Source organism: Calidithermus chliarophilus DSM 9957 (genome assembly GCF_000430045.1).
Classification (GTDB): Bacteria; Deinococcota; Deinococci; order Deinococcales; family Thermaceae; genus Calidithermus; species Calidithermus chliarophilus.
Map to the genome: position 1 here is coordinate 1,653,316 of NZ_KE387023.1, position 49,056 is coordinate 1,702,371.

General features: G+C 69.0%; 51 protein-coding genes, 2 tRNA genes, 1 pseudogene and 2 riboswitches. Of the genes and pseudogenes, 32 read left to right on the forward strand and 22 right to left on the reverse strand.

Features of this window, described 5'->3' with window-relative positions:
• A pseudogene (locus tag MEICH_RS30135) lies at positions 1-259 on the reverse strand (lipid-A-disaccharide synthase-related protein); the annotation flags it as partial.
• Between the two features lie 80 nt (positions 260-339).
• On the opposite strand from MEICH_RS30135, the gene MEICH_RS0108115 reads away from it, so the two are divergent.
• The 5 genes from MEICH_RS0108115 to MEICH_RS0108135 all read left to right on the forward strand — a co-directional run bounded on the left by MEICH_RS0108115 (position 340) and on the right by MEICH_RS0108135 (position 4,352).
• The gene (locus tag MEICH_RS0108115; RefSeq protein WP_084542234.1) at positions 340-1,002 is read left to right on the forward strand and encodes a DUF3108 domain-containing protein; all 663 of its coding nucleotides are present in this window, start codon (positions 340-342) and stop codon (positions 1,000-1,002) included.
• A 96-nt stretch (positions 1,003-1,098) separates the two neighbouring features.
• Positions 1,099-1,440: an Asp23/Gls24 family envelope stress response protein gene (locus MEICH_RS0108120; protein ID WP_027892191.1), complete on the forward strand. Its 342-nt coding sequence runs from the start codon at positions 1,099-1,101 to the stop codon at positions 1,438-1,440.
• On the forward strand, positions 1,433-3,034 hold the full coding sequence (locus tag MEICH_RS0108125; RefSeq protein WP_027892192.1) for a DAK2 domain-containing protein: 1,602 nt from the start codon (positions 1,433-1,435) through the stop codon (positions 3,032-3,034). The genes MEICH_RS0108120 and MEICH_RS0108125 overlap by 8 nt, the downstream gene beginning before the upstream one ends.
• Positions 3,035-3,083: 49 nt before the next feature.
• A complete protein-coding gene (locus MEICH_RS0108130; RefSeq protein WP_027892193.1) occupies positions 3,084-3,374 on the forward strand; it encodes a hypothetical protein in 291 nt (96 codons plus the stop codon).
• A gap of 201 nt (positions 3,375-3,575) precedes the next feature.
• Positions 3,576-4,352: an AlkZ-related protein gene (locus MEICH_RS0108135; protein WP_027892194.1), complete on the forward strand. Its 777-nt coding sequence runs from the start codon at positions 3,576-3,578 to the stop codon at positions 4,350-4,352.
• Positions 4,353-4,406: 54 nt separating this feature from the next.
• Here MEICH_RS0108135 and MEICH_RS0108140 read toward each other — a convergent pair whose 3' ends face one another.
• The 4 genes from MEICH_RS0108140 to MEICH_RS0108155 form a co-directional block, all read right to left on the reverse strand.
• Positions 4,407-4,961 carry a GNAT family N-acetyltransferase gene (locus tag MEICH_RS0108140; RefSeq protein ID WP_027892195.1) on the reverse strand — a complete coding sequence of 185 codons (555 nt, stop codon included), beginning with the start codon at positions 4,959-4,961 and terminating at the stop codon, positions 4,407-4,409.
• Between the two features lie 59 nt (positions 4,962-5,020).
• A complete protein-coding gene (locus MEICH_RS0108145; protein WP_027892196.1) occupies positions 5,021-5,629 on the reverse strand; it encodes a DNA-3-methyladenine glycosylase family protein in 609 nt (202 codons plus the stop codon).
• Positions 5,622-6,209 carry a phosphoribosylglycinamide formyltransferase gene (gene purN, locus MEICH_RS0108150; RefSeq protein ID WP_027892197.1) on the reverse strand — a complete coding sequence of 196 codons (588 nt, stop codon included), beginning with the start codon at positions 6,207-6,209 and terminating at the stop codon, positions 5,622-5,624. The genes MEICH_RS0108145 and purN overlap by 8 nt, the downstream gene beginning before the upstream one ends.
• 92 nt (positions 6,210-6,301) lie before the next feature.
• Positions 6,302-7,003: a gamma-glutamyl-gamma-aminobutyrate hydrolase family protein gene (locus MEICH_RS0108155; RefSeq protein WP_027892198.1), complete on the reverse strand. Its 702-nt coding sequence runs from the start codon at positions 7,001-7,003 to the stop codon at positions 6,302-6,304.
• 69 nt (positions 7,004-7,072) lie between these two features.
• On the opposite strand from MEICH_RS0108155, the gene lysA reads away from it, so the two are divergent.
• On the forward strand, positions 7,073-8,245 hold the full coding sequence (gene lysA, locus MEICH_RS0108160; protein ID WP_027892199.1) for a diaminopimelate decarboxylase: 1,173 nt from the start codon (positions 7,073-7,075) through the stop codon (positions 8,243-8,245).
• A 207-nt stretch (positions 8,246-8,452) separates the two neighbouring features.
• Here lysA and MEICH_RS0108165 read toward each other — a convergent pair whose 3' ends face one another.
• Together MEICH_RS0108165 and MEICH_RS24260 are read right to left on the reverse strand one after the other, a co-directional pair.
• Positions 8,453-8,941, reverse strand: coding sequence for a hypothetical protein (locus tag MEICH_RS0108165; protein ID WP_027892200.1), 489 nt, complete (start codon positions 8,939-8,941; stop codon positions 8,453-8,455).
• Between the two features lie 56 nt (positions 8,942-8,997).
• Positions 8,998-9,789 carry a nucleotidyltransferase domain-containing protein gene (locus tag MEICH_RS24260; RefSeq protein WP_051304047.1) on the reverse strand — a complete coding sequence of 264 codons (792 nt, stop codon included), beginning with the start codon at positions 9,787-9,789 and terminating at the stop codon, positions 8,998-9,000.
• Between the two features lie 113 nt (positions 9,790-9,902).
• Between MEICH_RS24260 and MEICH_RS0108175 the strand changes: the two genes are divergently transcribed.
• On the forward strand, positions 9,903-10,100 hold the full coding sequence (locus MEICH_RS0108175; protein WP_157202674.1) for a hypothetical protein: 198 nt from the start codon (positions 9,903-9,905) through the stop codon (positions 10,098-10,100).
• A gap of 282 nt (positions 10,101-10,382) precedes the next feature.
• On the opposite strand, the gene MEICH_RS27045 is transcribed toward MEICH_RS0108175, so the two are convergent.
• From MEICH_RS27045 to MEICH_RS0108200, 5 genes are all read right to left on the reverse strand, one after another.
• The gene (locus MEICH_RS27045; RefSeq protein WP_051304048.1) at positions 10,383-10,961 is read right to left on the reverse strand and encodes a DUF5063 domain-containing protein; all 579 of its coding nucleotides are present in this window, start codon (positions 10,959-10,961) and stop codon (positions 10,383-10,385) included.
• A 3-nt stretch (positions 10,962-10,964) separates the two neighbouring features.
• Positions 10,965-13,313, reverse strand: coding sequence for a phenylalanine--tRNA ligase subunit beta (gene pheT, locus MEICH_RS0108185; RefSeq protein ID WP_027892202.1), 2,349 nt, complete (start codon positions 13,311-13,313; stop codon positions 10,965-10,967).
• A gap of 90 nt (positions 13,314-13,403) precedes the next feature.
• A complete protein-coding gene (pheS, locus tag MEICH_RS0108190) occupies positions 13,404-14,465 on the reverse strand; it encodes a phenylalanine--tRNA ligase subunit alpha (protein WP_027892203.1) in 1,062 nt (353 codons plus the stop codon).
• A 658-nt stretch (positions 14,466-15,123) separates the two neighbouring features.
• Positions 15,124-16,863, reverse strand: coding sequence for a VanW family protein (locus MEICH_RS0108195; RefSeq protein ID WP_027892204.1), 1,740 nt, complete (start codon positions 16,861-16,863; stop codon positions 15,124-15,126).
• A gap of 120 nt (positions 16,864-16,983) precedes the next feature.
• Positions 16,984-19,605 (reverse strand): replicative DNA helicase, encoded by a 2,622-nt coding sequence (locus MEICH_RS0108200; RefSeq protein WP_027892205.1) that lies wholly within the window; start codon positions 19,603-19,605, stop codon positions 16,984-16,986.
• Between the two features lie 158 nt (positions 19,606-19,763).
• Between MEICH_RS0108200 and MEICH_RS0108205 the strand changes: the two genes are divergently transcribed.
• A tRNA-Asn gene (locus MEICH_RS0108205) sits at positions 19,764-19,839 on the forward strand.
• A 278-nt stretch (positions 19,840-20,117) separates the two neighbouring features.
• Here the strand turns inward: MEICH_RS0108205 and MEICH_RS0108210 are convergent.
• Together MEICH_RS0108210 and MEICH_RS29255 are read right to left on the reverse strand one after the other, a co-directional pair.
• On the reverse strand, positions 20,118-20,612 hold the full coding sequence (locus tag MEICH_RS0108210) for a CarD family transcriptional regulator (RefSeq protein ID WP_027892206.1): 495 nt from the start codon (positions 20,610-20,612) through the stop codon (positions 20,118-20,120).
• Positions 20,613-20,663: 51 nt separating this feature from the next.
• On the reverse strand, positions 20,664-20,885 hold the full coding sequence (locus MEICH_RS29255) for a hypothetical protein (RefSeq protein ID WP_169730641.1): 222 nt from the start codon (positions 20,883-20,885) through the stop codon (positions 20,664-20,666).
• Positions 20,886-21,221: 336 nt separating this feature from the next.
• Here MEICH_RS29255 and MEICH_RS0108215 point away from each other — a divergent pair, with 336 nt between their 5' ends.
• From MEICH_RS0108215 to MEICH_RS0108225, 3 genes are all read left to right on the forward strand, one after another.
• Complete coding sequence (locus tag MEICH_RS0108215; protein WP_027892207.1) at positions 21,222-21,734, forward strand: metal-binding protein; 513 nt, start codon at positions 21,222-21,224, stop codon at positions 21,732-21,734.
• Positions 21,735-21,924: 190 nt separating this feature from the next.
• Positions 21,925-22,404, forward strand: coding sequence for a cupin domain-containing protein (locus MEICH_RS0108220; protein ID WP_027892208.1), 480 nt, complete (start codon positions 21,925-21,927; stop codon positions 22,402-22,404).
• Positions 22,405-22,407: 3 nt separating this feature from the next.
• Positions 22,408-23,553 carry an MFS transporter gene (locus MEICH_RS0108225; protein ID WP_027892209.1) on the forward strand — a complete coding sequence of 382 codons (1,146 nt, stop codon included), beginning with the start codon at positions 22,408-22,410 and terminating at the stop codon, positions 23,551-23,553.
• On the opposite strand, the gene MEICH_RS27900 is transcribed toward MEICH_RS0108225, so the two are convergent.
• Positions 23,510-24,187, reverse strand: coding sequence for a M23 family metallopeptidase (locus MEICH_RS27900; RefSeq protein WP_084542236.1), 678 nt, complete (start codon positions 24,185-24,187; stop codon positions 23,510-23,512). The genes MEICH_RS0108225 and MEICH_RS27900 overlap by 44 nt on opposite strands.
• Before the next feature lie 112 nt (positions 24,188-24,299).
• Here MEICH_RS27900 and MEICH_RS0108235 point away from each other — a divergent pair, with 112 nt between their 5' ends.
• Positions 24,300-25,178: an alpha/beta hydrolase family protein gene (locus tag MEICH_RS0108235; RefSeq protein ID WP_027892210.1), complete on the forward strand. Its 879-nt coding sequence runs from the start codon at positions 24,300-24,302 to the stop codon at positions 25,176-25,178.
• 179 nt (positions 25,179-25,357) lie between these two features.
• Here the strand turns inward: MEICH_RS0108235 and tsaE are convergent, their stop codons facing one another.
• Entirely contained in the window at positions 25,358-25,783 is a 426-nt protein-coding gene (gene tsaE, locus MEICH_RS0108240) for a tRNA (adenosine(37)-N6)-threonylcarbamoyltransferase complex ATPase subunit type 1 TsaE (protein ID WP_027892211.1), read from the reverse strand.
• Between the two features lie 389 nt (positions 25,784-26,172).
• On the opposite strand from tsaE, the gene MEICH_RS0108245 reads away from it, so the two are divergent.
• From MEICH_RS0108245 to MEICH_RS24285, 5 genes are all read left to right on the forward strand, one after another.
• Positions 26,173-26,529, forward strand: a complete 357-nt coding sequence (locus MEICH_RS0108245) for a hypothetical protein (protein ID WP_027892212.1) — start codon at positions 26,173-26,175, stop codon at positions 26,527-26,529.
• A 6-nt stretch (positions 26,530-26,535) separates the two neighbouring features.
• Positions 26,536-27,693 carry a glutathionylspermidine synthase family protein gene (locus tag MEICH_RS0108250; protein ID WP_027892213.1) on the forward strand — a complete coding sequence of 386 codons (1,158 nt, stop codon included), beginning with the start codon at positions 26,536-26,538 and terminating at the stop codon, positions 27,691-27,693.
• Positions 27,694-27,711: 18 nt separating this feature from the next.
• Entirely contained in the window at positions 27,712-28,743 is a 1,032-nt protein-coding gene (locus MEICH_RS24275; protein WP_051304049.1) for an ion transporter, read from the forward strand.
• 137 nt (positions 28,744-28,880) lie between these two features.
• Positions 28,881-29,783, forward strand: a complete 903-nt coding sequence (locus tag MEICH_RS27050; protein WP_051304050.1) for an alpha/beta fold hydrolase — start codon at positions 28,881-28,883, stop codon at positions 29,781-29,783.
• Between the two features lie 78 nt (positions 29,784-29,861).
• Positions 29,862-30,809 carry a ketopantoate reductase family protein gene (locus MEICH_RS24285; protein ID WP_036218462.1) on the forward strand — a complete coding sequence of 316 codons (948 nt, stop codon included), beginning with the start codon at positions 29,862-29,864 and terminating at the stop codon, positions 30,807-30,809.
• Between the two features lie 17 nt (positions 30,810-30,826).
• Here the strand turns inward: MEICH_RS24285 and MEICH_RS0108270 are convergent, their stop codons facing one another.
• On the reverse strand, positions 30,827-31,318 hold the full coding sequence (locus MEICH_RS0108270; protein WP_027892214.1) for a GreA/GreB family elongation factor: 492 nt from the start codon (positions 31,316-31,318) through the stop codon (positions 30,827-30,829).
• A gap of 151 nt (positions 31,319-31,469) precedes the next feature.
• On the opposite strand from MEICH_RS0108270, the gene MEICH_RS0108275 reads away from it, so the two are divergent.
• From MEICH_RS0108275 to MEICH_RS24290, 5 genes are all read left to right on the forward strand, one after another.
• A complete protein-coding gene (locus tag MEICH_RS0108275) occupies positions 31,470-31,916 on the forward strand; it encodes a DUF6194 family protein (RefSeq protein ID WP_027892215.1) in 447 nt (148 codons plus the stop codon).
• 62 nt (positions 31,917-31,978) lie between these two features.
• Positions 31,979-32,647: a DUF6273 domain-containing protein gene (locus MEICH_RS0108280; RefSeq protein ID WP_027892216.1), complete on the forward strand. Its 669-nt coding sequence runs from the start codon at positions 31,979-31,981 to the stop codon at positions 32,645-32,647.
• A 96-nt stretch (positions 32,648-32,743) separates the two neighbouring features.
• Positions 32,744-33,259 carry a putative immunity protein gene (locus MEICH_RS30665; RefSeq protein WP_027892217.1) on the forward strand — a complete coding sequence of 172 codons (516 nt, stop codon included), beginning with the start codon at positions 32,744-32,746 and terminating at the stop codon, positions 33,257-33,259.
• Between the two features lie 99 nt (positions 33,260-33,358).
• On the forward strand, positions 33,359-33,685 hold the full coding sequence (locus MEICH_RS0108290) for a PadR family transcriptional regulator (protein WP_027892218.1): 327 nt from the start codon (positions 33,359-33,361) through the stop codon (positions 33,683-33,685).
• The gene (locus MEICH_RS24290; RefSeq protein WP_051304051.1) at positions 33,682-34,215 is read left to right on the forward strand and encodes a PspC domain-containing protein; all 534 of its coding nucleotides are present in this window, start codon (positions 33,682-33,684) and stop codon (positions 34,213-34,215) included. Before MEICH_RS0108290 ends, MEICH_RS24290 begins: the two co-directional genes overlap by 4 nt.
• A 54-nt stretch (positions 34,216-34,269) precedes the next feature.
• On the opposite strand, the gene MEICH_RS27910 is transcribed toward MEICH_RS24290, so the two are convergent.
• The 3 genes from MEICH_RS27910 to MEICH_RS0108315 all read right to left on the reverse strand — a co-directional run bounded on the left by MEICH_RS27910 (position 34,270) and on the right by MEICH_RS0108315 (position 38,164).
• Complete coding sequence (locus tag MEICH_RS27910; RefSeq protein ID WP_245587633.1) at positions 34,270-36,855, reverse strand: RtcB family protein; 2,586 nt, start codon at positions 36,853-36,855, stop codon at positions 34,270-34,272.
• 319 nt (positions 36,856-37,174) lie between these two features.
• Entirely contained in the window at positions 37,175-37,606 is a 432-nt protein-coding gene (locus MEICH_RS29260; RefSeq protein ID WP_169730642.1) for an NUMOD3 domain-containing DNA-binding protein, read from the reverse strand.
• A 471-nt stretch (positions 37,607-38,077) separates the two neighbouring features.
• A tRNA-Leu gene (locus MEICH_RS0108315) sits at positions 38,078-38,164 on the reverse strand.
• A gap of 109 nt (positions 38,165-38,273) precedes the next feature.
• Positions 38,274-38,444: riboswitch (cobalamin riboswitch) on the forward strand.
• 142 nt (positions 38,445-38,586) lie between these two features.
• Between MEICH_RS0108315 and MEICH_RS0108320 the strand changes: the two genes are divergently transcribed.
• From MEICH_RS0108320 to MEICH_RS0108365, 10 genes are all read left to right on the forward strand, one after another.
• Entirely contained in the window at positions 38,587-39,450 is an 864-nt protein-coding gene (locus MEICH_RS0108320; protein ID WP_027892220.1) for an ABC transporter substrate-binding protein, read from the forward strand.
• Positions 39,451-39,511: 61 nt separating this feature from the next.
• Positions 39,512-40,498 (forward strand): FecCD family ABC transporter permease, encoded by a 987-nt coding sequence (locus MEICH_RS0108325; protein ID WP_051304214.1) that lies wholly within the window; start codon positions 39,512-39,514, stop codon positions 40,496-40,498.
• Entirely contained in the window at positions 40,485-41,258 is a 774-nt protein-coding gene (locus MEICH_RS0108330) for an ABC transporter ATP-binding protein (protein WP_084542240.1), read from the forward strand. Before MEICH_RS0108325 ends, MEICH_RS0108330 begins: the two co-directional genes overlap by 14 nt.
• Positions 41,259-41,260: 2 nt before the next feature.
• Positions 41,261-41,620 carry a hypothetical protein gene (locus tag MEICH_RS0108335; protein ID WP_051304215.1) on the forward strand — a complete coding sequence of 120 codons (360 nt, stop codon included), beginning with the start codon at positions 41,261-41,263 and terminating at the stop codon, positions 41,618-41,620.
• Positions 41,617-42,177 (forward strand): histidine phosphatase family protein, encoded by a 561-nt coding sequence (locus tag MEICH_RS0108340; RefSeq protein WP_245587634.1) that lies wholly within the window; start codon positions 41,617-41,619, stop codon positions 42,175-42,177. The genes MEICH_RS0108335 and MEICH_RS0108340 overlap by 4 nt, the downstream gene beginning before the upstream one ends.
• Entirely contained in the window at positions 42,167-42,706 is a 540-nt protein-coding gene (gene cobU / locus MEICH_RS0108345) for a bifunctional adenosylcobinamide kinase/adenosylcobinamide-phosphate guanylyltransferase (protein WP_027892225.1), read from the forward strand. Before MEICH_RS0108340 ends, cobU begins: the two co-directional genes overlap by 11 nt.
• 9 nt (positions 42,707-42,715) lie before the next feature.
• Positions 42,716-43,786: a nicotinate-nucleotide--dimethylbenzimidazole phosphoribosyltransferase gene (gene cobT, locus MEICH_RS0108350; RefSeq protein WP_027892226.1), complete on the forward strand. Its 1,071-nt coding sequence runs from the start codon at positions 42,716-42,718 to the stop codon at positions 43,784-43,786.
• Between the two features lie 7 nt (positions 43,787-43,793).
• Positions 43,794-44,000 carry a C1orf53 family protein gene (locus MEICH_RS0108355; protein ID WP_027892227.1) on the forward strand — a complete coding sequence of 69 codons (207 nt, stop codon included), beginning with the start codon at positions 43,794-43,796 and terminating at the stop codon, positions 43,998-44,000.
• Between the two features lie 67 nt (positions 44,001-44,067).
• A complete protein-coding gene (locus tag MEICH_RS24300; protein WP_036218463.1) occupies positions 44,068-44,727 on the forward strand; it encodes a histidine phosphatase family protein in 660 nt (219 codons plus the stop codon).
• Positions 44,727-45,437, forward strand: a complete 711-nt coding sequence (locus MEICH_RS0108365) for an adenosylcobinamide-GDP ribazoletransferase (protein WP_027892228.1) — start codon at positions 44,727-44,729, stop codon at positions 45,435-45,437. Before MEICH_RS24300 ends, MEICH_RS0108365 begins: the two co-directional genes overlap by 1 nt.
• A 312-nt stretch (positions 45,438-45,749) precedes the next feature.
• On the opposite strand, the gene MEICH_RS0108370 is transcribed toward MEICH_RS0108365, so the two are convergent.
• Together MEICH_RS0108370 and MEICH_RS0108375 are read right to left on the reverse strand one after the other, a co-directional pair.
• Entirely contained in the window at positions 45,750-47,036 is a 1,287-nt protein-coding gene (locus tag MEICH_RS0108370; RefSeq protein WP_084542242.1) for a flavin monoamine oxidase family protein, read from the reverse strand.
• A gap of 327 nt (positions 47,037-47,363) precedes the next feature.
• Positions 47,364-48,629, reverse strand: a complete 1,266-nt coding sequence (locus MEICH_RS0108375; RefSeq protein ID WP_027892230.1) for an O-acetylhomoserine aminocarboxypropyltransferase/cysteine synthase family protein — start codon at positions 48,627-48,629, stop codon at positions 47,364-47,366.
• Between the two features lie 47 nt (positions 48,630-48,676).
• Positions 48,677-48,831, reverse strand: a riboswitch (SAM riboswitch).
• Positions 48,832-49,056: the final 225 nt, after the last annotated feature.

Sequence of the window (49,056 nt, forward strand, 5' to 3'; positions counted from 1 at the left end):
GCCAGTGCCCCAGGCTCATCCCCAGCCAGCCGGCCCGCAGGTCGCGCAGGAAGGCGGCGGGGTCGTCGAGCACGAAGCCGCCCGAGGGCATCACCTTGCGCGGCCCGTGCACCCGGAAGCCGGCCTGCTCGTAGGCCGCTCCCCGGCCCACCAGCGGCAGGGCCTCGAGGCTGTGCCCCAGCGCCCGCAGCTCCCGCCCCACGGCGCAGGCGATGCCGTCCTCGCCGTGCCCGTTGGAGATGAGCAGGATGCGCGCCATAGAGCGTTAAAAGTCTAGCAGCCGTTCTCGTCATCCCCTAATCCATGGGCGCGCCGGTTTTAGTAAGCTAACGTCAATCTATGCAATTGTTCCGGCTGATACTGATCGGGCTAATTGCCTCCGCCCCGGCGGCGCTGGCCGCGAAGACGCCGTGGAGCTCGGGGGAGAAATTGGTCTACCGCTTCAGTTGGGTAGGGGTGGAGGCGGGCGAGCTGCAGGTCGTGGCGCAGGCCCAGGGTGCGGGCTGGCGCTTCCAGGGCAAGCTGATCCCCAAGGGGCTGGGGGTGCTGCTGGGCTACGGCTTCGAGGTGGAGAGCGTGGTCAACGAGCAACTCCACACCCTGCGCTTCGTCAAGACCCTCGTCGAGCCCTTCAAGGGGACCACCCGCCTGCTGGCCGAGCGCTCGGCCAGCCAGGAGCCGCTGGTGGCCACCGTCATCGAGCCCAACGGCCAGCAGCGCAGCTACAAGGCCGACGTGCGCGAGGTGCTCGACGACCTCTCGGTGCTCTACTTCCTGCGGGTCAACCCCGACGTCAAGAACGTGCAGATGGTCGACTTCAACTCCATCATCCAGGGCAGGCCCGAGGTGCTGAACAAGAGCAAGGAGGGGCTGCTGGGCTACCGCATCACGCAGAACGGGGCGACCATCGAGGTCTGGCTGCGCGACGACGCCCGCCGCACGCCGGTGATGCTGGCTTTCGGGAGGGACTGGGGCCGCCTCGAGGCGCGGCTGATAGAATAACGCCGATAGCTGATCGCCAGTAGCTCATCGCTGCAATCCGCCTTCACGCGCTGGCAGCGAGACGCTAAAGGCTCGCAGCGCTCCTGGAGGCTTGTTTTGAAAGGCAACATCACCGTAACCGAAGGGGCCCTGGCCGCCATCCTGGGGCTGGCGGCCCATGAAGTGCCGGGCGTGGTGGGCATGAGCCCCGCCGGCATCCGCGACTCCATCAGCCGCATCCTGGGCAAGGCCGAAGCCAGCGAGGGGGTGGTGGTCAAGCCCGACCCCGCCGCCCCCGGCAAGTACGTCGCCGACCTCTACGTGGTCGTCGCGTTCGGCTCGCGCATCCCCACCGTGGTGGACAACATCGGCGAGCGCGTGCAGTGGGCGGCCAAGAGCCTGGCCGGGGCCGACCTCTCGGCCGTGCGCGTGCACGTGGTGGGGGTGAGCCGTGGCTGAAGCCCTGACCCCCGACGCCGTAGCCAAGGCCTTCCGCTACGCCACCGACTGGTTCGCGGTCTACGTCGAGGAGACCAACGCCCTCAACGTCTACCCCGTCCCCGACGGCGACACCGGCACCAACATGCACCTCACCCTGCAGTCGGTGCGGCGCGAGCTCGACCTGGCCGACACCTCGCGCATGGGCGAGGTGGCGCGGGCCATCAGCTACGGCTCGCTGCTGGGCGCGCGCGGCAACTCCGGCGTGATCACCTCGCAGATCCTCAAGGGCTTCTCCGAGGCCATCAAGAACGAGAGCCGCCTGACGCCCGCGGTGCTGGCGCGGGCCCTCGAGCAGGGCCAGCAGACCGGCTACAAGGCGGTGATGAAGCCGGTGGAGGGCACCATCCTCACCGTCATCCGCGGCCTGGCCGACGGGGCGAGGTCGGTGGGCGGCAAGGCGGCGAGCGTCGAGGAGGTGCTCGAGGCCGCCCTGGACGCCGGGCGCAAGGCGCTGGAAGGCACGCCTGAGTTGCTGCCCGTGCTCAAGCAGGCCGGCGTGGTGGACGCGGGCGGCGCGGGCCTGATCCGCCTGGTCGAGGGCTTGCAGGGCTACGTGCTGGGCCTGCCCCTGCCCGAGCCCCCCAAGATCGAGAAGTACGCCCAGACCGCCTTCGAGGAGGAGGAGTTCGGCTACTGCACCGAATTCCTGATGGAGGGCGTGGCCGAGCCGGTGGAGACGATCCGCGAGGCGGTCTCGCCCTACGGCGACTCGCTTTTGGTGGTGGGGGCCGAGGGCTACGTCAAGGGCCACATCCACACCAACGACCCCGACGGCCTGCTGGCGATGGTGGCCCGCTACGGCAAGATGGTGCGAACCAAGGTCGAGGACATGTCGCAGCAGCACACCGAGATCCTGGGCATGGCCGGGGCCGCCGACGAGGCCCCGCCGCCCACCGGGCTGGTGGTGGTGGCCGCGGGCTGGGGGCTGGTCAAGGCCTTTCGGGGCTTCGGGGCGCGGGTGGTGGCCGGGGGCCAGACCGCCAACCCCAGCGTGCAGGACATCCTCGACGCCATCAAGAGCCTGCCCAACCCCCACGTGATCGTGCTGCCCAACAACTCCAACGTGATCATGAGCGCCAACCAGGCCGCCGAGCTCGCCAAGGGCGCGGGCAAGCACGTGGTGGTGGTGCCCACCCGCACCCTGGGCGCGGGGCTGGCCGCCTCGGTGGTCTACCAGGCCGACGCCGAGCCCGCCGAGCTGGTGCCCGAGATGGAGGAGGCCGCCGCCCGCGCGGTGACCCTCGAGGTCACCCGCGCCAGCCGCGACGTGAGCTTAGAGGGCCTCGAGGTCAAGGAGGGCAAGCCCATCGGCCTGAAGAACGACAAGCTGGTGCTGGTGGCCGAGACCCCCGAGGAGGCTCTGGTCAACCTGCTGCGCCTGACCGTGGCCGACGGCGAGTACGAGATCATGACCCTTTTCCACGGGGCCACCGTCCAGAAGGAGACCCTCGAAGGCCTGATTTCCACGATCAACGCCCAGTTCGAAGACCTCAGCGTGGAGGTGCTGCCGGGCGGCCCCGACCTCTACGACTACCTGGCGGCGCTCGAGTAGCGCGCCCTGGAGCTCGGTTTTCTCACAAGTCCCTGGGCTAGCCTGAGCCATGCCCCGCAGCCGGCTATCCGACCTCCTGGGCGGGATGATGCTGGGTTTGGCCCAGATCTTCTCGCCCATCCGCCAGGTGCTGCCCACCCCACCCGAGCAAGGCTTCATGCTGCCGCCCAACCTCAACACCTGCAGCCAGGAAGACCTGCTCGAGCTCGGCCTGGAGCCCGAGTTGGCCGGGCGCATCCTGGAGCAGCGGCCCTACCTGAACCTGCGCCACCTGGCCTCGCAATTCCCGGAGGTCGAACCCTGGGTGTGGGAAGGGCTCGAGGGGCGGGTTCGCTTTTGAGGGAGGGCCAATAAAAAAGCAGCGCCTTTCGCGCTGATAAATTCAGCGTACCACGGTATGCGCTATGCGTCAAACCTATGCACTGGACGGCGAAACCGTGAGCTTCCCCCCTTGGCCCGGGCCCGCCGCCGGGTTTAGGCTGGTACGGTGGAGCTTAATCAACTGGCGGCTTATCGGGCAGAAACATACAAACCGGAAGGGGTGAAGAGCCTGGTAGGGGCGGTGCGCTTCGTGAACGAGCGCGGCTTCGTGTTCTTCTGGCCCATCCAGGGCGTGGAACTGCCCAGCCTGTGGGTGGCGGTGGCGGGGGACCGCCCGGTGGCCTCCTCCCACCGCGACTCCGGGCACAAGACCTGGGGTTGGAAGGACCGCATGCTGGGGCAAAAGCGCTGGTACTACGCCAAGGTGCTGCGGCGCAAGGCCACCATGATCTCCCTCGAGGCCGCCCCCTACTTCTACGCCCTCTCCGAGAACTACGGGGAGCCCGAGAGCGACTACCTCGAGCAGTTCCAGGCCGGACGGCTCTCGCCCGCGGCCAAGCGCGTCTACGAGGTGCTGCTGGGGGAGGGTGCGACGCACACCCAGAAGCTGCGGCGCAAGGCCGGGCTCGAGCCCTACGCCTTCGGCAAGGCCCTCGACGAGCTCCAGGCCGACTTCAAGGTGCTCCCCGTGGGGGTGGCCGAGGCCGGGCGCTGGAAGTACGCCTTCATCTACGAGTGCGTGCACCGCCACCACCCGGAGCTGCTCGAGCAGGCCCGTCCCATCGGCAGCCTCGAGGCCCGCGAGCACCTGCTCACCCTCTACTTCCGCTCGGTAGGGGTCGCTCTGCTGAGCGACGTGCACAAGCTCTTCGGCTGGGAGCCGGACGACACCCTCGAGGCCCTCGCCAGCCTGCGCCACAAAGGCGTGCTGGTGGGCCGGGAAGACCCCAAGCCCACCAGCGCGTTCGTCCTATCCGAGTTGGCTGTGCTGGACTAGGTTCCCTGCACGGGTGGTCGGTGGTCCGGCAGCCCGGGTGGAGGAGGGGGCGGGCTAGCTCGAGCCCCGCCGCTCGCGCCACTCCCGCCGGAGGATGGCGTAGTGGTACTCGCTGCTCCAGCGGCCCTTGAACCACAGGCTCTCGACGAAATGCCCCTCCAGCCGCATGCCGAGCTGGACCATCAGGTGCCAGGCGGCGTGGTTCTCCACGTCGGCGTTGGCCCGCACCCGGTGGAGCCCCAGGTCCTCGAATAGGTGCTCGAGCAGGCGTTCCAGGGCCTCGCGGGCGTAGCCCTTGCCCTGGTGCTGCGCGGCCAGCGTGACGCCGATCTCGGCCTGCTGGCCGTCCTCGAGCCAGAAGAAGGCGCAGTCGCCCAGGGTCTCGCCCGTGTCCTTGGACTCGAGGGCGACCTGGAACCACTGCCCCGGCGCGGGCCGGGCCTGGGCGGCCCACTCGAGGAAGGCCAGGGCCTTCTCGCGGGGGTAGGGCGCTTCCCAGCTCTGGTAACGGGCGACTCGGGGGTCGGAGCGGTAGGCGAGGAAGGGCTCGAGGTCGCGCGCTTCGAACTGGCGCAGGATCAGCCGGGGGGACTCGAGGCGGAAGGGCATCAGTGGGACCTCCAGTGCGGGCTCGCCGCCTGCCGGTAGGCTAACACGCCGCGCCGCCGCTAGCAGCGGGTGCTGAGGTAGTGGTGCCAGGCCAGCCGCGCCGCCACCGCCCGCCAGGGGCGCCAGGGCTCGGCCAGGGCCTCGAGCTCGGCGGGGGAGGGCCGGCGCCCCAGGCCCTTGAGCTCCTGCACGGCGAGCTGCAGCCCCAGGTCGCCTGCCGGCCAGGCGTCGGGGCGGCGCAGCGCCATCAGCAAGTAGACCTCGCTGGTCCAGGCCCCCACCCCCTTGAGCGCGGTGAGGCGGCGCCGGACCTCGAGGTCGTCGAGCTCGGCCAGCCCGTCGAGGTCGAAGCCGTCCAGGACGGCTTGGGCCAGGTGGCGCACGTACAGCGTCTTCTGGCGGCTGAAGCCGATGGCCCGCAGCGTGGCGTCGTCGAGGGAGAGGAAGTGGGCGGGGGTGAGGGGAATGGCCGCCTCGAGCCGCTCGAAGGCGGCGCGGGCCGAGGCCAGCGAGACCTGCTGCTCGAGGATGACGTGCACCAGCGTGGCGAAGCCCGGCTCGCGCGTCCACAGTGGGGGCGGGCCGAAGCGCTCGAGCACTCCCGCCAGCGCCGTGTCGCGCTCGCGCAGGTACTCCAGACCCTCCCGCAGGGCCTGTTCGTCAATCAAGGGGGAGCTCACCGCGGACGATTCTGCCCAGCGTCTCGACGAGAAAGGTGTGTTCGCGCTCGAGCACCCGCCGGGCCAGGGTCTCGGGCGTGTCGCCGGGGAGCACCGGCACGCGGGCCTGGGCCAGGGTGGCCCCGTGGTCGTACTCCTCGTCCACGAGGTGAATGGTCACGCCCGTCTCGCGCTCGCCCGCCGCGATCACCGCCTGGTGCACGTTCATCCCGTACATCCCCTGCCCGCCGAACTTCGGCAATAGGGCCGGGTGGATGTTGACGATGCGGTTGCGGTAGGCCGCCAGCGTGCGCGGCCCCAGCTTCTTCATGTACCCCGCCAGCACCACCAGTTGGGCCTCGTGCCGCCGCAGGGTCTCGAGGATGGCCTCGTCCAGCCCCTCGCCGTGGGTGTGGCTCGAGAGGTGGTAGGCGGGGATGCCCTCCTGCCGGGCCCGCTCGAGCGCCCCCGAAGCGCTGTTGTTGGAGATGACCACCCGCGGCGTGGCCGCGAGCTCCCCGCGCTTGCAGGCGTCGATCACTGCTTGCATGTTGCTGCCCCGTCCTGAGGCGAGAAAACCGAGGTTCACGGGGGTATCGTACCGGAAAGGCCGATAGCTGATGGCGGATAGCTCAATAGCTGTGGACGAGTGCTGCTCGGCGATCGGCTATGAGCCATTGGCTAAGCAGGCTGCTTCGCCGCCTCGACGAACGCGCGGAAAATGCCCCACTGCTCGGGCAGAAGTTCGGGGTGCCACTGCACGCCCAGGTAGAAGGGGTGGCCCTCGAGCGTCACCGCCTCCACCACGCCGTCGGGTGCGACGGCGGCGCTCCGCAGGCCGGGGGCCAGGTCCTTGAGGGCCTGGTGGTGGTAGGAGTTGACCCTGAAGCGCTGGGGGAAGAGGCTTTGCAGCGGGCTGGGGGCGGTCTGCTCCACGCTGTGCCCCAGCACCCCGGACTCCGACTTCTGGTAGTGCTGCACGGCCTTGAAGCCCTGGGCGGGGAGGTCCTGGTAGAGGCTGCCGCCCAGCGCCACGTTGACCACCTGGATGCCGCGGCAGATGCCCAGCAGCGGGATGCCGTGCTCGGCCGCGTGGCGGGCCAGGGCGAGCTCGAGGGCGTCGCGCTCGAGCGAGACCTCGCCCATCTCGGGGATGGGCTCCTCGCCGAAGTGGGCCGGGTCCACGTCCACCCCGCCGGGCAGCAGGATGCCGTCGAGCCTGCGGGCGATCTCGGGCAGGCGGGGTTGGGCCTGCGGCGGGATGACCACCACGGCGGCCCCCTGGGCCTCGAGGGCCTTGACGTAGGGCTCGAGCAGGCCCCAGATCTTGGTGCGGATGAGTTCGCCGGTGGTGCGGTACTGGGCAGCGACGCCGATGAGCATGGCCGTATTCTCGCACGCGCCGCGCCCGGTGGCCCACCGCTCTCAGAAGGCTCGGGTAATCTAGGGCCGATGAGCGGCTTGAACCCCCACTTCAAAGAGGCCCTGCAGTCGGCCCTGGAGCGCTACGAAACCCCCTTCTACGCCTACGACCTCGCCTCGGTCCAGGCCCGGGTGGGCGCCCTGCGGGCCGCGTTCCCCAAGGCCGAGGTCTTCTTCGCCATGAAAGCCAACCCCCGCCTGGGCATCCTGCGGCGCCTGCTGGGGTGGGGGGTGTTCCTCGAGGCGGTGAGCCTGGGCGAGGTGCGCCGGGCCTACGCCGCGGGCTTCAAGCGCACCGAGGTGCTGCTCAACGGGCCGGTCAAGACCCCGGCGGTCCTGGCCGAGCTCAAGGAGCTGGGGGTGCCCCTGCTGGGCCTCGACTCCCTGGCCGACGCCGAGCGCGTGGCCCGCCACCTCCCCGGCAGCCACGTCCTGCTGCGGGTCAACCCCGACCTGCCGGTCGTCACCCACGACCACCTGGCGACCGGGCGCGGCGAGAGCAAGTTCGGCATCCTGCCCCAGGACGTGGGGAGGGCCCTCGAGATCGCCCGTGCCGGGGGCCTCGACGTGCTGGGCCTGCACGTGCACCTGGGATCCGCGCTCGAGCACCCCGAAGACTTCCGCGCCGGCTACGCGGTGATGGAGCGCCTCTACCAGGAGCACGGCCCCTTCGAGGTGCTCAACCTGGGCGGCGGCTTCGGCCTCGGCCTCGACCTCGCCGCCCTGGCCCCCGAGGCCCTGGGGCTGGCCGAGCGGCTGGGGGTGGAGCTGTGGCTCGAGCCCGGCCGTTACCTCGTCGCCGAGGCCGGGGTGCTCGTCACCCGCACCTGGGGCACCAAGCACACCCGCCGCAACTTCCTGCTGGTCGACGCGGGCATGAGCCACCTGCTGCGCCCCATGCTCTACGGCGCCGAGCACCCCGTGGAACCGCTCTACGCCGGCGGCACCCCCCAAACCTTCGACCTCGCCGGCCCCGCCTGCGAGAGCGGCGACATCCTCGCCCGCGACCTCACCCTCCCCACCCCCCAGGAGGGCGACGCTCTGGCGATCCTGCAAGCCGGGGCCTACGGCAGCAGCATGAGCAGCAACTACCTCGACACCCCGCGCCCGCTCGAGCTGCTGTGGACCGGGGAAGAGTGGGAAGTGCTGCGCCAGCGCCAAAGCTGGGAGAGCCTGCTGCTGGAGGAACAGGCGGAAGGGTAGGGGAGGTGGAGCGGAAGGCCCGTGGATCGTGGTTGCCCCTCCCCAGCCCTCCCCGCCGGAGGGGAGGGTTTATCCCCCCCAGCCCCCCTTGCTAAGGGGGGTGACAAGGCGTCTTGCGTTTGGCGTTCGGCGTTCGGCGTCTCGCGTACGACGTACGACGTACGACCCGCGCCCGGCGTTCGGCTATGGGCTATCGACTATCGACCATCACTGCAAATTCGGCGGAAAGATCTTCTGAATGGCCGGGTTCTTGATGACCCAGTTGAACAAGGGCTGGGCGAAGCCGCTGCCCTCAATGCTCTGCGCGACGAGATCGGAGATGCGGTCGGAGGGGTACTGCAGTGAGCCGGTGGAGGCCTTGTACTGGGCGGGGAACGAGACCCAGATGCTCACCGCCAGGAACAGGCCCCACAGCGCCCCGCCCGCGCCGCCGATGACGCCCTCGGTGACGTTGGAGAAGCGGGGGAGGGGGACTAGCTGCGCGAGGGCCGCGGCGCCGCCGCCCAGGATCACGGCGAGGACGGTGCCCAGCCAGGGGTTTTCCTGAAGGGGGAGGAACTGCACCAGCACCGCGTACAGCACCAGCGCGGGCACCACGGCGATGGCGAACGGCGCACCCTTGCGCACCCCGTAGGCCAGCGACAGGGCGATCACGAAGAAGACCGCCACATCCAGCAAGGAGACCTCGACCCTCATTACCCCAGCAGTATACCCAGCCGGGGCCGGTCCTCAGGCCGGATTTGGACAGCCCGCTAAAGCCGGGCCTCGAGCCAGCCCCCCTCCTGGATGGCCTGCAGCGTGGGGTGCACGACCTCGAGGTGCTCCTCGCGCACCACGGCCTGCACTTCCATGAAGGTTTCCCAATACAACTGCAAGGCCGCGATACCCCGCCGCTCGAAGGCCCCGGCCTTCCACCCCACCGCCAGCTTGTGGGCGCGGCTCCAGGGCGACTCGCGCCCGAGGGCGCGGTAGAGCAGGTCGAAGTAGCGGTTCTCGCTCTCGATGAACAGCCGCTTGTGCACCGCCATCAGCCGGGCAGCGCCCAGCCCCAGCCCCAGCGTGGCGTAGACCACCTTGGAGGGGTCCTGGCGCTCGAGCCCTCCCAGCACCTTGTGCACCTCCTCCGCGCCGGTGAGCACTTCGTAGCTCACGAAGGCGTCGGCCTCGTGCTCCAGCCCCTCCCAGGCGAAGGCCTCGGCCTCGGCCTTTAGCCGGGCCAGCCCGCCGTGCGGGTCGTACAAAACGCGCATCTGGCGCAGGCCCGGCACCGCCCAGACGGCGTCTTGGGGCCGGGAGAGCTCGGCGCGCTGGGCCTCGAGGGTGAGCTTCTTGAGGCTGATCAGGCGGCCCGAGCGGCGGCGCAGCGTGTAGCGCTCGGCCCGCTCCTCGGGCGCTCGTGGCACGAAGATGTTGAGGTCTAAGTCGCTGTAGCGCTGCCCCTGGCCCCGGGCGAAGCTGCCCAGCAGCCCCACCCCCACCGCCTCGGGCGGGACGAACTCCTCGAGCACTTCGGCGATCAGGGGTTGGGGCAAGGGATGGTCCATGGCCTCCATCCTAGGGGGCCACGCCCGGCGCGGAAGCCCCGGCACCGGCTGCGTGACCGGCGTGTTACCAGGGCGCGGCTACCTTTGGCGTGTCGGGGTGAGGAGGGATGGAGATGAAAAAGCAGCAGACCCGGCAATCCAGCGGGGAAGAGCAGAAGCAGGCCCTTTACGAAGGTTTCACGCACCACCTGCCCCACGTCATGGAAGGGCCCATGCCCTCGATCTGGCCCCCACGGCAGATGAAGCTGTACGTGGAGAAGGCGCCGGAGCCCGCCCTCGAGCTGCTCGAGCCCGAACTGGTGGACGCCTGAGCCTGGAACCGGGGGAGGTTCTGATTTGTTCCGGCTCGAGAGCCGCGTGCCTCGAGCCGGTGATGTTTCCTGTGTCAGTAAACCGTCGAAAGGCGGGAACGGTTCGAGTTGGCCCTGACTCCCAGGGTCCCAGGGGCAGTGCCGGGAGTAAGGCGAAACCACCCAGGCCTGCTATGCCGCACTCATAGTGGGCAAACGCGGGCTCAAGCGCTTGCGGCTGTGGTGATGCACTGCGGGCCGTGGGTATTGCAGCCTTTCGGCAAGTCCCGGTGGTTTCAACCCTTAGGTTGGGTCGGCATTAAACCAACCCAGGTCGTAGAAGGCGGCCCGAGTGTGGATCGCCCGGATCGCGCTTATAGCGTGCTCTCCCCAGTGGACCTCGAAATTGAACCGCCACTCCCATAGGGCTGCTCCGCTCTCGCCGCGCTCCCACTGCCGCAGGCCTGCGAGCAGATCCCGGTAGATATCAGAAATGTCATCGACCAGCGACCCGCCAACCGGCTCGGCGTTTGAAGTTTCATAGGGGTCGAACACTTCAAGGTAATAGTCGATCTCACCCAGATATCCGGCTAAGCGTGCGACAACCTGGCGGATTTGTTGCTCCAGTTCCTCCCGGCGATAGTTGTCTGCCTGCGCGTTAGATGCCTCTTCGTCGTCGTTTTCGGGTCCGAATAACACGTCCGTGTGTGGAAGCTCCAGGGCGCCGAGATAGAGCCGGGATAACAGATGATGTAGCCGCTGAATAAAGCCTCTCGAGGGGGAAGCTTCCTCCCCCTCGAGAAAGCCGCAAAACTCGTCCGCAAGCTGTGCAAACGTTGCCAGCGCAGGGTGGCTAATATAGGGGTTAACAAAATCGCCCATGGCTCAGCGCCGGATCGCGTACCCCGCCTCCTCGATGGCCCCGATCACGTTCTGCATGTAGCCGTCGGTCTCGGCGTCGGTGAGGGTGCGCCCTTCGTGGCGGAAGCTGAGGTGGAAGGCCATGCTCTTCTGGCCGGGCTCGAGCGGGCTGCCCCGGTACACGTCGAAGATCTGCAGGCTCTCGAGGTGCTCGCCGGCGCTGGCGCGCAGGATGCGCTCGACCTCGCCGTAGGGCACGCCTTCGGGCACCACCACCGCCAGGTCGCGCAGCGAGGCGGGGTACTTGGCCACGTCCTTGAAGCGGGTCTGGGAGGCGGGGAGCGGGAGCTCGAGCTCGACCAGATACGCCGTAGGCAGCTCGGCCTGCGCGGCGATGGCAGGGTGCAACTGCCCGATGGAGCCCACCTTCCGCCCGTTCCAGTACACCGCGCCCGAGACGCCCGGGTGCAGGTGGGCGAAGCCCTCCTTCTCGACGCGCAGCGTGGCCCCCAGGTGCGCGGCGGCGCTCTCCAGGAGCCCCTTGAGCGCGTAGAAGCCGCCCGCGAGCCCCGGCTGCCACAGGCCCGGCACCGTCTCGCCCGAGAGCAGCATCCCCAGCCGGGTGGTCTCGGACTCGTTGAACACGTTGCCGATTTCGAAGAGCAGGAAGGGGCCTTCCTCGCCCTGGGCCAGGTTGGTCTTGAGGTTGTGCAGCAGCCCGGGGTAGACGGCGGTGCGCAGGTGGGTGCGGTCGGAGGCCTGGGGGTTGGCGAAGGCCACGGTGGGGGCGGGGGCGCGGTAAAGGCTGAGCTCCTCCGGGCTGGTCCAGGAGTAGTTGACCACCTCCTGGAAGCCCAGCCCCACCAGCGCGCGCTTGAGCCGCTGCTTGGCCTCGAAGGGCTCGTCCACGCCCAGGTTGTCGGGGGCGGGGAAGAAGGAGGGGAGGGTGACGGGGATCTTGTCGTAGCCGATGATGCGGGCCACCTCCTCCACCAAATCCTCCTCGATCTCCATGTCCATGCGGTGGGTGGGCGCGGTCACCCGGTAGGGCTCGGCGCGGCCCTCGACCCGGAAGCCCAGGCGCTCGAGGGCCTCGAGCTGCTCGGCCTCCGCGAAGCCGGCCCCGATGAGCCGGTTGGCGTAGCTGGGGCGGAAGGCGATGGGCTCGCGCGGGCGGGTGTGGTTGAGGTCGATGCGGCCCTCGGCCACCTCGGCGCCCTCGCCCTGCCACTGCTGCACCAGCTCCATGAAGCGCAGCGCGGCCCGCACCTGCCCGTCGGGGTCCACGCCGCGCTCGAAGCGGTAGCTGGCCTCGGTCTTGAGGCCCTGCCGCTTGGCGGTGCCCCGGACGGAGACCGGGTCGAAGTGGGCGACCTCGAGCGCGACCTCGGCGGTGTCCTCGCGGACCTCGCCGTGCGAACCGCCCATCACGCCCGCGATGCCCTCGGGGGTGTTGTGCCCGCCGTGCTCGACCGTGATGAGCAGGTCGCGCCCGTCGAACTCGCGCTCCACCCCGTCGAGCGTGACCAGCCGCTCGCCCTTGCGGGCGCGGCGCACCCGGATGCCCTCCCCGATGAAGCGGGCGTCGTAGGCGTGGATGGGGTTGCCCAGCTCGAGCATGGCGTAGTTGCTCGCGTCCACGATGCGGCTGATGGGCCGCATCCCGGCAGCGTAGAGGCGGCGCTGCACGGCGAGCGGCGAGGGCCCGTTGCGCAGGTTGCGGGCGTAGGAGAGGGTGAAGCGGTCGCAGCCTTTGGGGTCGTCGATCCAGACCTGGAAGGGGAGGGGGATGGGGGTCGTCCTGGGCCTGGGGTCGGGGTGGACGAGGGTCATGCCCAGAGCGGCCAGGTCGCGGGCCGTGCCGTACACCGAGAGCACGTCGGCGCGGTTGGGGGTGATCTCGACCTCGACCACCCAGTCCTCGGGCCAGGCCTCGGCCAGCGGCGTGCCGGGGGGTAGGGCGTCCTCGGGGAACTCCATCAGCCCGCCCGCGTACTCGCCCACCGCCAATTCCTTGGCCGACAGGGCCATGCCGTAGGACTCCAGGCCCTGGATCTTGCGGGCGGAGAGCTCGAGGCCCCCCGGCAGCACCGCGCCCGGCAGGGCCAGCGCCACGCCCATGCCCGCCCGGGCGTTGGGCGCCCCGGAAACCACCTGGACCTCCCGCCCGGCGTCGAGCACGAGCTTGCGCACCTCGGCGCCGGGGATGGGCTCCACCGCCAGCACCCTCGCGAAGACGATCCCGGCGTCGGGGGCGGGCAGGCGGTCGATGGTCTCGGTCTCGTGCCCCAGCCCGGCGAGCAATTCCTCCAGCCGCTCGGGGGCGGGTGCTTCGGGCAGGAACTCTTTGAGCCAGCTATAGACGATTCGCATTTGCAACCTCCGGTTGCGCTGAACGCCCGGCGCAAAACGCTAAACGCAGAAGAATCTTCCGGCGCTGGGCGTTCGACGTTTGGCGTTTGACTAGTTTCTGAACTGCCGCAGGAAGGAGAGCCGGTTCTGCTGGTAGAAGTAGCGGATGTCCGGGATGCCGTAGCGCAGCAGGGCCAGCCGCTCGATGCCGAAGCCGAAGGCCCAGCCGGTCATGCCCTCGTAGGCGCGGGGCAGGCCCATCTTCTCGCGGTAGTCGTTAACGGCCTTGAAGACGTTGGGGTGCACCATGCCGCTGCCGCCGAGCTCGAGCCAGCGCTCCCGCTCGGCCCACCACATGGCGAACTGGGCCCCGGGCTCGACGAAGGGGAAGAAGGTGGGCTGGAAGCGGACCTTGGCCTCGGCCCCGAAGAGCCCCCGGGCGAGCTCGGTGATCGCACCCTTGAGGTCGGCCATGGTGATGTCCGGCCCCACGACCAGGCCCTCGAGCTGGAAGAACATGGCCTCGTGCGAGGCGTCGGTCTGCTCGTAGCGGAACACCCGCCCCGGCACCACGATCTTGAAGGGCGGGGTGTGCTGGATCATGTAGCGCACCTGCATGGGCGAGGTGTGGGTGCGCAGCAGGGCGCCGCCGAGGTCGCCCACGTCCTCGCCGAAGGGCCCGCGGATGGTGAAGTGCTCGGGCTTCTGCAGCCAGAAGGTGTCCTGCATGTCGCGCGCGGGGTGCCACTCGGGCATGTTGACCCCGTCGAAGTTGAAGAACTCGCTCTCGACCTCCGGCCCCTCCACCACGCTGTGGCCCATGCTGCGGAAGATGTCGAGGAGCTCCTGCTGGATCTGGCTGATGAGGTGCAGCCCGCCGCTGGGGAAGGCGTAGCCCGGCAGCGAGACGTCGAGGGCCTCCTTCTCGAGCTGCTCCTGCAGCGCCTTCTCGCGCAGGGCCGCCTCGCGGGCCTCGAGCGCCCCCTCGAGCCGGCTCTTGGCCTCGTTGAGCTGCCGCCCCCGCTCCTTGCGTTCCTCGGGCGAGAGGCTGCCCAGCGTCTTCATCTGCTGGGTCAGCAGGCCGTTCTTGCCCAGGTATTGCACCTTGAGGCTTTGCAGGGCCTCGAGGCTCTGCGCCGCTTCGATCTGCTTGAGTGCTGCGTCTGTGTCCATCGCTCCTCCGTCGGGGCCCCGAGCAGTCTACCGCTCGAAAAGAGGGCGGGCGGCACGAGGCCGCCCGCGAGAGTGCCGTGGCAACTCCCGCAGGCTACCTAAAAAACCACCCCCAAGCCCACATATTGCCTACGAGCTTAACCCGAGCCGCCCGCTTTCTCAAGGGGCGGCTTCGCCCGTGGTCAGATGTCACAGGCTATAGGCCCGCCGCTCGGTAGGCTTAGCTTGTTCTGGGTGCACCGGGACGGGGGCTAAAACTTTACGAATTGCGTCGTCTTACGCTGTCATCTTTTCGTCTAGCGAACGCCTGCTGAAGTCGATCTCGAGCCTATGGGGGTGAAGTGGAGCGAACCACTTCGCCCTCGCCCTCTTGTGGGGTCGGTGGGCGGTAGCCGGGCGCGGGCGCGGGTCGTGCGTCGTACGTCCTACGTCGTACGCGAGACGCCGAACGCCGAACGCCAAACGCCAAACGCCAAACGCCAAATGCCAAACGCCAAATGCCAAATGCCAAATGCCAAATGCCAAATGCCAAACAAATGCCAAATGCCTTGTTCCTCCCTTGGCAAGGGGGGTTAGGGGGGATAAACCCTCCCTGCCGGCGGGGAGGGGTTTACCATGAGCTTCCCGCTTACCGCTGAAGGCTGATGGCTGAAAGCTTCTACCTCGAGGCCCGCGCCCCGCCTCGGCCGCCGAACTGGGTGCCGGGGCCGATTAGGTAGACCGCGCGCCAGGGGCGGAAGTTGGAGTTCAGAACGTCGGTCCTGACCTCGCCCGAGGGGCTTACTACGGTGCGGGTGATGCGGGTGCGGTAGCCGTCTACGGCCCAGTCCACCTGCTTGACCTGGCCGGGGCGAAGGCTCGCGTCTACCACGTACTGCGCCGGGGGGTGGGGGGTGCGGGAGAGGATGACGGGCTTGGAGACCGTGACCTTGCGCCCGTCGGGGATGCCGTAGAGCTGCACGGTCATGACGCCGCCCTTGGCGACGGCCCGCACCAGGAGGGGGCCCGGGGTGTCGTTCTTCATGCGCAGGTTGAGGTAGGGCTGGTACACGGCGGCGTCGTAGCCGACGATGGGGTCGTACCAGCGCACCCGGTAGGCGTGCTGGTTGCGCTCGAGCACGGGGAGGCCGGCCTGGTAGAGTGCGCGGAAGGCCGTGGTCGAGACCTGGCAGACCCCGCCCCCCACGCCCTTCACCGTGCGGCCGCCCGAGATCACCAGCGCCTCCTTGAAGCCGTTCTCCGGGCTGATGTCGCCGACCGCCTGGTTGAAGTTGAACTCCTCGCCCGCGGGCACCACGTAGCCGTCGAGGTTGCGGGCGGCGGCGGCCACGTTGGCGACGCGCTCGGCGCTCGAGCCCTTGAAGGACGTGCTGGCCTCGGCCAAAAGCTGCAACTCCTCCACCGGCGGCAGGTCGGCGGCCGCGACCCTGGGCTCGGCCGGCACGACCGGAAGGTTGACCCCGCCGCGCCGGGGGTCGAAGAGGGCGGCCTCGAGCAGGCCCACGGCGGCCTTCACGTCGAGCCTCCAGCCCGGCTGCTCGGGCTTGACCGCCAGTTGATCGCCCTGCAGCACGTAGCGGGCGTCGCTGGGGGCGCGGTCGAGGGCGCGGGCTACCCGGCGCACGCTGGCCGCGATGGCGTCGCGGTCGGCGGTCACCTGGCCGCCGGAGAAGCTGATCCAGGAGGCCACTTCCTGCGTGGAAACCCCCCGGCTGAAGACCTGCTGGCCGGTGTTGTACACCAGGGTCAGCGGGCGCAGCAGCGCGTTGGCCTGCTCGGCCAGGGGCTGCAGGTCCTCGCGGATGACCTTGGCAGGGAGGTTGACGGTGAGGAGCTCGAGCTCGGTGCGGGTGGGGTCCTGCTCGTAGGCGGCCACGGCCGCGGAGAGGTCGAACTTGAAGCCGGGGCGCTCGGGCTCGACCACGTACACTCCGCCCTCGACCACCAGCTTGGCGTCGAGCGGGGGCTGCTTGACGCTGTTGGCGAGGGCCTCGAGCCGCGCGCGCAGGACGCCGAGGTCCACCTTGGCCTTCAGCGGCACGCTCATGCCGTGGCGCAGGGCCTCGAAGCGGTCGCCCAGGCGCCGGGCGAGGTCGCCGGTGCGGCCCACGGCCAGCGCGGCCTCGACGGTAGCCCGGGGGTCGGGCTGCCAGCCCAGCTCGGAGGCGGTCACCCGCACGCTGCGGGTGTGGGCGCGGACCTGGAGGACGGGGGGCTCGAGGCCGCGGGTGGCCTCGCCGACGCGGGAGACGGCCTGCTCAGGGGTCAGCCCCCCTACCGGCACGCCCGCTGCCGTTACCCCCGGGTAGATCCGCTGGGCGTGGTACAGCTCGAAACCACCCCAGCCCACCAGCAGCAAGCCCACCACGCCCAGCGCGAACCAGCGAAAGCCTCTCACAGCGCCCCCATCATAGGGAATTCGTGCCTGCCCAAACGTTACCCCGCATGGAATTGCATGAGGAAGCCGTTTTTGCACCCTTCAGGCAGGGCCAAGGCCTCTCGGGCAGGCCGGGAGGGCTCAGATCTCGTCCTTGGCGAGGTCGTTGAAGCGCACGTGCTGGGCGTGGAATTGCAGGTCCACGGTCCCGGTGGGGCCGTTGCGCTGCTTGCCCACGATGATCTCGGCGATGCCCGCCTTCTCGGAGTGGGGGTTGTAGTAGTCGTCGCGGTAGATAAACAGCACCAGGTCGGCGTCTTGCTCGATGGAGTTGTGCACGATGATGTTGTTGGCGACGAAGTTGTGCGGGCCGGGGACCGTGAGGTCGAAGACCTCTTCCTCCCCGGCCGCCTCGACGGACACCACTTTATCCCAGTAAATGTCACCGCCGGCTATGCGCTCGAGCGCTTGCGACCCCGGGGCCTTCGCCATCCGCAGGGCGCGCTCGCGGCTCAGGTTTTGCTTGAAGAGGGTCGTGCCCGAGTAGGCCGTGCTCAGGGCCCGGTGCAATTCCCGGTGGGAAAGGCCCGAGACCGCCAGGTCGGTCCGCGCGGGGTGTAGCCACAGCTCGAGCGGGATCACGTCCCGGTTGGTGTTTTCCGGGCGGGCCTCTAGGTAAGCCTCGACCTGCGCCAGGGCCTGGCGCTTGTAGCTGCCCACAGCCCCGACCTCGCGCGCGAAGCGCAACAGGCTGGAGCGGCCGCTGACGATGACGTGGAACTGGTCGCGCCCCTTGCCCTTCTGCGGCAGGCGCTTGAGCCGGGAGTTGATCCCCAGGCTCAGCAGCAGGGTTTGCACGTCCAGGGCCAACCGCTCGCTGCTGCTGGCGTAGTAGACGGCGGGGTAGGGGGACTTGCCCTGCCGCAGGAGGACGCAACCGTCCGTAGACCACAGGTGCCGCAGGAAGCGGGCGATCGCGGGGGCGGGCTGGGTGAACACCTGCTCGGGGACCCGCTTCTCGTGAGAACGCAGGCCCCACACCCCCAGCGCCTCGAGCCACGCCGCGACCGGGTTGCGCCTGCCCCGTCCCAGCCGTTGCGCCGCGCTCAGGTAGACCTGCAACCACCTGCGCTCGGGCTTGATCCTGGGGACGATGGCTTCGCCGAACACCGCTCGAGCCAGCTCGGCTACGGTTTGCGCCAGGTCGGGCTCGCGGGTGGTGTACTGCAGGGCATGGCGCGGCAGGGTGCAGCCGTCGCCGATCAGGTGGCCCAGCAAAGCCAGTTCTTCGTCGCGGAGGCTTTGCTGGCGGGAGGAGGCCAGCTTACGCGGCAGAGCCAGGTAGTCGCCCACGGCCAGCTCGTCCAGCCGCTTCCAGCCTCGCGCGGTGAGGAACTTGTGGTTGGCCGTCGCACGGATGCGGCGTCCGAGCCGGGTGGTGAGGGCGAACACCGGCTTCACGCCGGTGGAGAAGGCCCGGCTCACCCGGGCGGGCTCGAGCTTTTGGGTGGTCTCGTCGAGCGCGAGCACCTCGAAACCGCTCTTCCCGACGAGCTCACGGATGGGCTGCCTCGAGCCGTCGGCCAACTGCACCAGGGTGTCGCCGGTGAGGCAGCCCGATTCCCTGAGGTCTGAGAGCATGGGGCGTTTGTTGGGGCGGGCCTCCACCGCGCGCGAGAGCTGCGAGAGGGCGATGACGGGCACCTCGAGCTCGCGCGCGAGGTTCTTCAGCCCGCGCGAGATCTGCGCGATCTCCTGCTGGCGGTTCTCCCCGGCGTTCTTGCCGTTGTTGGGGCCCGACATGAGCTGGAGGTAGTCGATGACGATGAGCCCGAGCTTCTGCTGCGCCCGCAGGCGGCGCGAGCGCGAGCGCAGCTCCATGAGCGTCATGTCCGGGGTGTCGTCGATCATGATGGGGGCCTCGGAGATGCGCCCGGCCACGTCGACGAGCCTGGAGAAGTCCCGGTCGGTGAGCTGCCCCTGCCGCAGGCGGTTCATGTCGATGCGGGCCTCGGAGCACATCATGCGCGTCACGAGCTGCACGGCCGGCATCTCCAGCGAGAAGATGGCGACGCCGAGCCCCTCGCGCAGCGCGACGTTCTGGGCGATGGTGAGGGCGAAGGCGGTCTTGCCCATCGAGGGGCGCGCGGCGATGATGTTCAGCGACCCCGGCCCCAAGCCCCCCAGCATCGAGTCCAGCTCGCGGAAGCCGCAGCGGATGCCCTCGGTCTGGCCCTGGTTCTCGTAGAGCATCTGGATGTGCTCGAAGGTCTCGTGAACCAGGTCGCGCATGCTCTGGAACTCGGTCTTGCCGCCCTGGAGCGAGACCTCGAGCACCTTGCGCCCGGCGCTGTCGAGGATGTCCTCGAGGCTGCCCGCCTCCTCGTAGGCCATGCGCATGGCCTCGCCGGCGGCGTTGATCAGCTTGCGCAGCGTCCACTTCTCCGCGACGATGCGGCCGTAGTAGTCGGCGTAAGCCGCCGTGGGCGTGGTCTCGGAGAGCCCCACGAGGTAGGACAGGCCGCCCACCTCGTCGAGCTCGCCGCGCGTGCGCAGCTCGTCGGAGAGCGTCACCAGGTCGATGGGCTCGTTGCGGGCGCGCAGGTGTTCCATGGCCAGCCAGATCTTGCGGTGGCCTTCCTTGTAAAACGCCTCCGCACTCAAGGAGCCCTCGAGCCGGTCCAGGACTTCGCTGTCGAGCAGCACCGAACCCAGCACGCTGGCTTCGGCCTCGAGGTTGTGGGGAGGGATGCGACCTTCCATAAGCACGGCGCTCCTCAGGATGGACCCGGAGCGGAGCCTAGTCTACCGGCTTGACAGGCCTGCTTTGAAGGCCGAAGTGACCCGGGCGTACTTGCCAAGAAGGAGGCCCTTTGCTATATTGGCTTTCGCTCTGTTGAGCGCGGCTCGACGAGCCACGTTCCACGGTAGCTCAGTCGGTAGAGCGGTCGGCTGTTAACCGATTGGTCGCAGGTTCGAGTCCTGCCCGTGGAGCCAGATCAGCCCGAGGCCAAAGGCCTCGGGTTTGTTTTTATACCGGATTCAAAAAGATAATCATCCAAACCAAAGACCCCCAGAGGCTATCTTTTTGAATCCTAGAGTACTCCCTTCGGTCGGGTTAGTTCGCCGCCGTTCGGCGCCGAACTAACCGAATCTGGTATTACGATTGCTCTTCGCCCGGCGCCGGGTCGGGGCTCGACGCGGCGCGCTGATCCGAGGCGGGAGGCGACGAAAAAAGCCCCCGGAAGGGGGCTTTTTCACGGATCGGGAAAGGGTCAGTTCAGCTCCTCGCCCCAGGCGTCCTCGAAGAGGGCGCGGGCCTTGTCGAGGCTGATCTCCATGACCTGGGCGATCTCCTCGGCCAGCAGGTGCATGGCGCGGCGGAAGGCCTGGCGGTCGAGGTCGGGGAGGCCCTTCTCGAGGTCCCAGGCGCGGAGCTGGCCCGCGAGGGTGGCGATGCGGTGGGGGTCGCCCTCGGCCAGGATCTCGGTGGTCTTGCGGTGGCGGGCGGCCCACTGGCGGGGCAGGGGCAGGCGGCCTTCGCGCAGGAGGTGGAGGATCTGCGGGATTTCGTCGGGGCCCAGCGCCGGGCGCATTCGGGTGGTCTGCGGAGCTTCTACGGGCACATAGGCTTTAGAGCGGGTGCCGGGGAAGTCCACCTGGTAGTAGTCGCGTTCGTTGCCCGAAACGGTCCGCTGCGCGATCCCCGATACCACACCTACGCCATAAGGCGGCAGAACAACCTTATCCCCAGGACGATATTCTTTCACCGACGACTCCTTTCGCGAGCACCTAGAGCTGTTCAGGTGCGAGGTTGTGCTTCACCGTGATACCCACGCTACAGGCCGTTCCCCCAAAAAACAGGCGCGGGCAAGATGACCGGCCCGCACCGAAAGGACTGGGTTGTAAAGCGCGATCGGGGAAACTGGGGTGCTGCGGAGCAGCGACAGCTTGGCGATGACGGATTTGGGTAGAAAAACTGCCTGTAGGGTGGCCTCGAGCGTTGTCTCACGGTTGTAGGCAAGTCGAGACACCACGGTCACGCCCATAAATATACCATGACAACCCCCCCTTTGTATGAGAACCCGGCTCCGGCACCCGGCGAAATGGGGCAAGAAATATGTTCAGAACGGATTTTCGTAGCGATTGTCCGTGACGGAGGAAGAGGGGTAAAACTGAGAATCTGTAATTTAGAAAGCAATTGTTTGGAAAAGTCACTTTCCCCTAGAAAGGGACAAAAATCCTCCCGAAACCAGGCGATCCGGCCGGCATCTTGTGGGCTCGAGCCGGGGCTGGATGGGGAGCTAGACCGTCGGGGCAAAGCCCCGCCGTGGGCCAATGACCTTGCGAGCGGGCCTCGAGCCGCTATATTAGGGCTCGTGCCATCGGGTCGGGTTCACGAAGCGATTAACCTCAGCGTTTTAGGGCTGGGCAGCGCCGCCTACCTGGCGATGAAGAAGTCCGTGGGCGTCGAAGACCCCGTGGCCCTGGCCTTCGCGGCGAGCTACTGCATAGGAACCTTTCTCATCACCCCAGACCTGGACCTGGCCGAGCAGGGCGTGCGGGCCAAGGGCCGCTGGGGCCTGCTGGGGTGGCTGTGGGTCCCTTACGGGCTCATGTTCTCCCACCGGGGCCTCTCCCACACCTGGCTGGTGGGCCCCGTGACGCGCCTGGCATACCTCGCGCTGCTGGGCGCCGCGCTGTTCTGGGCAGGCGACGGCCTGCTGCGCTACCTGGGCGTCTCGCTCAACCTGCAAGGCCGCATCGCCGTCCCCCCCCAGGAAATCCTCTGGGCTTCGGCGATCGGGTACTACGTCTCGCAGTGGCTCCACCTCGTCGCCGACGGCATGTGGCCCGACTTCCCGCGCCGCCCCCGCCGCCTGCGCCGCTAGGAAGCTTCTAGCTGTCAGCCGTCAGCGGTAGGCTCGTGGCCTGTGGCGCTCGAGGTCTAGGGTCGAGAGTCTAGGGTCTAGGGCTAAGGCGTACGACGTACGACGCAGGACGTACGACGCTGGGCGCAGGACGTACGACCCGCGCCCGGCTATCAGCTATCGGCTATCGACCATCGACTACAATCGCGGAGTGCGACCTTCCGCCGAGTACTGGATCAAGCGCCTCGGACTCCAGCCCCACCCCGAAGGGGGCTACTACACCGAGACCTACCGTGCCGCCCAGACCCTGCCCGACGGCCGCCCGGTGGCGACGGAGATCTATTTCCTGCTCGAGCACGACAACTTCTCGGCCCTGCACCGGCTGAACTCCGACGAGACGTGGCACTTCTACACGGGCGACGGCCTGACGGTGCACCTCATCGAGCCCGGGGGGGCGTACCGCACCCTGAACCTGGGCCCCGACCCCACACAGGGCCAGACCTTTCAGGGGGTGGTCCCGGCGGGCTGCTGGTTCGGCGCGACGGTGGATGCACCGGGGGGCTACGCCCTGGTGGGCTGTACGGTGGCCCCGGCCTTCGACTTCGCCGACTTCGAGCTGGCCGAGCGCGAGGCCCTGAGCCGGCTCTACCCCCAGCACCGCGCCCTCATCGAGCGCCTGACTCGAGGTTGAGCCGTGGCGACCCGCTCCCTCCCCACGACGCGCCTGGCGGTCACGACGGTGTTCTTCGTGTGCGGGCTGGTCACGGCCGCGTGGGTGGCCCGCATCCCGGCGATCAAGGAGGGCCTCGAGCTGAGCGCGGGCACGCTGGGCCTGGCGCTCACCGGGATGCCCATCGGGCTGGTGCTGGCGATGCCCGTGACGGGCTGGACCATCGCCCGGGCGGGCAGCCGCAGCGTGGTGATCTGGTCCTCCTTCGCCTTCAGCCTGATCCTGCCCCTGCTGGGCCTCGTGCCCAGCGCCTTGTGGCTGTGGCTCGTCCTGCTGGCCTTCGGCTTCGCCAGCGCGGCCATGGACATCTCGATGAACGCGCAGGCGGTGGAGGTGGAGAGGGCCTACAAGCGGCCCATCATGTCCAACTTCCACGCCTTCTTCAGCCTGGGGGGGCTGGTAGGGGCCGTCCTGGGGGGCTGGGCAGCGGGCGTGGGGATGGGGCCGCTGGCCTTCTTCCTGCTGAGCGCGCTTGGCTCGAGCCTGCTCCTGCTGTGGGCCATGCGCCACCTGCTGGCGGCGACGCTCGAGGCGGGCGCCCCCGGCTTCGCCGTCCCCCGCAACGCCGTGCTGCTGGGGCTGGGGGTGATCATCTTCTGCACCGGGCTGGGGGAGGGGGCCATGGCCGACTGGAGCGCGGTCTACCTGCGCGAGGCCATCGGGACCAGCGAGGCGCTGGCCGCCTGGGGCTACGGGGCCTTCTCGCTGGCGATGGTGCTGGGCCGCCTCAGCGGCGACTGGCTCACCCACCGCGTGGGCCCGGTGCGGCTGGCCCGGGTGGGCGGCCTGCTGGCGGCGGCGGGGCTGGGCGGGGCACTGTTGGCCCAGGGCCCGGTTCCCGTGCTGCTGGGCTTCGTGCTGGTGGGGCTGGGCTACTGCACGCTGTTCCCGCTGGTGTTCAGCGCGGCGGGCCGGGTGGAGGGGGTACACCCCGGCGTGGCCCTGGCCTCGGTAGCGACCCTGGGCTACCTCGGCTTCCTGGCCGGGCCGCCCCTCATCGGCTGGATCGCCCAGATCAGCTCGCTGCGCTTCTCCTTCGCGGTGGTGGCGGTGCTGGCGCTGTGCATCACCGCGCTGGCCGGGCTGCTGGGGCGCTCGAGGGCTTCGTAGCGGGCTTCGCGCCCCCCGCCTTGCCCAGCGTCTTCCAGTCGCGGTCGCGCAGCAGCACCAGCGGGTTGATCACCCGCTCGTCGCCGCTCCACCAGCTCCCGTAGACGCCGAAGTGCAGGTGGGGCGGGGTGGTGCGGGCGTTGCCGGTGTTGCCCACGTAGCCCAGCACCGTGCTGGTCGTGACCTCGTCGCCCTCCTCGAGGCCCTTGGCGTAGGCGTCGAGGTGGGCGTAGTAGTAGCGCCGCCCGCCCGGCCCCAGCACGTAGACGTAGTTGCCCCCGAGCTGCCCGTAGCCCATCCGCACCACCACGCCCTCGGTGGCCGAATAGACCGGGGTGCCCCTGGGGGCGAAGATGTCCTGCCCCTCGTGCTGGCGCCCGCCCGAGCGGGGCGCCCCGAAGGTGTCGGCCACCTGGCGCACCCGCACCCCACGCACCGGCATCAGGATCTCCTCGTCGGGCGGCAGGCTGTACATGCGGGCATAGCCCGTGAAGGGCTCCCACAGCGGGGGCTGGGGCTCCTCCTGGGCTTCGGGGATGGTGGGCGCGGGGGCCTGCGGGGGTTCGGCCGAGGACTCCTCGAGCAGCACGCACGAGGACAGCAGAAAGCACAGGCTGAGCAACAACGGGCGCATTATCCTACGAGGGTAGCGTTTTCCGGGCGAGAATAGTGAAGCCCAGAGGGCGTTGGGGCACAATGCCTGGGCCTCCCACCCTCCGGGGCCCACCCGGCTTATGCTGGGGCCGATGCGTCCCGCCGCGTGGGTCTTGGTGCTGGGCCTGACCGCGACGGCCCTGGGCCTGGCGCAGACCGCCCCGCCGGGCGACGTGCGCGAGGAAGCCGTCACCTACCTGAGCGACGGGCTGCGGGTCAAGGCCCGGGTGTTCTGGCCCGCCGGGGAAGGCCCCCGCCCGGCGGTGCTGTTCAACCACGGCGGGGTCAGCGGGCTCTCCGAGGGCACCCTGGACCGCTGCCGCGAGCTGGCGCAGGCCGGTTACGTGGTCTTCGCCAGCAGCTACCGGGGCGAGGACGGGTCGGAGGGGGTGGTCGAGGTCGCCAAGGGCGAGGTCAACGACGTGCTGGCGGGCCTCGAGTGGCTCCGCAAACACCCCCGCGTCGACCCCGGGCGCATCGGCGCCGTGGGCACCAGCCACGGGGCGCTGGTGAGCCTTCTGGCGGCCTCCCGCACGGACCGCATCAAGGCCCTGGTTTTCGCCTACGGCGTGGCCGACATCTACGCCTGGTACGCCTACCTGCGGCGCACCGGCCAGCTCGGCAACGACGCGCTCACCCGCCGCACCTACGGCGACGGCCCGCAGTCCCGGCCCGAGAGCTTCCGCATCCGGCACGGGCTGGGCGCGGTCGCGAAGCTCCCCCCTTCGATGCCGGTGCTCATCCTGCAAGGGGCCAAGGACACGGTGGTGCCCCTCGAGCAGGCCCAGGCGCTCGCCAAGGCCCTCGAGGCCCGCCAGCAGCCTTACCGGCTCCTGGTCTACCCCAACAGCGCCCACGGCTTCTTAATCAACCGCAAGACCCTGCGCAAGCAGGGCGAGGGGTCGGCGGCCTACCGGGAGTCGTTACAGGCGTGGGACGCGCTGTTGGGGTTCCTGCGGGAGAATCTTTGAGGTTGCGATGGTCGATAGCCGATAGCCGGGCGCGGGTCGTACGTCCTACGTCGTACGTCATACGCAAAACGCAAAACGCCAGATGCGGGACGCAAAACGCAAGACGCCTTAGCCCTCGGCTCTCGACCCTCGACGGCGGTTCACCACGAGCCTCCCGCTTTTCGCTGACGGCTGACGGCCTAAAGGCCGTGAATGGCAGGCGCGTTGCCGTGAGGTATCAGCTCCGCGGTGCGGGTGTCGCCCTGGGGGGTCAGGCGCACTTCGAGGCTGTCCGGGAAGACCTCGGGTTTTCCCCACTCCACCAGCACGCAGCGGGCTTCGGGGAGGTAGTCCTCGAGGCCCAGGCTGAAGAGTTCCTCCTGGTCGGCCAGGCGGTAGGCGTCGATGTGGACGATGGGGCCCTGGGGGGTGGGGTACTCGTGGATGAGGGTGTAGGTGGGGCTGGTCACCTCGCCCCCGAAGCCCAGCGCCTCGGCCAGGAACTTCACCAGCGTGGTCTTGCCCGCACCCATCGGGCCGGTGAGCAGCACCAGGGCCCCTTCGGGCAGGGCCTGGGCCAGCTTGCGTGCGAAGCGGCGGGTGGACTCGAGGTCGGCGAGCAGCACGCGGCTAGCTTATCGCAGGACGGCGGGCGGCTGTGACGGCTTCGCACCCGGGGGCTCGAGGATTGCCTAGGATATGAGAGGTTATGTAAGCGACCCACAGCTAAAGCAGTGGGCTTCCAGGGACAGGATTATGCCGAATAGCACTCTCCGCTTCCCCCAGGTGCGGCCGGCTTACAGCAGCCCAGCGGGGTTGCCCCGCCGCGAAATGGTTTGCGTCATGGGCAAACAGCCGTTTCTCCCGATAGGCGATACGCCGGTGGAGTGCCTTGCAGCCCCGGCAAAAACCATCGCCCCATTCTACACGATGGTTTGGCGACCCCGCACCGCTCTGCGAGCGGCTTTCGTTTCCTCCCAGGGCTAAAGCCACTGGGTTTCCTCGAAAGGTTTCTATGAAAAGACCACGACGTTCCCGATCGATCACCCTCGCCGCCACCTTCACGGCCGGGCTGACCCTCAGCGCCTGCGACTACAACAGCCCCGACGGCGCGCGCTACGCGACGTACCAGGAGTGCGTGGCGGAGTTCGGCGAGGACTACTGCGAGGACGGCCGCGACGGCTTTTATTACTCCCACTACTACTATTCCGGGGGTTACGTCTACGGCTACGACCGGCGCACGGGCAAGTACCAGATCGTCCCGCGCGGCTCGGGCATCTACTCCAACACCAACATGGCCCCCACCCGGGCCCTGAGCGTGCGGACCGGGGGGTTCGGCTCCTCGGCCAGCGGCGTCTCCCTGGGCGGGTGAGCCGCGATGCGCCGCTACCCCTCCAAGCCGCGCCCCGACTGGAAGCGCAAGGTTGAGGCGCTGGGCTTCGACTTCCACACCCACGAAGAGATGAACCCGCCTGTGACGTACTGGAACGAGTCGGCCTGCTACGTCTTCACCACCGAGGAGATCGACCGCCTCGAGGAGGACACCGCCACCCTGCACCAGATGTGCCTCGAGGCCGTTGGGCACGTCGTCGCCAAGGAGCGCTACGCCGACCTCGCCATCCCCGAGGCCTTCTGGCCGCTCATCGAGCAGTCGTGGCGGGCGCAGGACTTCACCCTCTACGGGCGCTTCGACCTGGCCTACGACACCCGCCAGCGGCCCAAGCTGCTGGAGTACAACGCCGACACCCCCACCAGCCTCGTCGAGGCCGCGGTGGTGCAGTGGTTCTGGAAGGAAGAGGTCTGGCCCGAGTTCGACCAGTGGAACCGCGTGCACGAGGCCCTGATCGAGCAGTGGCAGAAGTTGCCGCCGGGCCTCACCCACTTCGCCTACTTCGCGGGCTCGCTCGAGGACCAGCGCACCGTGGAGTACCTCGCCGACACCGCCACCCAGGCCGGGCACTCCGCCAAGACCATCCCCATCGACCAGGTGGGCTGGGACACGGCCAAGCTCCACTTCACCGACCAGCACGACCTCAAGATCGAGCGCATGTTCAAGCTCTACCCCTGGGAGTGGTGGGTCCACGAGGCCTTCGGGGAGTACCTGCTGGGCAAGCCCTTCCAGCCCATCGAGCCGGCCTGGAAGATGGTCCTGTCCAACAAGGGCATCCTCGCCGTCTTGTGGGAGCTCTTCCCCGGCCACCCCAACCTGCTGCCCGCCTCCTTCGACCCCGGCAAGATCTCGGGTGCGATGGTCCGCAAGCCGCTGCTCTCGCGCGAGGGGGCCAACGTGAGCCTGTACGGCGACAGCCTCGGCATCGGCGCCCCCGACACCAAGCTGCTCGAGACCCTCGGCCCCTACGGCGAGGAGGGCTACGTCTACCAGGAGTTCTGGCCGCTGGCCGAGTTCGACGGGCAGCGGGCAGTGCTGGGGAGCTGGATCGTCGGCGACGAGCCCGCCGGCCTGGGGATCCGCGAGGACGAGCACCTCATCACCCAGAACGCCTCGAGGTTCGTCCCCCACATCATCGAAGCCTAGATGCCTGTAGGAGAAGTCATGACCCAAACCGACAACGTCGAGTTCATCCGCTTCTACGCCCCGCAGTTCGCCGCGCTGGGCCTGGCCCTGGCCGGGCTGCTCGCGGTGCTGGCCGTGAGCCTCAAGCGCCGCTACGGCCACCTCAAGCCGGTCCTGGTGGACATCCTGGACGGGGGCGACACCCAGACCTCCGCCGCCCGGTGGGGGGTGCGGGTGCTGGCCCTGCTCACCATCGGCAGCGTGCTGGCGCTGGTGCTCGAGACCGAGCCCTCCATCTACCTCTCCTACGGCGGCGTGCTCATGGCCGTCGAGGTGCTGTGCCTGGCCATCTTCACCGCCGAGCTGCTGCTGCGGCTGTGGCTGGCCCCCGAGATCACCCGCGACCCCAACCGCCTGCGGGCCGCCGTGCGCTACCTGCTGAGCCCCATGGGCCTGGTGGACCTGCTGACGGTGGTCCCGGGGTGGCTCTTCTTCTTCCCCGGCTCCGAGCAACTCGCCACCTTCCGCATCCTGCGGCTGCTGCGCCTGCTCAAGCTGGGCCAGTACGCCGGGGTCATCGCCCTGCTCGACGACGTGGTGCGCCGCAAGCGCACCCTGCTCTTCGCCACCTTCAGCCTGGCCTTCATCATCCTGGTGGGGGCGAGCGCGCTGATGTACGCCCTCGAGGGCGGCCTCCAGCCCGAAAAGCTCGGCAGCATCCCCCAGGCCATGTGGTGGGGCGTGGTCACGATGGCGACCATCGGCTACGGCGACGTGACCCCCGTGACCGTGATGGGCAAGGTGCTGGCCGGGGTCGTGGCCTTCACCGGCATCGGGCTGTTCGCACTGCCCACCGCCATCCTCGCCACCGGCCTGATCGAGGAGGCCACCGCCCGCAACCGCGTGGACGACCCCTGCTACCTCGCCCTCAAGGCCCTCTACCAGGCCGAAGGCGCCGACCCCGTCGAGCGGGCGCGGCTCCTGGAACGGGCCCGGATCGCGCTCGAGGCCCGCGAGCGGGAGCTGGGGCTCGAGGCTCCCGCCCGGGAGCACCCCCGCCCGGGGGCCTGAGCCCCCGCCCCTCCGTCCTGCTCCCTTGTGCGGGGGCCCGGGAGGGGCTACCGTAAGACGATGCCGCGCAGGGTCCGGGCCGGTGGCGTGGGAACGGGACGGGGAAGGTTCAGCCGGGTGCGGGGGCAGCCCTTCGGATGAGCGAGGTTCCCCGGCCCGTCGTGCTCGAGGGGTTCATCCCGCTCGAGAACGCCCGCCTGTTCTACCGCGACGTCGGGCAGGGGCAACCCGTCGTCGTCCTGCACGGCGGGCCGGATTTCGACCACACCTACCTGCTCCCCGACACGGACCGCCTGGCCCGCTCGTACCGCCTCATCTACTACGACCAGCGAGGGCGCGGGAGGTCGGCGGCCGGGGTGCGGCCCGAGGACGTGTCGCTCCGCTCGGACGTCGAGGACCTGGAGAGCCTGCGGGCCCATTTCCGGCTGGAGTCCGTCGCGCTCCTGGGCCACTCCTGGGGCGGCCTTCTGGCCATGGAGTACGCGCTCCGGCACCCCCAGCGCGTGTCGCACCTGATCCTGGTCAACACCGCCCCCGCCTCGCACGGCGACTACCTGTTGTTCCGGCGGGAGCTGCCCGGCAAGCGAACCGCCACCGACCTGGAAAAGCTCGGCTCCCGACCCGCCGACCCCCGGTACCAGGACGGCGACCCCGACGTGGTCGCCGAGTACTACCGCAGCCATTTCCGGGCCGCCCTGCGGCAACCCGAGCACCTGGAAAGGCTCGTCCAGAGCCTGCGCTCGAGCTTCACCCGCGAAGGCGTCCTGAAGGCGAGGGCCATCGAGGAGCGGCTCATGGAGGACACCTGGCTTTCCGGCACGTACGACCTGCTCCCCCGGCTCGAGCACCTCCGCGTCCCCACCTTGCTCATCCACGGGGAGCACGACTTCATCCCCCTGCAGTGCGCGGCCCGCGTGGCCGAGGCCATCCCCGGCGCCCGGCTCACCGTCCTGAGGGGTTGCGGCCACTTCGCGTACATGGAAGCTCCGGAGGAATTCCGGCGGGCAATCGCGGATTTCTTCGCGGCAGACGATTTTTAAGGACGTAAAAGCTCGAGCCCGCGAGCCGGGTCTGGTATGGTCATCGGGTAGTCCGTAGCGCTTGTCCGAGGGGGTCATATGAACTCAAAGCCGGTCTACGTCCTGGGCTCCGGAGCCATCGGCTTCCCGCTGGCGGCCTACCTCGCCAGGGCCGGAAGGCCGGTGGTCGCCGTTCGCACCCGCAGCCCGCACGTGCCGAGGGGCACCGTCACCGTGAGCGTGGACGACGGCGCCGAGCGCGTGAGCGCCGAGGTAGAGACGGTCTCGCTGTCGGGGCTGGGGGGCCTCGAGGGGACGATGGTGGTGGCCTCGAAGTCCTACGCCAACCCCGCGATCGCCCGTGAGCTGGCCGGCAAGGCGGCGAAAGGCCCCGTCGTGATCCTTCAGAACGGGGTCGGCGTGGAGAAACCTTTCCTCGAGGCCGGCTTCCCCACCGTCCTCCGCTGCGTCCTCTACGCCACCGGCCAGGCCCTCTCCGAGCACGAGTTCCGCTTCCGCCCCATCGCCTCCTCGCCCATCGGCGTCGTGAGCGGGACCCAGCCGGACCTGCAAGCCTGCGTCGCGGCGCTGCACACCGCGCCCTTCCCCTTCCACGCCGAGGCCAACATCCAGCGTGAGGTCTGGAAGAAGGCGATCATCAACTCGGTCTTCAACTCCGTCTGCCCGCTGCTCGAGGTGGACAACGGCATATTCGTGCGCTCGGAGGCGGCGGCCGGTCTGGCGCTCGAGGTGGTGCGGGAGTGCCTGGCGGTGGCCGACCGGCTCGGCCTGGGCCTGAGCGAGGCCGAGGTGATGGAGCAGATCCTGCGGATCAGCCGGGGGTCCGACGGGCAGCTCATCTCGACGCTACAGGACATCCGCAACGGCCGCCCGACCGAGATCGAGTCGCTCAACCTCGAGATCGCGCGGGTGGCGGCCTCGCTGGAGCCCCCGGTCCCGCTCCCCAGGGTCGAGCTGCTGGGCCGGATGGTGCTGCTGAAGTCGCTGCAAAGGGCAGGGAAGGGCACCCGCCCGGCCGCGGGCTGAGCCCCGGGCGGCCCGCCTCAGGCGGTTTCGTACTCGAGCCCTACCACCTTCAGCACCTGCTCGCCCCGGGCCGTCTTCAGCCGCGCCTCCTCGCCCACCCTGCGCCCCATCAGCGCGCGGGCGATGGGCGCGGTGAAGGCCACCCGGCCCGTCGTCGCGTCGGCTTCGTCTACCCCCACGATGGTCAGGCGGTGCTCCTCGCCCGCGGCGGTGCGCACCGTCACCGTGGCCCCGAAGCGCACCTCGTCGGGCGGCCCGCCGCCGGGCGTGACCACCTGGGCGCTCGAGAGCCGTTCCTCGAGCGCCTCGATCCGGCCCTGCACCCCGGCGAGCTGCCGGGGGTCGGACAGCACCCGCTCGCGCTCGGCCATCAGCTCGGCCAGCTCGGCCTCGAGCAACGCGTAGCCTCGAGGCGTGACCAGGTTGGGGGTGCCGGGCGGCAGGGGGGCCCTCGAGGGGACGATGACCTCCTCGCCGGAAGCGTCTTCTTTGATGAAAGCTCTGCTCATGGCTCGAACCTCGCGGTCGTCTTCCTCGAAACTAAGCCCTTAGCCTGATTGTGCACTGATCGGGCTGTTCGCGTGGCGCCTCGAGCCGAGGCCCCCGCCGCTCAGGCCTTGCCTTGAGCTTAGCCAGAAAAAGTTGTATAGTTGAAAACTTATGACCGAATCCGAGATCATCCGATACATCACCGAGTCCTTCGCCGGTGTCGAGGTTGCGACCGTGAACGGGGACAGCTATTTCTTCTACGACCCCGAGCGCAAGTTCCCCTTCGCCACCCTGGTCACCAGCAACGCCCACGACCAGGCCTCCGACCTCGACCGGCCTGGGGTTTTCCGCCTGAACATCGGCGTCGGGAGCGACACTTACCGCTCCATGTTCGGCCAACAGCCCCCCTTCCCGAGGGACGGCGGGATCGTGAACACCGGCCACGACTTCACCGCGCTCGACCGGATCATGCCCCACCCCGTCTACGCGGCGATGTCCTGGGTCTGCGTGCTCAACCCCGGCGAGGCCACGCTCGAGACCGTGAAGCGGCTGCTCGAGGAGGCGTACGAGCTGGACGTAAAAAAGCACGCGAAACGGAAACCTCCTGCTGGAGCGTGAGCAGGAGCCTAGGAAAGGGTTGGTTGAATCGCGCTTTTAGCTTTCGTGAGGGAGGTTAGGGCGTGCGCGATAATGTTTCTGCTTCCGTGTCGTACCGGAATGCAAAGCCCGGCGAGATCATCACCTTCGGTAGTTATCCACAGACCGCGGATGGCACGGACAGAACGCCCATAAAGTGGCGGGTGCTGCAAAACTCCGGCAGCGAGCTGTTCATCCTGAGTGAGGATATTTTGGAGTGCAAGCGGTATCACGCTGAGTACGCGGATGTCACTTGGCAGGACTGTGACTTGCGAAAGTGGCTGAACGAGGAGTTTTATACCGCCGCGTTCGATGACGATGAGAAGAGACTCATCCGGACGACACGCTGTACGGACAACGGAGATGGTAGCCCGGACACCGAGGACAAGGTTTTTTTGCTCAGCGTTGCCGAGGTACAGCGGCTGACCCATGTGCTCGGCAAGGATTTTCGCCGTACGGTGGGAACTGAGTTCGCCAAGGTAAAAAAAGCGGACGGCTGTCATCTGTACGTGATGGACAAAAATGTCGAGGCTGACTACATAACCGAAAACGGCAGGAAATATGGCTGCTCGTGGTGGTGGCTGAGAACCCGAGGAAGCAGCCCGTCGCGTGCGTTTTTCGTCGGCACCCGTGCCAGCATCCGCGGCTATGCTCGAGTCAACCTTGCCCGCAACGGCGTGCGCCCCGCTGTAAAGCTGGATTTACAGGGCTAGATATTTAGGTATTTGATACTGTAATCCCCCCAATGAAATGATGTCCCACGGGTCGTGCTAGCAGCTAAAACGAGAATTGGGCGGTGAGGAACACAAATGATACTACCCAAGATTCGAGACCCCAGGTTTATTACCCTACGTCGCGGCGGCACTCTGCAAGACGCCCATCACCGTCTGCTTGCTTTGTGGGCGGCGGCTTGCGCCGAGCATGTGTTGCACTTGTTCGAGGCGGTGCAGCCCTCAGACCCTCGGCCTCGCCAAGCCATAGAACATGTTCGGGCGTGGACTCGAGGCGAAATCAAAATGATGGAGGCCCGTGCGGCGGGTGGCCGTGCCATGTCTGCGGCAAGAGTGTTGAGCGGAGCTGCCCGCTACGCCGCGTATGCTGCGGGTCAGGCGGCTGTGACAGCCCATGTCGCAGCACACGAGTTGGGGGCGGCGGCCTACGCGATCAAGGCGGCGCGTGCGGCGGCTCCTAAGGATCAGCAGCAAGAAGCGGGCCGCCTCGAGTGTCAGTGGCAGAGGGCACAGCTCCCTGACGAGATTCGAGAACTCGTGCTCGACGACCAGAGGCTACGCAACGAGATCTGCTGGTTCGTATTTGATGGCTGACCGGCTCGCTCCGACTGCGAGACGGCTGCTGACCCGATAATCAACGGTTGACGAAATGTCCAAAACCCAGTACCTTGCTATAACAAGGTAGCTTGCCATATGGATAGTGAGAAGTTCAATTCACTGCGGAAAGGTTTGCTCGAGTTCCTAATCCTCGGAATTATCTCGTCGGGGAAAGTCTACGCCGCAGATATTCTTCAGCGTCTGCGGGCGACCGACTTTGCCACTCAAGAGGGCACGCTCTACCCACTCCTGAGCAAGATGCGCCGCGAGGGGCTGCTGGATTACGAGTGGCAGGAGTCGGGCTCGGGGCCACCTCGCAAATACTACGAACTCACAAGCGCGGGCCGAAAGCAATTAGCCGATTTTCGCGCCTATTGGAAGTCTCTAACCCAGCTTATCGAGCAGATAGGAGAACGAAAATGAAAAAGGTAATCAATATCAGTTTGAGCGGTCACCCTAACATGTTTCAAGCAGACGAGGCGGCTTATGACGTGCTCCGGCAGTACCTCGAGCGGGCTCGAGCGCGGCTGAAAAATGATCCAGACCGCGAAGAGGTCATTCGGGATTTGGAGCAGTCCATTGCCGAGAAACTTGCTGTCGTGGTGGGTTCAGGCGTGGAGGTCATGGGCATCGCCGATGTCAACGCGGTGCTCGAGGAGATAGGCGCAGTGGACGGGGACAAAGGAAGCGGCTTTGCAGACACTGCAGACCAGCCTCCCCGCCGTCGCCTGTGTCGGATCAAAGAAGGACAGCAGATTGCGGGGGTCTGTCAAGGGTTGTCGGCTTACTCGAGCGTCCGCGTGGACTGGGTTCGTCTGGTCTTTCTGCTGCTGGCAACTTCCACGGCGGGGGTGGGCGCACTGGCGTATGTGGTTATGATGTTTGCCCTACCCATAGTTTCAACACGGGAAGAGTATTTTGCGGCTAATCGGGATCAAGCAGGGCAAATGTGAGCGGGTGGTTATCAGTTACGGCGCACGGTGTTGTCACCGCGCGCCACTCAGAGCTTAGTCCTTGTACGGGTCGAACTCGTTGGCCCCGGCCATCACCACGATCAAAGGGCGCAGGGTGTGCAGCACCTCGACGGTCTTGCCCTGGGCCTCGAGCACCTCCGGCAGGCGGCGGTACACGTGGGGGCTCTCGTCGAGGCCGCCCCCGCGCAGGGTCACGCCCTTCTGCTTGAGCCACTTCTTCATCGCCCCCTGGGTGACCTGCCCCGGCTGGAGGATCTTCCCGGTCTTACGGTCCACCTTGCCGAGGGCCTGGCGACGGCTCATCACCCGGCCCGCGCCGTGGACGGTGGAGAAGAGCGCAGCTTCCTGCAGGGTGCGGGTTTCGGGGTCGGGGTCGGGGGTGCCCTGCAGGATCACGGCGTCGTCGCCCATGCTGCCGCCCACGAAGCCCTTCTGGCCGGGGAAGGCGGGGGTTGCGCCCTTGCGGACGACCACGTACTCCTCACCGCCGTGAGTCTCCTTCCAGGCGAAATTGTGGTGGTTGTGGACGAGCTCGAGCTCCCGCCCGCCCAAAATCTGCACCACCTTGCGGGCCACCCACTCCCGGCCCACGTAGGCGTAGCGCCCGGCGAGGTTCATGAGGGCCCAGTAGGCCTGGCCGAGTTCGGAGCTGAGGTCGAGCAGCGCCTCCACCTCGGCGCCCCTCGAGCCCCACGGGCGGTTCTGGGAGAGGGCCATGAAGCCCGAGGCCACGGTGTGCCCCAGGCCCCTCGAGCCGAAGTGCACGCCCACCCAGACGCGGGCCTGCTCGTCCAGGGCATCGCTTCCGCGACCGGCAGGGCCGGAAACCTCGGCGAACACGTCCACGTAGTGGTTACCCGAGCCCACGGTGCCGAGCTGGGCGCGGGCCTTCTCGCGCAGGGCCTCGCGCTCGCCCTTGCCGGGGATGGCCTCCCAGGCCGGGTCCTCGAAGAGGGGGTCGTTCACGGGGGCATCGTCCGACTTGTTGGAGCGCCCGATGCCGAAGGAGATGGTGCTGGCGATCTCGTCGGCGAGGGCCTCGAGGTGAGGCTGGATCTGCTCGAGCCTCAGGTCGGTGCGGATGGCGGCGTTGCCGCAGTTGTGCACCACGACGCCCTGGGCGTAGAAGCAGTGCGCCGGGTCCCGGGTGGCGATGTCGTAGACGCAGGTTTCGCGGCCGGCCTCTACGGACTCGATGCTCAGCCAGCATATTTCCCCGCTGTGGTTGGGCTGGGGCTTCGCGGTTGTGGAAAGACGCGGCTTGCCCCGGGTGCCGTAGATGGCGTGGTAGACGAACTCCTCCGGGACGCCATAAGCCTGGCTCACCTGCCGGGTGATCTCCCGCCAGTGAACCCCCTGGGCCTTCAGCGAGCGGGCCTGATCCCGAGCCGCTTCGCGCTTGCGCACCAGGCGCTGGCTCTCCCAAGCGATGCTGGCTACTCGCGCCGCCGCGGCACGGCGCTCGAGGGAGTAGCAGAACCCTACCGTTTCCAGGAAGCGCAGTTGGGCTTCCTGACCGCCGAGGACTTGGGTGCTGTAACCGGACCTGCCGTTGGCGAAGCGCTCGGTGGTCACGACGGAAGCCTCGAAGCCCAGCGAGGCCAGCAGCCGCGCGAGGAAGCGGCTCGAGGCGTCGTCGTGCCCGACGTGCTTGACCTGGAGGTTCGGGATCGTGCCGCTCTTGCCCACCCGGGGGGTGGACATGTCGGCGCTGCAAAAACCGGACAGGAATTGGGCCCGCAGCCACCCGGGCAGGGCGAACAGCCAGGGCATGGGGTCGGCGGGCCACGCCTTCTTGCCGCCGGGAACGCCCAGTCCACGCAGCGCGCGGTGCAGGGTCGTCGAGTCTACGTAGACGTGAAATTCCTCGCGGCGGGCGTTGGGCCGCAGGCGGCGGTGCACCCGGGGCTGGAGGCCCAGCCGGGCGAGGTCGTGCTGGAGGCTCTGGGCGTCGTGGGGGTGATAGGCGTACCAGGAGGCCCGCTTGCCGTCGGCGCTGAGGTGGCCGTCGCCGCAGAGGAAGCCCATCAAGCGCAGCAAGGGGGCCAGGCGGGGGTCTTTGGCCTCGTGGGGCAGCCCCAGGTCGCGCCCTTCCGCAGGCATCGGTATGGAGCCGCTGGGCTCCTCGTAGGGCATCCCCACGAAGGGGTTGCAGGCGACCCGGTCCTCCGGGCCGAGTTGCCCGGCCTCTTTCCATCCTTCCAGGGTGAGCACCTGGTGGTCGGGGGTGAGCTCGAGGAGGCGCCCGTTGCTCAGCCGCAGCCGCAGGGTGGGCCTCCGCCCGGTCAGCACGTGGCCGGAGTGGGCGGAGGCGGGGCGGGAGTTGAAGCCGTCCCACAGGCTGATGGGGTGGTGGGGCAGCACGCGTTCGATCGGCAGGGAGTACCCGTCGGCGGTGGTGACCAGGCTCCCCTGGGCGATGCAGGCGATGTCGAAACCAACGCCCGCCACCGAGACCTTGTCGCGGTAGGCCGCTACCCCTCCGATGGGCATGATGTAGCCCACGTGCGAGTCGGCGCATAGCACCGCCCGCTCAGCCCTTTCGTAAACCTGGCGGATCTGGCCTATGGTTTCCCTGTCGGGGTTTCCGAAGATGACGATCCCGTTTTCAATCCGCATCGATGTGCGTCTCGCTTTCGATAAAGGTCTTGATGAGCTCGGTGATCCGCTGAGGTTGCGTACGTATTTCACTCTCCCAAACCACCAAGACGCGAATTCCTGCTTCGGCCAATTTCTGGATCCTCCGGGCGTCCTTATGCCATTTCTGTGCTGCCGTCATCTTATACCGGATTCAAAAAGATAATCATCCAACCCAGAACCCTGGAGGCTATCTTTTTGAATCCTAGAGCACACCCCTCCCTGACGGTCGGCGAAGCAAGCGTATCCCTTCGGTCGGCCGCCCCGCCTTGGCGGGGCGGCGTCACCGTTCGGTGACGAACTAACCGAATCTGGTATTAAGGGACTCGTTGTAATACTCGGGCCGAAACAGCCGGGGGTTGCAATGCCAGAAGTCGCCGAAGCACTCGATGGCTTTCCCAGTTTCTAGCAGAAAGTCCACGTTATAACGCCCGATCTGCTTGTTTTGCTCGTATTCCACCCCCATCTGATCGAGGACGCGAGCTACCCAGGTCTCGGGCTCAGTTTTCGAGGAGCGTTTGCTGGCCCGTTGCCCGACCTCGATAAACTTCTTTAGCAGCTCGTATTTCCTTTCTTCGCTGATGTTGGACCACCATTTCTTCCGTGCCTCACTGGCTTTCGCTGGGTCGCGACACCCGCCTTTGTAGGTGGCCTTATCACGGGCGGCTTGAGCGAGGCGCATCCGCTGCCGTGTCTCGTGAGAATGTTGTTTCCCGTAGAAGCTGTTCGCCACGCCCGAGCGCTCGAGGCATCGCTGACAGCGCGCTCCCCTTGTTTTTCGGTGTAGGGTTTTCCCGCAGCCGGAACACCTCCGGCCCGTGCGCCCTTTCCACCTGGGGTTGCGTTCCATCGGCAGGCCACAGGATTTGCGCACGTCCGGGTCCATCAAGGGTAGCCCAGGGTGACGCAGGCGGTATTCCTGCGGGCTTATGCCGGAGCACGGCTTGAGGTGCCGGAAGTTAATGCTACGCACCTCTTGCCCGCACTCGGCACAGCGCATAGGTCGAGTGTAAAGAACCATTGGGAAAAATAAAACAGCCCGCTGCTCGAGCGGGCCGGTTGAAAAGCGGCTTTCAGCCGATGCGACAACCCGTCGCCCGCGTGAGCGCACGCAGGGAATTCGCGCTGGGTTGGGGCATCCGGCCAAACATGCGGTTTTACACCTCCAAAAGGGTAGGGGCGATGCGTGCATCGCCCCTACGTCTGGTGCCGGGAGCGGGACTTGAACCCGCATGAGCTTGCGCTCGCTACCCCCTCAAGATAGTGTGTCTACCAGTTCCACCATCCCGGCAAGGGCAAAGGACAGTTTAGGAGCCAAGGCCCGGCTTGTCAAGGATGCCCCCCGGCCTTGCCAAGTGGCCGGGGTGGGTGTAGTGTGACCCTGAGCCCGCTAGGGTGACACAGCTCGGCCCGTCCTTGGTGCTGTGGCGCGTAGCCGCAGCTTAAAGTGGGGAAACCGGTGAAGCCCGCAGGGGCCAGTCCGGTACTGTCGCGCAACGGTGAGGGTGCATTGGGACCGACCTCCGGTCACCGCCTCGAGTCCGAATACCTGCCAAGGAGCCTCCCGACCCGATTAAGGAGGCACCTCTCGCAAGAAGGGGGAGTATTCGGGGAACCACCGCTTTTCGGATGCCCCTGCTCCCGCAGGGGCGTTTTCTATGCCCCAACCTCCGCGTGAAGGCCGAGCGCCCGTGGGCGGCTCAGGAGGCATAGATGAAGCGTGTGTGGTTGTTCGTGTCAGCCCTGCTGTTCTCCCTGGCCTTCGCCCAGTTCCCGCGCACCCTCAAGGACGACCTGGGGCGCGAGGTGACGATCCAGGCCGCGCCCAAGCGCGTGGTGGCGATGCTGCCCTCGATCAGCGAGACGATGTGCGCCATGGACGCCTGCGGCCGGCTGGTGGGGGTGGACGACTACTCCGACTACCCCGCCCAGGTGACCCGGCTGCCCCGGGTGGGGGGGCTGTACAACCCCAACCTCGAGGCCATCGTCGCCCTCAAGCCCGACCTGGTGTTCGTCTCGGTCTACGGCAAGCTGCACGAGGGGCTCGAGAAGGCGGGCGTCAAGACCTTCGCCGTCCGGACCGAGAGCTACGACGACATCTTCCGCAGCATCCGGGTGCTGGGCCGGGTGCTGGGCCTGGAGGGCCAGGGCGAGCGGCTGGTGGCGCGGGTGCAGAAGGAGGTCTTCGAGGTCGAGACCCTGGCGGCCAAGGCCAAGGACCGGCCCACCGTCTACTACGAGATCGACCCCACCCCCTACAGCGTGGGCCCCGACTCCTTCATCGGCGTGCTCATCGCCAAGGCCCGCGGCGTGAACATCCTGCCCAAGGAGCTGGGCCTGTTCCCCCAGGTGAGCCCCGAGCTGGTCGTGCAGAAGAACCCCCAGGTGATCATCCTGACCCACCCCGGGCTGGCCGACCTCAAGAAGCGGCCGGGCTGGGCGGGGATCCGCGCGGTGCAGGCGGGCCGCTTCTGCTCCTTCACCGGCGACGGCGACAACCTGCTCTCGCGCCCGGGCCCGCGGGTGGCCCAGGGGCTCAAGCTGCTGGTGGCCTGCCTGCACCCCGAGCTGAGGTGAGAGGGCCGTGGTGAGGGCCCCCGCGCTCCCCTCCGGCCGCCTGCCCCTGCGCCTGGGGGTGATGGCTGCGATGCTGGGCCTGCTGGCGCTGGGGCTGGTGCTGGGGGTCGGCTTCGGCGCGGTCGCGCTGGGCCCCGCCGAGGTGCTGCGGGCGCTGGCGGGCCTCGAGGCCAACCCCATCGTCACCGAGCTGCGGCTGCCGCGGGTGCTGGGGGCCATGCTGGTGGGGGCCGCGCTGGGCCTGTCGGGCGCGGCCTTCCAGGGCCTCTTCCGCAACCCCCTGGCCGACCCCTACCTGATGGGCTCGGCGGCGGGCGCGGCCTTCGGGGTGACGCTGGCGGTGAGCCTGGCGGGCGGGATGAGCGGGGCCTTCGCCCAGGGGGCGGTGTTCGAGGCGCTGCCGGTCTCGGCCACGCTGTTCGGCTTCCTGGGGGCGCTGCTGGCGGTGGCCGTGACCCTGCTGTTGTCGGGCGGGGCCAGCCGCACCCACGACCTGATCCTGGCCGGGGTGGTGGTGGGGAGCGTGCTGGTGAGCCTGACCAGCTACCTCATGCTCATGGACGCCGACCGGGTGCGCGCGGTGTTCGCCTACACCCTGGGCAACCTGGCCTTCCTGGGCTGGGCGGGGGTGCGCAGCGTGGGCTTCTACCTGCTGCTGGCGCTGCCGCTGGTGTGGGCCTTCGGGCGCACGCTCAACGCGCTGAGCCTGGGCGAGGAGACCGCCCGCAGCCTGGGGCTGCCGCTGCCCCGGCTCAAGCTGGCCCTGATCGCGGTGGTCACGCTGCTGACGGCGGCGGCGGTGGCCCAGGCGGGGATCATCGGCTTCGTGGGGCTGGTGGCGCCGCACATCCTGCGCCGCCTGATGGGCGGGGACTACCGCTACCTCCTGCCGGCCTCGGCGCTGGGCGGGGCGGTGCTGATGGTCTATGCCGACCTGCTGGCCCGGGTGCTCATCGCCCCGGCCGAGCTTCCGGTGGGGATGGTCACCACCCTGCTGGGCGGCCCCTTCTTCCTGTACCTATTGTGGAGGGAACGTGGCCGGGCCTGAGGCGGGCCTGCGGGCGGAGGGCGTGAGCCTGGCCTACCGGGGCCGGAGGGTGCTCGAGCGCGTGAGCCTCGAGCTGCCCCGCGGCGCTTGGCTGGCCCTGCTGGGCCCCAACGGGGCGGGGAAGAGCACCCTGCTGCGCCTGCTGGCCGGGCTGCTGGGGCCGAGTGAGGGGCGGGTGCTGCTGGAGGGCCGCCCCCTGGCCGGGTGGAGCCCGTGGGCGCGGGGGCAGCGCCTGGCCCTGGTGCCGCAGAACGGCCCCTACCCCGAGGAGCTCACCGTCGAGGAGGTCGTGCGGCTGGGGCGCACCCCCCACCTGGGCCTGCTGGGGCGCGAGGGCCGCGCCGACGCCGAGGCGGTGGACTGGGCCCTGGCCCAGACGCACACCGCGGAGTTCCGCCGGCGCCTGCTCGGCACCCTCTCGGGCGGGGAGCGGCAGCGGGTGATGCTGGCGCGGGCGCTGGCCTCGAGGCCCCACTACCTGCTGCTCGACGAGCCCACCGCCCACCTCGACCTGCACCACCAGGCCGAGTTCGTGGGCCTGCTGGCGGGCCTGCGGGCCCAGGGGATCGGGGTGCTGACCGTGCTGCACGACCCCAACCTGGCCCGCCAAGCCGACCGGGTGGCGTTTTTGGCCGAGGGGCGCGTGGTGGCCGAGGGCCCGCCGGAGGCGGTGATCCGGGAAGACCTCCTGGCGCGGGTCTACGGGCCGATGGTGCGGGTGCGCGAGGTGGACGGCCGCCCGGTGGTGCTGCTGGGGTGAGCATGCTCGAGGCCCAACGGACCAGCCTCAAGGTGACCCAGGAGCTATTGCTGCTCGACCTGGGCGAGGTGCGCCGCCTGGAGACCCAGGACGGCCCGGCCCTGGCCCGCTACGTGGCGGTGCTGCGGGGCCAGATGGGGCAGTGTTCGCGGCTGGGGCGAGGTTTCCCCCAACTGCGCCTGCTGCGGGCCGGAGTGCCCCCCGGCGAGAGCCTGGTCTACGTCCTCGACGCCGACCCCCTCGAGTTCACCCTCGAGGAGGGCGTGCTGCGCCTGCCCGGCCTGCGGGTCTACCTCGAGGGGCCCCCGCCCTTCGTCGAGACGCCGTTCTACGCCGTGCTGACGCCGGGGGAGGGGCCGTGAGCGGGAGGGTGGAGCTGTGGCTGGTGCGCCACGGGCAGACCGTGTGGAACGCCGAGGGCCGCCTGACGGGCTGGAGCGACGTGCCGCTCACCGGGCTGGGCGAGGCCCAGGCGCGGGCCCTGGCCCCGCTCCTGGCCGCCGAGCGCTTCGACGGGGCGGTGGCCTCCGACCTCGCCAGGGCCGTCCAAACCGCCCGGCTGGCCTACGGCGAGCCCGAGCGGGTGCTGCCCGAGCTGCGGGAGCTGAACTTCGGCGCGCTCGAGGGCCTGCGCTGGGCCGAGCTCGACGAAGCCCACCGGCAGGCCCTGCTCGGCTTCGACGGCTTCGCCGCCCCGGGCGGGGAGTCCACGGCCGGGATGCGCTCGAGGGTCTACGGCGCCTTCGACCGCCTGCCCGCCGGGCGCCACCTGATCTTCACCCACGGGGGCGTGCTGCGCCTGGTGCTGCGTGAGTTCGATCAGGACCGCTTTTTGCCGCCCTGCGCGGTGGTGGGGCTCGACTGGACGGCCCGCCGGGTGCGCTTCGTGCGGGGGGAGGAGGCCGGGGGTGGAGCTTAGGGACGCCGGGCTGGTCCTGGTCACGGGCGGGGCCCGGGCGGGCAAGAGCATGGCCGCGCAGGAGTGGGCCTGGGCGCTGGGCGGCGAGGGCGTGAGCTTCATCGCCACGGCCCAGGCCCTCGACCCCGAGATGGAGCGGCGCGTCGCGGCCCACCGGGCGGAGCGGCCCCCGGCCTGGGAGACCCTCGAGGAGCCCCTGGACGTGGCGGCGGCCCTACGCCGCGCCCGCCACGGCGTGGTGGTGCTCGACTGCCTGACGCTGTGGGTGTCCAACCTGCTGCTGCGGGAGCCGGACCCGGTGGAAGCCCCCGAGGCGCTGCGCCCGCACCTCGAGGGGCTGCTGCGGGCCCGCCTCGAGACCGGCAAGCGCTTGCTGGTCGTGACCAACGAGGTGGGGCTGGGCATCGTGCCCGACAACCCCCTGGCCCGGCGCTACCGCGACCTGCTGGGCTGGGCCAACGCCCGCCTCGCCCGCGAGGCCGACGCGGCGTACCTGATGGTCGCGGGCCTGCCCCTGAGGCTGAAGTGAGGTGACCGCATGCGACTGCCCGACGTTTCCCCCGTCGATCCCGGATGGCTCGAGGCCGCCTGGGCTCGCCAGGACCAACTGACCAAGCCCCCCAGGGCCCTGGCCTACCTGGAAGAACTCGGCGTGCGGCTGGCGGCGACCCGGCGGAGCCTGCGCCCCGAGCTGGGCGCGGGGGCCGTGGTCGTCTGCGCCGCCGACCACGGGGTGGCGGCGGAGGGGGTCTCGGCCTACCCGGCGGAGGTCACGGGCCAGATGGTGCTCAACTTCCTGCGGGGCGGGGCGGCCGTCAACCAGATCGCGCAGGCGGCCGGGGCCGAGGTCTACGTGCTGGACGTGGGCGTGCGGGCCGAGCTCCCCGCGCACGAGCGCCTGATCGCGGCCCGGGTGCGCCCGGGGAGCGGGAACCTCCGCCTCGAGCCCGCCATGACCCGGGCGCAGGCCGAGCAGGCCGTCGAGGCGGGCATGCAGGCGGCGCGGCGGGCCCTGCGGGAGGGGGCCACGCTGCTGGCGGCCGGGGACATGGGCATCGGCAACACCACCGCGGCGGCGGCGCTCACGGCGGCCTTCCTGGGCCTCGAGGCCGCCGCCGTCACCGGGCGGGGCACCGGCGTGGACGACGCCCGCTACCGCCACAAGGTGCGGGTGGTGGGGGAGGCGCTCGAGCGGGCCGCGCGCTCGCTGGGCGACCTCGCCCGGGCCGACCCCCTGGCGGTGCTGGCCGAGCTGGGCGGCCTGGAGGTCGCGGCCATCGCCGGGGTCTTCCTGGCGGGGGCCGAGGCCGGGGTGCCCCTGGTCACCGACGGCTTCCCGGTGACGGCCGGGGCGCTGGCGGCGGTGCGGCTGTGCCCGGCGGTGCGCGGGTACCTCTTCGCGGGCCACCGCTCGGCCGAGCCGGGCCACGCCCTGCAACTGCGGGCGCTGGGGCTGCGGCCGGTGCTCGAGCTCGACCTGCGCCTGGGCGAGGGCACGGGGGCGGTGCTGAGCTTCCCGGTGCTGCGGGCGGCGGCGCGGGTCTTGGCAGGCATGGCTACATTCGCCGAGGCCGGCGTCGGGCAGACTGCGGCTGCGGAGCAGGGCTGAGGGCGCGATGGCGAAGCTTAAGGAGGGCGAGGACTACTACCTGGAGGGCGGCCTCTACGTCTTCACGGCGGCCTACCACCTCAAGCGCGGCCACTGCTGCGGCTCGAAATGCCGCCACTGCCCCTACCCGCCCGAGGTGCAGGCCGAGGCCATCCGCCGCCGCCTGGCCGGGCTGCCGGTGAACCCCCAGGACGAGGCGGCGGGCAAGCGGTAGCCCGGGGCCAAGACTGTAAGCTGCGTCCAGGGACGAAACGGTAGCCGCACGGGGTAGAATCCGAGGCGTGAAGGAAGTCTGGTGGATCCGCCACGGCCAGAGCGCCTCCAACGCGGGGCTACGCACCCGGGACAACCGCTCCAACCCCCTCACCGCCCTGGGCCGCCTCGAGGCCCGCCGCGTGGCCGAGGCCTTAGAACGCGAGCCCGAGCTCATCGTCACCTCGCCCTACGTCCGTACCCTCCAAACCGCCGAACCCGCCCTCGAGCGCTTCCCGCTGGCCTTGCACGAGGAGTGGCCGGTGCACGAGTACACCTGGCTGGCCGACGAGCGCCGCCGCGACACCACCTTCCTCGAGCGCGAGGTCTACGCCGAGCACCACTTCGGCCTGCTCGACCCCCACCGCGTCGATGGTGAGGGCGCCGAGTCGTTCGTGCAGTTCATCGGGCGGGTGGAGGGGGCGCTCGAGCGGCTGCGGGCCCGGCCCGAGCGCTACGTCGTGGTCTTCTCGCACGCCGCCTTCATCCGGGCCGTGCTCTGGACCCAGTTCGCCCGCCCCACCGTCCTGGACTCCAAGGCCATGCAGCAGTTCCTGCGCTTCATGGAGTCGCTGAAGATCCCCAACGCCTCCGTCGTCAAGATGCACCTGGGCGCGGGCGACGAGCTGTTCTTCAGCCCGCCGCTCACCGCGCACCTGCAAGCCCTGCAAGCCGACCTCGTGGCCTGATGCGCCCCTTCTGGCTGGCCCTGGGCTTCCTCACCACCTTCCCCGTGCCCAGCCTGGGCGAGGTCCGGCCCGGGGAGATGCGGGCCGCCTCGGCCTTCTACCCGCTCGCGGGGTACTGCGTGGGCGGGGCGCTGGCCCTGGCCGCCTGGCTCACCCAGCCCCTGCCCGACGGCTTGCAGGGCGCGCTGCTGCTGGCGGTGTGGCTGGGGCTCACCGGGATGCTCCACCTCGACGGCCTCCTCGACTCCGCCGACGCCCTGCTGGCCATGCGCTCCCCCGAACAGCGCCTGAAGATCCTCTCCGACGTGCACCTGGGCAGCTTCGCCTTCGGGGTGGGCTTCGTGCACCTGCTGCTCAAGTGGCAGCTCCTGGCCTCCGGGCCCTCCCCGTGGCTGCTGCTGTGCCTCCCGGCCGTGGTGCGCTTCGCGCTGCTGGTGCCCATGAACCTCTACCCCGCCGCCCGCCCCGAGGGCCTGGGGGCGCGCTCGAGGGAAGGCCGCCTCGCCCCGGCCCTGCTCTTCACCCTCCCCGCCCTGGCCCTATTCCCCTGGCCCGCCCTGGCCGTCCTCCTGACCACCCTGCTCCTGGCCCGCTGGGCCGCCGCACGCCTTGGCGGCGGCCTCTCCGGCGACGTGTACGGCGCGCTGGTCGAGGTAGGGGAGAACGCCGGCCTGCTGGTGGGGGTATGGCTGGTCGGGCAGGGCGGTTGAAGGCTTGTGGGGACCTCTCCCCACCGGCGGTAAGCCGTCAGCTATCAGCTTTCAGCCGTCAGCCTTCAGCGGTAAGCGTGTGGCTCTTGGTAAACCCCTCCCCGCTGGCGGGGAGGGGATATCCCCCCTAACCCCCCTTGCTAAGGGGGGAACCAGGCGTTTTGCGTCTTGCGTCTTGCGTACGACGTACGACGTACGACCCGCGCCCGGCTATCGGCCATCGGCTATCAGCTATCGACCATCGACTATCGACCATCGACCCCAACGAAATAACCCCCCGCAACTCCCGGGGGGCCTTCACTCCAAAAGAGGCTACAACGCCTTGGCCACCGGCTGGGCGAACTCCGGCAGGGCCAGCGTCGGGTTGCGCAGCGCCAGCACTTCCTGGGCGGCCCGGCGGCCGCTTTGCAGGGCCCCGTGGACGGTCCCCGCCCAGGCGTTGGAGGCGGTGCCTTCCCCGGCCCAGAACAGCTTTTGCTCGAGCGGCCGCGCCAGGATGGCTCGAGCGTCGGTGGCGCCTGTGACGGCCATGCTGTAGGCGCCCAGGGCGTAGGGGTCGTCCTGCCACTGGCTCCAGGTCCGGGCGCCGGGGGTGAGGTCGGGGCGGCCCAGGGCCTGGCGCAGGGTGGCGAGGCCGGCCTCGAGCGCGCCCTCCTGGCCGAGCTCGAGCAGCCGCCGCGCCTTCGCCCCGGCGGCGAAGGCGGTCATGACCTCGCCGCCGTAGTCCTGGCCCTTCGAGCTCGACCACCACTCGTCGGGCAGGCCGCCGCAGACGTACAGCCCGTTGACGCCCTCGGGGAGGACGGGCTGCTCGAAGCGGTAGACCAGCTTGAGCACCGTCGCCACGCCCAGCCGCCGCAGCGCCGAGAGCTTCCACTCGGGCAGCTCGGGCAAGAAGCGCACCTTCCCGGCCTTGAGCACCCCCACCGGCAGGGTGATCACCGCCTGGTCGGCGCTGTAGGCCCGGCCGTCCTTGAGGATCACCGTCACGCCGGGGCCGCCCCAGGCGATGGTGTCTACCACGGCGCCCAGCTCGACGTCGAGCCCTTCGGCCAGGGCCTGAACCACGCGGTCATAGCCCGGCAGGGGGCGGTAGTCGCCCTCCTCCGAGGTGGGGTCGAGCATGAACTCGAGCGCGGCCCGGGCCGAGAGCTGCTCGGGGTCGCCGTAGTCGGAGACGTACTCCTGCATCTTGTAGGGGGCGCGGTGCGCGTCGAGGCCCAGGCGCTGGAGGTAGGCCGCGACCGACTCCTCGCCCTGCGCCTCGGGCCAGCCCAAAGCCCGCACGCCCGAAAAACAGACTTCTTCGCCCACCGTGCGCAAACGGCCGTCCGGCAGGCGGATCCAAAGGTCGCTCTGCTGGTTGATGTAGTGAGTTTTGATCTGGTGTTGGTTGAGGATTTCCCAGGTGGGAACCACGCTGGTGTGGACGAACTCGGCCCCGAGTTCGACCGGAACCCCCGCGAAGTCGCGGTCGGTGTGGATGCGTCCTCCGACGCGGTCTCTGGCTTCAAGGATTCGGACCTTGTGTCCTGCTGCCGTGAGGTCTTGGGCTGCGGCCAAACCCGCAATACCGGCTCCGATCACGAGCGTCGTCATGTGAACACCTTTTTTTCTACACTTCTTCTGACCTTCCTCCCGAGAATTGTTGTGGATGCTCGGGCATCACCCTGCCGACTTAGTCGCTCCATCGTGCCGTGGCATACGGCATGGTGGCAGTTCGTCGAGTTTCGCGCTTGCTCGCGCCCGGGTGCGCCCCCTGCCGGGGCGCGGCCGATCAGTTGGTGCGGCACCTCCTCGAAGGTAGCGAATTTCCCCGGGGGACGCCGGGGATTGCCTCATGATAGCCCGGGGGCGGTGCCCCGAGGATGAGTTGGCTCGCAGTCGGGGAAAGGCGGGAAGGGGCGGCCGGGGGCTCGAGGCCGCTCACCCCGCCTCGCTCACCGCCTCCACCGCCGCCAGCGCCTCGGCCAGCATGGCCCGGATGTCCCTGGGGCTCTCGAGGCCCACCGAGAAGCGGATCATCTCGGGCCGGACCCCGGCGGCCAGGCGGGCGGCCTCGGGGATGCGGCCGTGGGTGGTGGTCCAGGGGTGCACGGCCAGGGTGCGGGCGTCGCCGACGTTGGGGGCCTGGATGACCCGGAGGTGGGCCAGGAAGCGGCTGGCCCCCTCGAGCCCGCCCTTCACGCCGAAGGCCAGGATGCTGCCGAAGCCGCCCCGCAGGTACTGCGAGGCCCGGGCGTGGGCCGGGTCGCCGGGGAGGCCGGGGTAGCGCACCCAGGCCACCTGGGGCTGCTCTTGCAGCCAGGCCGCGACCTCGAGGGCGCTCCTACAGGCCCGCTCGACCCGCAGCTCGACGGTCTCGACGCCCTGGAAGAGCAGGTAGGCGTTGAAGGGGGAGAGCACCATCCCGCCCAGCGAGAGGCCGAGCTGCCGGACGCGCTCGAGGAAACATCGCGGGCCGGCGGCTTCCCAGGGGACGCGGCCTTGCGGGTCGGGGGTGGTGAACTGCGGGTAGTTCCGCCAGACCTCGCTCGAGCGGGCCAGCACCGCCCCGCCCAGGATCGAGCCGTGCCCGCTGGCCCACTTGGTCAGGCTGTGGGTGACGGCGTGGGCGCCGTGCTCGAGGGGCCGCGCCAGCGCGCCCACGGCCCCGAAGGTGTTGTCCACGATCAGGGCCACGCCGTGCGCCTCGCACAGCCGGGCCAGGCCCGCCAGGTCGGGGAGCTCGAGCGAGGGGTTGCCCAGGACCTCGGTGAAGACGGCCCGGGTGCGCTCGTTCAGCACCGCCCGCACCGCCTCGACCTCGGGTGCGACGAAGTGGACCCTGACGCCCATGAGGCCGAAGACCTGGCTCAAGAGCCCGACCGTGCCGCCGAAGAGCCCGGGGCTGGCGACGACCTCGTCCCCCGAGCGCACCAGCGCGAGCAGCGCGGCGAAGCTCGCCGCCTGGCCCGAGGCCAGGCACACCGCGCCGATGGCGTCCTCGAGGGCGCTCAGGCGCTGCTCGAGCGCGGCTACGGTGGGGTTTTGCAGGCGGGTGTAGGTGTAGCCCTCGTTGGTGGCGAACTTGTGCGCGCCTTCCTCGAGGCTCTCGAAGCTGTAGGCCGCCGTCGCGTAGATGGGCAGGCCCACCGCGTGGTGGGGGTCGTCGGGCAAGCCGCTGAGTACCGCCAGGGTCGAAAAGTCCACAAAAATCCCCTCCTCGGACGTTCTCCCGAAGAAGGGCTCGTGCCCTTCTTCTATCTTTCCCCGGGTCCTTCGCTGTGCCTAGCGACGGGGGCTCGAGGCGGAGTTAGCACCAAACGTAGCGGCCTGCTCGGTGATGGGCGAGCGGCGGCTACAGGTTGCCGCAGTGTCGTCGGGCCGTTCCCTCGACTGCTCTGGATAGAAGAACGTGCTGGTTGTGGCCCTGAAGCGCAGGGTTAGCCCCGATGGTAGGGGTTGGGCGGGGCGGCGTCAAGACGAGGGGTTGGTTTGCGGTGGGGTGGTTTGGCGGTGTCGGTTCCGCCGTCAGGGGAGCGAGGGGGAGGCCATTCCACGTGGCGAGGGCATCGCGGTACGCGACCCGGCATGCGCCGGAAACCTGCTCCCCCTCTCACCCTCCGAGGGACTCCAG

Excerpts from the sequence above, each read along its gene's own strand:
- MEICH_RS0108245 (WP_027892212.1), top strand. The coding sequence starts at position 26,173 with ATGAAAAGACCACGACGTTCCCGATCGATCACCCTCGCCGCCACCTTC.
- MEICH_RS24285 (WP_036218462.1), top strand. The coding sequence starts at position 29,862 with ATGAACTCAAAGCCGGTCTACGTCCTGGGCTCCGGAGCCATCGGCTTC.
- MEICH_RS27045 (WP_051304048.1), bottom strand. The coding sequence starts at position 10,961 with ATGGGCGATTTTGTTAACCCCTATATTAGCCACCCTGCGCTGGCAACG.
- MEICH_RS30665 (WP_027892217.1), top strand. The coding sequence starts at position 32,744 with ATGATACTACCCAAGATTCGAGACCCCAGGTTTATTACCCTACGTCGC.
- MEICH_RS24275 (WP_051304049.1), top strand. The coding sequence starts at position 27,712 with ATGACCCAAACCGACAACGTCGAGTTCATCCGCTTCTACGCCCCGCAG.
- MEICH_RS24290 (WP_051304051.1), top strand. The coding sequence starts at position 33,682 with ATGAAAAAGGTAATCAATATCAGTTTGAGCGGTCACCCTAACATGTTT.
- MEICH_RS27900 (WP_084542236.1), bottom strand. The coding sequence starts at position 24,187 with ATGCGCCCGTTGTTGCTCAGCCTGTGCTTTCTGCTGTCCTCGTGCGTG.
- MEICH_RS0108250 (WP_027892213.1), top strand. The coding sequence starts at position 26,536 with ATGCGCCGCTACCCCTCCAAGCCGCGCCCCGACTGGAAGCGCAAGGTT.
- MEICH_RS24260 (WP_051304047.1), bottom strand. The coding sequence starts at position 9,789 with ATGGACCATCCCTTGCCCCAACCCCTGATCGCCGAAGTGCTCGAGGAG.
- MEICH_RS0108355 (WP_027892227.1), top strand. The coding sequence starts at position 43,794 with ATGGCGAAGCTTAAGGAGGGCGAGGACTACTACCTGGAGGGCGGCCTC.
- MEICH_RS0108325 (WP_051304214.1), top strand. The coding sequence starts at position 39,512 with ATGGCTGCGATGCTGGGCCTGCTGGCGCTGGGGCTGGTGCTGGGGGTC.
- MEICH_RS0108370 (WP_084542242.1), bottom strand. The coding sequence starts at position 47,036 with ATGACGACGCTCGTGATCGGAGCCGGTATTGCGGGTTTGGCCGCAGCC.
- MEICH_RS0108165 (WP_027892200.1), bottom strand. The coding sequence starts at position 8,941 with ATGAGGGTCGAGGTCTCCTTGCTGGATGTGGCGGTCTTCTTCGTGATC.
- MEICH_RS0108270 (WP_027892214.1), bottom strand. The coding sequence starts at position 31,318 with ATGAGCAGAGCTTTCATCAAAGAAGACGCTTCCGGCGAGGAGGTCATC.
- pheS (WP_027892203.1), bottom strand. The coding sequence starts at position 14,465 with ATGGACACAGACGCAGCACTCAAGCAGATCGAAGCGGCGCAGAGCCTC.
- MEICH_RS0108130 (WP_027892193.1), top strand. The coding sequence starts at position 3,084 with ATGCCCCGCAGCCGGCTATCCGACCTCCTGGGCGGGATGATGCTGGGT.
- MEICH_RS27050 (WP_051304050.1), top strand. The coding sequence starts at position 28,881 with ATGAGCGAGGTTCCCCGGCCCGTCGTGCTCGAGGGGTTCATCCCGCTC.
- MEICH_RS0108140 (WP_027892195.1), bottom strand. The coding sequence starts at position 4,961 with ATGCCCTTCCGCCTCGAGTCCCCCCGGCTGATCCTGCGCCAGTTCGAA.
- MEICH_RS0108290 (WP_027892218.1), top strand. The coding sequence starts at position 33,359 with ATGGATAGTGAGAAGTTCAATTCACTGCGGAAAGGTTTGCTCGAGTTC.
- MEICH_RS0108115 (WP_084542234.1), top strand. The coding sequence starts at position 340 with ATGCAATTGTTCCGGCTGATACTGATCGGGCTAATTGCCTCCGCCCCG.
- MEICH_RS0108200 (WP_027892205.1), bottom strand. The coding sequence starts at position 19,605 with ATGGAAGGTCGCATCCCTCCCCACAACCTCGAGGCCGAAGCCAGCGTG.
- MEICH_RS0108155 (WP_027892198.1), bottom strand. The coding sequence starts at position 7,003 with ATGCTCATCGGCGTCGCTGCCCAGTACCGCACCACCGGCGAACTCATC.
- MEICH_RS0108365 (WP_027892228.1), top strand. The coding sequence starts at position 44,727 with ATGCGCCCCTTCTGGCTGGCCCTGGGCTTCCTCACCACCTTCCCCGTG.
- MEICH_RS0108235 (WP_027892210.1), top strand. The coding sequence starts at position 24,300 with ATGCGTCCCGCCGCGTGGGTCTTGGTGCTGGGCCTGACCGCGACGGCC.
- MEICH_RS27910 (WP_245587633.1), bottom strand. The coding sequence starts at position 36,855 with ATGCGGATTGAAAACGGGATCGTCATCTTCGGAAACCCCGACAGGGAA.
- MEICH_RS0108320 (WP_027892220.1), top strand. The coding sequence starts at position 38,587 with ATGAAGCGTGTGTGGTTGTTCGTGTCAGCCCTGCTGTTCTCCCTGGCC.
- MEICH_RS0108335 (WP_051304215.1), top strand. The coding sequence starts at position 41,261 with ATGCTCGAGGCCCAACGGACCAGCCTCAAGGTGACCCAGGAGCTATTG.
- lysA (WP_027892199.1), top strand. The coding sequence starts at position 7,073 with ATGAGCGGCTTGAACCCCCACTTCAAAGAGGCCCTGCAGTCGGCCCTG.
- MEICH_RS0108175 (WP_157202674.1), top strand. The coding sequence starts at position 9,903 with ATGAAAAAGCAGCAGACCCGGCAATCCAGCGGGGAAGAGCAGAAGCAG.
- cobT (WP_027892226.1), top strand. The coding sequence starts at position 42,716 with ATGCGACTGCCCGACGTTTCCCCCGTCGATCCCGGATGGCTCGAGGCC.
- MEICH_RS0108275 (WP_027892215.1), top strand. The coding sequence starts at position 31,470 with ATGACCGAATCCGAGATCATCCGATACATCACCGAGTCCTTCGCCGGT.
- pheT (WP_027892202.1), bottom strand. The coding sequence starts at position 13,313 with ATGCGAATCGTCTATAGCTGGCTCAAAGAGTTCCTGCCCGAAGCACCC.